This window comes from Catenulispora subtropica, assembly GCF_039531675.1.
In the GTDB taxonomy this organism is placed as follows: domain Bacteria; phylum Actinomycetota; class Actinomycetes; order Streptomycetales; family Catenulisporaceae; genus Catenulispora; species Catenulispora subtropica.
Window position 1 is genome coordinate 57,672 of the sequence record NZ_BAAAQM010000032.1, and the last position, 56,465, is coordinate 114,136.

The window sequence follows — 56,465 nt, forward strand, 5'->3', positions numbered from 1 at the left end:
TTCACCGCGGGCGAGAACATCCGGATCGGGGAGTGGACCGCGGAACACGACCAGGCGCGGATCGAGCAGGCCGCGCACCACGCCGACGCGCACCGCTTCATCAGCGGGCTGCCGCGCGGCTACGACACCCTGCTGGAACGCAGCCTCAGCGGCGGCCTGTCGGTGTCCGGCGGCCAGTGGCAGCGGCTGGCGCTGGCCCGCGGCTTCTTCCGCCGTGCCGGGCTGGTGATCGCCGACGAGCCGACCTCCAGCCTGGACGCCGCCGCCGAGGCGGCCTTCTACCGCCGGCTGCGCGAGTACGGCGGCACGGTCGTGATGATCACCCACCGCCTCGGCAACGTCGCCGAATGCGCCGACTACATCTACGTCTTCGCCGAGGGGCGGGTCGCCGAGGAAGGCACGCACGCCGAGCTGATGGCCGCCGACGGCTGGTACGCCAAGGGCTACCGGCTCCAGCGCCAGAGCTTCGAGAAGGGCGACCGGCTCGACGGTCAGAACGGGTCGTCGAGCACGAGCACCGACGGCAAATCGGTTCCCTCCGCCATCCGCAGCAGCTGATACGCCACACCGCCGAGCCCCGACATCATCGTGGGGGAGAACACGTCGCGCGCCATGCCGCTGATCGCTCCGTTCTCCTCCAGACTGGCCACGATGTACGCCTCGAAGCTCTCCCGCTCCACTCCGGGCGGTGCGCACCCGGTCCGCGACGCGGCGTCCATCAGCTCCCACACCCCCAGCTCGCCGTGGCACAGCGTGTGGTTCCAGCCCATGCCCAGCTTGAAGGCGGCGGCCGCGGCGCGCGGCACCACGTCTTCGGCCACCGGGAAGCCCCGCCGCGCCAGATCCAGGTTGGTCAGGGCGATCCCGACCGAGCCGTGGCACCAGGCGTTGGCGGTCAGGCCGGGCTCGATCTCGCGCAGGTCCCGCCAGCCGCCGGCCACGGGGTCGTAGCAGGACTCTTCGAAGGCGAAGGCCGCGTGGGCCGTCTCGGCCGCCCGCCGGTCACCGGTGGCCAGCGCCAGCCGCGCCAGCGCCCAGCCGATCCCGGTGGCGCCGTGCGCGCAGCCGCCGAGGCCTTCGGGCCAGCGCGCCGTCGGCCACGTGACCCCGCGGTCCCTGACCAGGGCCGCATCGCACAGCACCTCGCCGACCCGTGCGGCGATGTCGGTCCAGCACCGCTCTCCGGTCACCGCCGCCAGCTGGAGCAGCGGCACGACCGCGCCGGCCGGCCCGGCGACGAGCTCGTAGTCCACGGTGTCGCCGAGCGCCTCGGGGACCTGGGCGGCCAGGGCGCGGGCCCGGTCGAGGGCCTCGTCGCCGACCGCGCCGAGCCGGCGCAGCGTGAGCCAGGTCCACAGCTCGGAGCCGAGACCGACCCAGCCGCCGGGTTCGCGCGGCCGCACCGGGACGCCGTCGGCGCGCAGCTTCGCCGAGCGGTCGCCGGCCAGGCGCATGGTGCGCAGGCAGGCGTCCAAGAGGCCGGACAGGCCGTCGACGGGGTCGGCGCGGCCGTGGTCGGCCTCGCGCCGGTAGGCCGCCAGGAGCAGGGCGACGCCGGGCAGGCCGCTGTAGAGGTCCGGGCTCAACGGCTGGACCACCCACCCGGTCAGGCTGAGCACCGGGGAGATCCAGGTCGCGGTGCCGTCCGCGCCGCGCGTCGCGCTGTCCCGGACCCGGCGGACCAGCTCCGCGGCCTGGGCCCGGCGCCGCCGGGGCACGTCGCGGGCGCTGACCGAGACCGGTCGGCGCAGTCCGGCGCTCGGCGACCAGTCGGTGTTCAGGTACGCGCTGACCAGCGTCGCGCGGATGATGCCGCGGTCGAACTCCAGGTCCGCCCCGCGCCAGCCGGTCAGGGCGTCCGCGATCAGGTCCTGCTCGGGCCGGCAGTGCGTGCCCCCGGGGCCGGTCAACCGGCCGTGGCGAGGCGTGGTGCCGAAATACGGGATGTCGCCTTCCAGCAGATCGGTGATCTCGGCCGCGATCACCGCCGGGTCCTCCGGGGCGGCCGCCGCCAGCTCGGCGTTGCGGGTGAACAGCTCGGTGGCCCGCCGGACGGCGGCCGGCTCGTCGTGCAGCGAGACCGGGTGCCAGAGCATCCGCGCGACCTCGTCGTAGACGTCGGTGGCGCGCAGCACCATGCGGATCCGGCAGTCGCCGAAGGCGGCCACCGCCGGTTCCAGCCGCCCCGCGGCGTCGAGCGCCAGGAGCAGGTCGGTGGCCTCGGCGAACCCGGACTCCACGCGCTCCCAGTGGTCGGCCAGCACCGGCTTCGGGCTCGGCAGGCTCGCGGCCGTCTCCAGCGTCGCCTCGGTGAAGCCCAGGCGCGCGCGGTCGCTGCCGGCGTCCAGGATCACCGGCATCGGCCCGGCGGGCTGCTCGTCCGGCAGGGCGCCGACCGCGGAGGAGTCGACGCCGCGCCAGCCCAGGGCGGCGCCCCGGTTGGGGAGCATGCCGACCCGCAGCACGGTCTCGTCGACCACTTTGGCCGCGGCGTCCACGGCCGCGCCGAGGCCGGACGGCGGCGGGTCGGGGATGGTGCTGAACAAGGTCTCGCAGTCCACGACGACCGGGACCGGACCGTGCGCGATGACGTTCTCGGTGTGCAGGTCGCTGCCGCCGAGCAGGCGCATCACCGCCAGCCAGTGGCCGACGCCGCGGTAGAAGGCGGCGAGTTCGGCGTCGGAGGCACAGTAGACGTGCGGGACGAACTCGCCCCAGCCGTACCCGTCCCCGGCGACGACGGCGGGCACGCGGATGCGCTCGGCCTCCGGCACGCCGGCCAGGACGGTGGCGAGCAGCCGGCTCAGGGCGAGGTCGGCCTCGACCGGCCGCGGTTTGTAGACGACCTTGGCCTCGGCGAAGGCGAGGATGGCGACGGACTGGCCGCCCAGGTGGCTGTCCCCGGCGCCGAACTCGACATCGCGCAGCTCCCCGGGGTCGCCCGCGGTGAGCGCCGTCAGGGCGCCGCGATCGGCGGCGAACCGGCGGGCCAGCGTCAGGGCGGCGCCGGCGCGGCGGCTCATGATGGTGGCCAGACGCCGTTCCAGCGTCGGGTAGCGGCGGCCGAGCCCCCGCCAGAAGGCCGGGTCGTCGGCCACGGCCAGGAACTCGGTCCAGCGGCCGGCGGGGTCCTCGGCGGTCAGCCGCCCGGCCAGGCGCGCGGCGTTCAGCTCCAGCAGCAGGACCCGGGCGACCTTGCGGTGCACGGTCTCGGTGATCGCGTGCTCGGCCGCGGCGGTGATGGCGGCACGCTCTCCGTCGGTCAGGCCCCTGATGGCGGCGAGCTGGGCCGCCAGGCCCGCCGTGAACGGCGAGACCAGGCGGCCCAGGGCTCCGGCGAACTCACCGGAGAAGCGGGTTGCCAACTCCGGTCAGCAGCAGAAGCTGCCGCGCGAGGCGGTGCAGGAGCTGCAGGTCGACCGCGTCTCGATGTAGGCGGCGCCGATGATGTCGGCCTCGGCGTACTTGCCGCCGGTGAACAGCGGGCCGGCCGGGCTGTCCGCCTCGTCCGCGCTCAGCCATTCGAGCACGATCTGGTCGGCGAGGTCGAGGACTTCGGACTTGGGCATGCGGAACCTCCGTGTGGCGCGGGGATGGATGGGAGCCCGGACCTTTGGGTCGCCTTGTGGTTCGGGCCTCGATGTGTTCTGTATATATCTCACTGTGCGGGCTGACAAGGAGAAACGTCCGGAAATTTCCACTTGGTGACTGCGTGACAGAACTCTGACATGAAGCGAGGGAGACGATGGCCGATACGCCCGGTCCGGAGCGCGACGCGGTGCGCGGTTTGGCGGCGACCTTGGGGAACCGATCCAACGAGTTGGCCGCGCGGGGGCGGGCCGGGGAGGTGCGCGGACTCTGGGAGGATGCCATCGCAGGGCTCGAGGATGAGGTGGCGCGGGAGCGGATCGCGGTGGCTTATGCCTGGTATCAGGCTCTGCACGGGGAGGATGAACACGGGGTGCGGCTGGCCGCTGGGCTGCGGGAGAGCCCGGTCCCCTCGGTCCGTGCCCAGGTTCGAGTTCTGATACGGAACCGCTGGAGAGTCCAGCCCGCGCTGGTGGAGCGGGTCTGGTGCGAGGAAGCCGGGAGCGGGCTGCCGGGCTGGAGCCGGCTGGCCGACGAGGAGGTCGACGTCGTCGCCGCGTGGATCACGGCGCCGTCGTGGGAGGAGTCCAGGGCTCACTACGACGAACGGATCGCCGGACTGCGAGCCGAGACGGTCGAGGCGGCTTTGGAGGACGTGGGCCTGGCGGACGAGCGACTGCGGAATCAAGCCGCCGTCTATCGCAGCGTGCTGGCGCTCGGGGCCGAGGCCGGCTACCGCTGTCTTCGCGGTCCGCGCGAGAGCGCGCAGGAGGCCGGCGCGGCGATCGCGCGACGCGACTGGGACGCGCTGGGGGAGTGCGGACGGATCGAGGCGGCGCACGGCTTGAGCTTTCTGAGCTGGGTGCACGGGGTGGCCGCGCGGTTGATGGTGACCGACGTTCCGGCCGTCACGCCGCGGATGGCTGAACAGGCGGCAGCCAGGGCGCGGACGTCACAGGCGTGGGAACGGCAGCAGGCGGCCGTGGATCTGGCGGCGATCGGGGACGCCTCGATCGGGGGGCTGCTGGCGCTGGTCGGGTAGCCGGGGCCGGTAACGTTACCAAGCGTCGTCTCTGGCCATTGACAGTGTTTCAAGGTGCTTCGACACTCCGGATTGTGAACGTTCCCTTTCCTCGGACGGCGGCCTTCCTGCTCGCGTCCTGCCTGAGCTTGACGGGCCTCATGCACGGCACCGCGCGTGCCGCGACAACCGCGAGTGCTCTCGCGGCGACCTTCGACAACGCCGGGATCAGCGACGACTCCGCGCCGGCGGCGGCGAACCTGGACGGCGGCGGGGCCAGCTTCTCGGCGCAGGCGCTCGCCGGCGACGGGTGGTCGCCGGGGGCGGTCTTCAGCCTCGCGGACGGAGCCACGGTCACCGTGCCGCAGGTGGCGCCGGGACAGCCGGACAACACGCTGGCGGCCGGACAGGTGGTGTCGGTCACGGGGTCCGGCGGGGCGCTGGACCTGGTGGCGACGAGTTCGGACGGCGACACGGCCGGCACGGGGACCGTGACCTACGCCGACGGGACCACGCAGAGCTTCGCGATGGCGGTGCCGGACTGGTGGACCGGGACCGTGGGGATCGCTGCGGTGTCGCCGTATCGGAACTCCGGGAGTGGGCGGCAGACACATCAGGTGAGTCTGTACCTGACGTCGGTGCCGCTGGCGGCGGGCAAGACCGTGGCGTCGGTGACCCTGCCGAACGTCAACGCGACCACCAACGGTCCGGCCATGCACGTGTTCGCGGTGACCGTCGCGCCCGTGGCGTCCGGGGCGAGTCTGACCGCGGCGTTCGACAACACGGCGATCAGCGACGACGGCGACGTCGGCGGTGCGGACATCGACGGCTGGGGCAACAGCTTCTCGCAACAGGATCTGAACGCGGCCGGGTGGTCGCCGGGCGCGCGGGTCACGGCCGGCGCCGCGACGATGGCCATGCCGCAGGTGGCAGCCGGGAAGCCGGACAACGTGGTGGCCGACGGGCAGCGGATCGCCTATTCGACGTCTGGTAGCGCACTGGGTTTCTTGGCCACCAGTGTGAATGGTTCGGCTTCAGGATCAGGAACGCTGACGTATAGCGATGGCAGCACCCAGAATTACACCATCGGAACGCCGGACTGGATCACCGGGGCGACGGACACGATGGCGGTGTCGCTGCCGCATTGGAACCGCTCGAGCGGACAGCAGGCGAATTCGGCGAAGCTGTATGTGGAATCGGTTCCTTTGGCCGCGGGGAAGTCGTTGGTTTCGTTGACGTTGCCGGCGGCCGGCAGCAACGGCGCGCGATTGCACATCTTCGCGATCGGGACGCGGGCGTCGTCGGCGGCGTGGAGCGGGAGCTGGGCGGCCGCGGCCGACGACGGGCTGGTGCCGGGGCCGTGGACGAACCGGACGCTGCGGATGGTGGAGCATTCGAGTGTCGGCGGGTCGCAGGTGCGGATCCGGTTGGACAACGCTTTCGTCGGCGCGCCGGTGAATGTCGGCCATGCGACGATCGCGGTGCAGAGCAGTGGCTCGTCGGCGACGGGAGCGCCGGTGACGTTGACCTTCCGGGGGAATCAGGCGGTGACGATTCCCGGGGGCGGGCAGGCGATGAGTGATGCGGTTCCGTTCACGGTTCCAGCAGATGCGAACCTCCTCGTGAGTGTGTATTTCCCTGGGACGGTGCAGCTGGAGTCCGTGCATAGCCTGGGGATGCAGGACATGTATTCGAGTGCCGACCAGGCCGGGGACCAGACCGGGGCGGTCGGCGGCTTCCCGGTGAACAACGGGTTCGGGTTCTGGACGCTGCTGTCCGGGATCGACGTCCAGGCTGCGAACGCGCCGGGAACCGTGGTCGCCCTGGGCGACTCGATCACCGACGGTGTCGGGTCGGCGTACGATGGCAACGACCGGTGGCCCAATGACCTGGCCCGGCGGCTGTCGGCGAGCTCGTATCCGCATCGTGGGGTGATCGACGAGGGCATCAGCGCCAACAAGGTGGTGACCGACGACTTCACCGGCGTGCAGGGCACCGGCAACGGCGGGATCAGCGCCGTCAGCCGCATCGATCGCGACGTCCTGAGCCAGAGCGGGGCGCGGACGCTGATCATCCTGGAAGGAGTCAACGATCTGAAGGCCGGCACATCGGCCGATCAGGTCATCGCCGGGCTGAAGCAGATCGCCGCGGCCGCTCATGCCCAAGGGCTGACCGTGATCGGTGGCACCGTGACGCCGTTCAAGGGCTACAGTGCGTGGACCACCGCGTACGAGGCCCAGCGGCAAGCGGTGAACAGCTTCGTGCGGAGCAGCGGGGGCGTGTTCGACGGCTACGTGGACTTCGACGCGGCGATCCGCGACCCCGCCGATCCGGCGTCGATGCTGGCTGTCGACGACTCGGGGGACCACCTGCATCCGAGCTCGGCGGGATACCAGGCGATGGCCGGAGCGGTGGATCTGTCGAAGCTCTGAGCGCGTCGCGGCAGGCGGGGCCGCGCCTTCCCGGTCACCGTTGACAACGGCGTTCGCCACGAACCGCACCGGCGCCGACGTCGGCTCCCGGCCCAGCCGGGGGACCGGGGCGCCGCCGAAAGCATCGAGCTCGGCGAGGAGGCCCTCGCCGAGCTCGAAGCCCGGTTCCGGCTGGGCTCAGTTCTGCCGGGCCTGGTACGCCTCGATCGCCGCGATCACCTTCGGCCGCAGCTCGGCGGCCTTGATGACCTCGTCCACCGAGCCGACCTGGACGGCGCGCTGGATGCTGTGCAGAGCGTCGAACTCGGTGGCCACCTCGCCGAGCTTCTCGGCGCGGACCGAGGCGCGGAGCTCGTCGAGTTCGGAGGCCAGGGCCGCGCGGTCGGCGCCGGAGGCGGCCGTCACCCGGGACTCCAGGTCGCGGACGCGGGGGTCGTTGGCGGTGCGGGCGTTCACGTCGCCGGAGAACACCACCGCCGCCGCGGGGGCGCCGCCGAGGACGGAGGCGAAGGAGCCTTCCAGGGCCAGGACCGTCATGTTCGGGTTCAGGGCCTTGGAGAACACCACGAAGGCGCCGCCGTGGTAGCGGGAGATCACGCAGAAGACGATCGGTCCCTGGAAGTTCACGATCGCGCGGCCGATCTCGGCGCCGTACTCCAGCTGGAGCTTGCGCATCGATTCCGGGGAGCCGTCGAACCCGGAGAGGTTCGCCAGGACCACCAGCGGGCGGTTGCCGCTGGCCGCGTTGATGGCGCGGGCCACCTTCTTCGACGACAGCGGGAACAGCGTGCCGGCGGTGTAGGTGTCCGGGCCGTCGGTGGGAGGGAAGCCCTTGCGCGGCACCTGGCGGGACTCGATGCCGACCAGGCAGACGGGCAGGCCGCCCAGGTGCACGTCCTGCACGACCGCCGTCTCGGCGCCCGCCATGCCGGCCCAGCGCTCCAGGACGGCGTGGTCCTGGTCGGACAGGGCGCGCATCACCGTGCGGATGTCGAACGGCTTCTTGCGGTCCGGGTTGGAGGACGCGGAGAAGATCTCGCCGACCGTGGTGAAGTCCGAGCCCGCGTAGGTGTGCGGGAACGTGGAGATGTCGCGGTCGGTGGGGTCGTTCGTGGCCGCGCGACGGGGGGTGGTCTCGCCCGGGGCGATGTACGTGTGGTCGTAGTGCGCCATCAGCACATCGCGGGCCGCGGCCAGGTTCGGGGCCCAGTACTGCGCCTGGCCGTTCGGGCCCATGACGCGGTCGTAGCCGCCGATGCCGAAGTTGTCCTCGGCCGAGACGCCGCCGGAGAAGTCCAGAGCGTGCTTGCCGGTCAGGACCATGGCCGAGTCCGGGGTCATCACCAGGACGCCCTTGGTGTGCATCAGCATCGTGGCTTCGGCGTTCCAGTACGGCTGGGCGCCGACGGTGGTGCCCGCGACGACGATGTTGATCTCGCCGCCGGCCTGGGTGTACTCGACGATGCGCTTCAGAGCCGCGGCGACCCAGTCCAGGTTCTCGGTGCCGGACTCCATGGAGATGCGGGCGCCGGCCGACAGGGCGTACCACTCGACCGGGACCTTCATCTCCTCGGCGAGGTTCAGGGCGCCGATCACGCGGCGGCACTCCGGCTCGGACAGCGCGCCGAGGGACTTCGTCGGGTCGCCGAGCAGCACCACGCGGGTGACGCCCTGGCGGTGGCGGCGGGTCTTGGTGGTGACGACGCCGGCGACGATCGCCGCCTTGTTGCGGCCCTTGGGACGGTCGACGGGGACCAGCTTGTGGTGCTCGTCGAGGTCGTGTTCGGTGAAGTCGCCGAGCAGCTCGGTGAGCTCGTAGGGGTAGACGGTGTTGCGGCTGGCCGCGCGCAGCACCTTGAGGCGGTAGTCGTCCAGCGGCTCCACCGGGTCCAGGGTCGGCTCGCCGACGCTCAGGGTCGGGGTGCCGGCCGCGTCGAAGCGGACCCGGACCGCGATCTTGATCAGCTCGCCGGTCTTCCAGGAGCGCTGGCGGCCGATGAGCTCGATCTCCTCCAGGCCGGCGCCCGCCGTGGAGGGCAGGATGCGCTGGGCGATCAGCTCCAGCTCCGAGCGCTTGATGTCGGACGGCGGCCAGATGTAGACGACGATCCGGTTGGTGTTGAACCGCTTGTTGGAGGGCCGTCGCTGCTGGGCGCGGCGCAGGGAGTCCACACACGCCGCGATCGCGTCCTCCGCGGTGGGCAGCGCCACCAGGCGGCCGTCGTGCTCGCGCAGCTCGGTCAGGTCGCGCACCTGCGTGAAGGCCACCAGGCGGTCGTCGGCCGGGTTCTCCCGCGCGACGCACTGGTACAGGTACACGTCCTCGTCCGAGGAGGGCAGGCGCGTCAGGTCGAACTTGCTCAGCCGCTCCAGCTGCATCCGCTCGGCGATGTACGGGTGCAGGCCCCGGATCAGCCGCTCCTCGGTCATCCCGGTGCTGGAGCGCCGGAACGTGAAGTGGTGGTGCATCACGGAGTTGCGGCGTCCGGCCACCGTGGTCGTCACCCGGCGGACCTGGCTCGGCAGCGGGTGCGCGCTGATCACGCGCTGCAGCTCGGCGGCCGCCTCGTCGGTGTCCGGCTGGTTCTCCCACAGCAGATACACGTCGGCGTCCAGGGCGCCGTCGGAGGAGCCGATCTCGGCCAGGCCGTCCAGCGCGTCGCCGAGCCGCTCGAACGGCACCGCCGCCGAGAGCAGGCGCGAGCCCTCGCGCTCGGCCACCACGAAGGTGCAGCCGCCGGCCTTCGCGGTCTGCAGGCCGGTCAGGCCCTTGTTGCCGTAGTAGCGGCGGGTCAGGACCTCGAGCATGACCGAGTTGTCCAGGTCCGGGTGCACCAGGCGCTGGCCCAGCAGCCGCACCAGCGGCTCGGTGCTGCGCACCATCTCGGCCATCCGCTCGGCGCGGTCCTCGGCCTGCGGGTTCTCGTCCAGGTAGCGCAGGTTCTTGCGGACGCCGGCGTAGACCCGGGCCCGGTTGCGGCGCAGCAGCGGCTGGCCGAACCACGCGTAGACCACGCCGCGCGCCAGGTCGGCGATGTTCGGGAAGCGGACCTGCGTGGCGGCCACCAGCCGCTCCAGCACCAGGCCGGCGGGCTCGCGCAGCGACTCGTCCGGCGGCAGTTCGCGCAGCCAGGTGCGCAGCAGCGCGCCGACCACGGCGGCGTCCACCGAGGCGCGCTGCCGGGCCAGGAAGATGCGGAACACCGCCGCCTCCAGCCCCGGCGAACGGTCCAGGTCGGTGACGCCGTAGTGGGCCAGCGCCTTGCCCAGCGCGGTCTGGAACGCCTCCGGCACGCCGGACCGCTCCACGTCCAGGCTCTGCAGGTAGGTGTGGAAGTACTCGTGGGCGCTGTGCACGTGGAGCTCGTTGGCCTCCTCGCCGCCCGGGCGGTTGCGGCCCAGGGCCGCCAGGTCCGCGAACACCTCGATCAGGCCGAGCTCGCCGGCCAGCGGCCGCAGGCCCTCCTCGATCGCGGCGGTGCGGGCCGTCAGGTAGCCGTCCAGGACCCGGCCCTCGTCGTGCGGGTCGACGTCGTAGCCCAGCAGCAGGCTGCGCAGGTCCTCCAGGCCGCGGGTGACCCGGGCCCGGGCCGGCACCTGCGACGGCGCGGCCGGCAGGTCCAGCTCGACGGTCTGGGCGGCCGGGGCGGCGCCGGCCGCGGCGCCCGCGTCCTCGTCGTCCTCGACGACCGGCTCCAGCCGCAGGATCGGGGCGCCGGTCTCGACCTGGGTGCCGACGGTGACCGCCAGCTCCTTCATCCGGGCCTTGAACGGCGCGCGCAGCACCGTCTCCATCTTCATGCTCTCCAGCACGACCACCGGCGCGCCGGCCTCGACCTCCGCGCCGACCGCCACCGGGGTGGCGATCACCAGCGCCGGGGCCGGGGAGCGGACCACGCCGCCCTCGTCGCGGCTGACGCGGTGGGTGACGCCGTCCACCTCGACCAGGTGCACCGAGCCGTGGGTGGCGGTCAGCAGCCGGAAGCGCTCGCCGTTGACCACGATCTGGCCGGTGTGCCGGTCGAAGCGGTCCAGGTCCACGTCGGCGGTGCGGACCTGGTCGCCGGCCTCGATGCCGACCCGGTAGCGCTGGGCGCCGACCCGGGCCACCCGGACCCGGTAGCCGGTGCCGCGCAGCTTCAGGTCCAGCGGGCGGCCGGACTCGTGCTGGACCTGCGGCCGGCCGCCGGAGGCGGTGGACAGCAGGCGGTCGCGCTCCAGGACCTCCTCGTCCTCGTAGGCGTCGATGGCCGCGGCGGCCAGCGCCACCGAGGCGTTGCGGTGCGAGACCAGCCGGCCCTGGGCGCGGACCCGGTCGATCCAGCCGGTGTCGGCGGAGGCGTCGAGCACCTCCGGCTGCTCCAGCAGGTCCAGGACGAAGCTCTTGTTGGTGGTGCCGCCCTCGATCACCACGGAGGTCTCGGCCATCGCGCGGCGCAGCCGGCCCAGGGCCTCGTCGCGGTCCCGGCCGTAGGCGATGACCTTGGCGATCATCGAGTCGAAGTCGGCCGGGATGGTGTCGCCCTCGGAGACGCCGGTGTCGACCCGGATGCCGGGGCCGGCCGGAAGGTCCAGGCGGGCGATCCGGCCCGGGGACGGGGCGAAGTCGCGGTCCGGGTCCTCGGCGTTGAGCCGGGCCTCGATGGCGTGGCCCCGCTCGGCCGGCGGCTCGCCCTCCAGCCTGCCGCCGGAGGCCACGTGCAGCTGGGCCTTCACCAGGTCGAAGCCGGTGGTGGCCTCGGTGATCGGGTGCTCGACCTGGAGCCGGGTGTTGACCTCCAGGAACGCGAACCGCCGGTCGCCGGGGTGGTAGAGGAACTCCACGGTGGCCGCGCCGCGGTAGCCGACGCGCACGGCGAGCCGCTCGGCCGAGGACTTCAGCTCCGCGGCCTGCTCGGCGGACAGCACCGGCGAGGCCGACTCCTCGATCACCTTCTGGTTGCGGCGCTGCACCGAGCAGTCCCGCACGCCCAGGGCCCAGGCCGTGCCCTGGCCGTCGGCGATCACCTGCACCTCGACGTGCCGGGCGCCGGTGACCAGGCGCTCCAGGAACACCACGCCGGAGCCGAAGGCGCGGGCGGCCTCGGCGCTGGTGCGCTCGTAGGCGTCGACCAGTTCGGCCTCGTCGGTGATGACCCGGATGCCGCGCCCGCCGCCGCCGGCGGTGGCCTTGAGCATCAGCGGGTAGCCGATCTGCGAGGCGGAGGCGATCGCCGCCTCCAGGGTCTCCACGGCGCCGCGGCTCCACGGCGCCACCGGCACGCCGACCTCCTCGGCGATCAGCTTGGCGCCGATCTTGTCGCCGAGCTGCCGCATGGCCTCGGCGTCCGGGCCGATGAAGGTGACGCCGATGCGCTGACAGAGCTCTGCGAACGCCGGGTCCTCGGCGACGAAGCCCCAGCCCACCCACGCCGCGTCCGCGCCGGTCTCGCGCAGCGCCCGCTCCAGGACCTCCAGGTCCAGGTAGGGCCGGTTCGCGGCGGCACCGAGGTCGTAGGCGATGTCGGCCTCGCGGACGAAGGTGGCGTCCCGGTCCACGTCGGTGTGCAGCGCGACGGTCTCGATCTGCTCGGCGCCTCCGGCGCTGAGTTCACGGACCGCGTGGATCAACCGCATCGCGGCCTCTCCACGGTTGACGATGGCGACTCGACGAAACACCGGCCGGGCCCTTCCTCTATTCGAAGGCACCAGACGCACGACCGGTCGGCTGGCCGGTTTCCCCGCACAGTCGATGGAGTCGGCCGGACGTACTGGATGTGACTGGTCGGAGTGTAGTGGATTCCAGTGGAGGGACTGTGGAGCAAAAGGTGAAGGCGAAGCTACCGGCCGGTAGTCTCCCGGTCGGTGGTGCGGCCATTACCTTCAGCAGCCGGTATGCGAACCGGTGGCCGATTTGATCAGGTATCCGCCGCCGGCGGGGGTCAGCGTGTAGGTCAGAGTCCAGACGCTGCACGTCTGTTCGGGCGTGTCCGACGGTCCGTATCCGGCGGCCTGCCGGCTCCGGAAGGTGATCACGGCGGTGGTCGCCGGGCCGGTGCCGCCGGGACTGAGGCTCTTGAGCACCCCCTGGTCGTCGGTGCTGGTGGCCTCGGACTTCTTGAACGCCGCGCGCTGCTGCGCGTCGTTGGTGTCGACGTCGCCGTTCGGATCGTAGAGCGCGAGCGCCGCGTCGAAGTCCTTGGCGGTGACGGCGGCGAAGAAGGAGTCGAACAGCGTCGCGACCGGCACCGCGCGCGGGTCGGCGACGAGCGAGGCGTCGATCTGGACGACGCCGACGGAACTGGTCACGGGCGGCGGGGGAGGCGGGGTCGGCGTCGGCGTGGGGGTGCTGGAGGTCGTGCCGGTCGGCGACGGGGTGTCCGTGGTCGAGCCGGTCGTGGACGGGGTGCCGGTGGGCGCCGTCGTGGAACCGGACGTGGCCGGGGTGCCCGTGCCCACGAGGCCGCTGCCGGAGCGGGAACCGTCGATCGTCGTCGAGGCGACGGTGCCGCTGGTGCTGCCGAAAGCGCCGGCCGCCGCGGCCGCCCCGGCCGCGATGCCCGCCGCGACGACGACCGCGCCGGTGACGACGAGCGGGCTGACACGCTTGCGGGACGGCTGCTCCGGAGGCGGGCCGTAGGACGGGGCGCTGCCCGGTGTGCCGACGATGTCGGCCGCCGGGACGGTGAGCGCGACTTCGGGGGCGTGGGCCGGTGCCGGTGGTGCCGGGGCGCTCGCCGCCGGCACCGGGTCGGCCGCCGGCGGCATCGCGACGCTGACCGTCACCTCCGGCGAAACCGGCGACGCCGCCGCGGCCGCCATCCTCAGCTCCGCCATCCAGTCGTCCAGTGTGGGACGGTTGCGCGCGTCGCCGTTCAGCGTGGCGGCGGCCAGGGCGGCGAACCGCGCCGATATGTGGCCCAACCGGGATGGGTCGCGCTCGGTCGGATTCCGCGCGATCATGCGCGTCGCCAGCAGGCCGAATTTGTAGACGTCGGCGGCCGGGGTGCCGGGCTCCTCGCCCTCCGGCAGCTCCCACCCCGGAGTGTGGACCAGCGGGAGGACGTCCGCGTCCCCGAGCCGCATCGCGTCGCAGTTCAGGAAGAAGCTGCGGTGCGTCGACGGCGCGAACACCAGGTTCCGCGCCGAAAGATCCCCGACGCGGACGCCGAGGCGGTGCAGCCGCTGGAGGGCGTCGACGACGTCGGTGAGCAGCAGCAGCCGGTCGCGGTCGGAGATCAGCAGCCCGAGGTCCTGCAGGATCCGGTCCTCGTTGAGCAGGTAGGTGAACTCGGCGCTCATGTGCACCGTGCCGGACCCGGTGACCTGGCCGAAGGAGAACTCGGCGGGGATGGCGCGCATCAGGAAGCCGACGACCTCGACGCCCTCGGTGACCAGCGTCCGCGGCCACGCCGTGCGCTCCCGCAGCCAGATCGCCTCCGGCCCGGCCCGCCCCGGCAGGTCGCCGAGCGCGTCCAGGGCGACCGCGTCGACGTGGGAGGTCGTCCCGGGCCGGTACCGCTTGAACACCAGCACGCCGCCGTGCGCGTCGCGCGGCTGCTCCAGCTGCACGACGCTGCTGCGGGACCCGGCGTGGAGTTCGGACCCCAGAACCAGGGAGCTGATATCGATCCGTGCGGTCATGGCTCTCCTGGGTTGGGGGACCGTTCGGGCAGCGGCGCGGCGTTGGCGTGGCGACTGCGGATCAGCCTATGTCGCGCCCACGGTAGCTCGGACCCTAACGCAGAGATCTGTCGACCTTCAGACGCCACCCATCGCGACTCGCCAAGCCTTGTAGCGGTCCGGCAGGCAGCGCGCGCAGGGCCGGAAACCCGCGGCGCGCGCCGTGTCCTCGTCGGCGAAGAAGACACGGTGGCGGACGTAGCGGCCGGCCGCGATGTGGCGCAGGGCGCTCGGGCAGTCGAGGCGGCCGTAGATCCGGAGCCGGCGATGGCCGCCGAGGGTGCCCGGGGTGGGGCTCTCGTAGGGGCGGCCGTCGGTGCCGAGGAGGGTCCAGCCGCGGGTGCTCACGCGCTCACGTGCCTCCAGGCCCACGTGCCCAGGCGCCCACACAGGCTCATGCCGCGTCGTGGAACACCAGCCCGAGCGCGTGGCGCCGCCCGGAGCGCACCGTGCTCACGCCGTGCCGCACCGGTCCGGCGGACCAGCCGCGGGCGCCGCGGACCGGACGGTCGCGGGTGGTGAAGATCAGACCGTGGCCGCGGGGGAGCGGCGTGGCGGTGCCGCGGGACTGCGCGCGGGGACGCTGCTCCACGAGCAGGAACTCGCCGCCGGTGTAATCCGTGCCGTACTCGTCGAGACCGATCACCACTTGCAGCGGGAACACCATGTCGCCGAACAGGTCCCGGTGCAGGGCGTTCCAGTCGCCGGGGCCGTAGCGGAGCAGGATCTGCGCCGAGCGGGCCTGCCCGGCGGCGTGGCAGCGGTCGATCCACGCGGTCAGATCGTCCGGCCACGGAGCCGGGCGGCCCAGACGCTCAGCCCAGTCGCGGGCGATCGGCAGCAGGTGGGGCCACAGCGCCGCGCGCAGGTCGGCGACCACCGCCGGCAGCTCGTGGGTGAAGTAACGGTACTGGCCCGAGCCGAACCGGTGCCGGGCCATGTCGACCGTGGTGCGGAACAGCTCGGGCTTCTCGTAGAGGGCTGCGACGTCGCCGCACTGCTCAGCAGTGAGCAATCGCGGTGTCGGAGCGCAGCCGTGGCCGTCGAGCTCGGCGGTGATCGCCGGCCAGTCGGCGTCGGCCAGGGCGGTGACCGGATCCATGGCGGCCTCCTCAGACCAACAGCGGCGCGATCGCGCCTTCCAGCGCCAGCAGCTGCTGCTTGCGTTCCACCCCGCCGGCGTACCCGCGCATCGAGCCGTCGGCGCCGACCACCCGGTGGCACGGGCGCACGATCAGCAGCGGGTTCGCGCCGATCGCCGCGCCGAGCGCCTGAACACGGTCCCGCGGCAGGCCGAGGTCCTCGGCCAGGGCGCCGTAGGAGGTCGTGGTGCCGTAGGCGATCGTGTCGAGCGCGTTCCACACGTACCGCTGGAACTCGGTGCCGGACACGGCGTAGGCGAGGTCGAACTCGGTGCGGGTTCCGGCGAAATACTCGCGCAGTTGACGGACCACCTCCCTGAACGCGTCGCGGTCTTCGCTCCAGGCGTCGCGGATCGTCGGGGCGGAGCGCTGACCGGACATGGATACGGAACTCAGCTTCAGGCCGTCCGCGGTCGTGTCGCCGACCAGCAGCAGCGGCCCGACAGGGCTTTCGATTTCGGTGTAGACCTTCATGCCTCCATTGTGGGCGGCGGACACCCGACACACTGGCGGGATTCGGACATGGCGGCGACGGTCAGGCCACGGGTCAGGCCACGGTCAGGCCAGTCCCCGCGCGGAGAGCAGCCGGTACACGGCGCTCGCCGATGCTGCCGGCGACTCGTGGCTGGTGTCGAGGCGGAGATCGGGGGCGGCCGGCACCTCGTAGGGATCGTCGACGCCGGTCAGGCCCGAAATCTCCCCCGCGGCCTGGCGGGCGTAGAGGCCCTTCACATCACGTTGCGCGCACACCTCCAGTGGCGTCGCGACGTATATCTCCATGTACGGGATCCCGGCCGCCTCGTGCCGACGGCGCACCCGCGCGCGGCAGGCCGCATACGGCGCGATCACCGGCACCAGCACGACCGCCCCGGCGCGCGCCGCCGCCTCGGCGAGCCCGCCGACCCGCCGCACGTTCTCCTCCCGGTCGGCCCGCCCGAAGCCGAGTCCGGCCGAGACCGTGCGCCGCACTTCGTCGCCGTCCAGGACGGCGACCCGCCGTCCCCCGGCCCGCAGCCGCGCCGCCACGGCCGCGGCGATCGTGCTCTTCCCGGCGCTCGGCAGGCCGGTGAGCCAGACGGTGGCTCCGGCCCCGGGGTCCTGGGTGATCACCGGCGTGAGTCTCCCACGGCGAGGCGCCTTTCCGGCAGGCTTGGCCCATGACAATCAGCGTGAGCATCGTCGACGCGTTCACCGACGTCCCGTTCCGAGGCAACCCGGCGGGGGTGGTCATCCTCCGTGAACCGCGCGACGCGGCGTGGATGCAGGACGTCGCCTCTGAGTTGAAGCACTCGGAGACGGCTTTCGTGGTGGTGCCCGAGACGGTGGCGGAGAAAGGGGCGGCGGCGGGGGCGACGACGCGGGACGGCGCCGACGAGCCCCTGCCCCTGCGGTGGTTCACCCCGGTCGCGGAGGTCGACCTGTGCGGCCACGCGACGCTGGCCGCCGCCCACGTCCTCGGCGGCCATCGCACTTTCAGCACCCGCAGCGGCCTGCTGCACTGCGTCGCCGAGCCCGACGGCCGGGTCGAGATGGACTTCCCCGCCGACCCCCAGACCCCGGTCGAGGTGACGCCGGCGATCCTGGCCTGCCTGGACGGAGCGACCCCGGTCTCCGTGACCCAGGGCCGCGAGGACTACCTGGTGCGGCTCGCCGACGTCGAGACCGTGCGCTCGCTGGCGCCGGACCTCGCAGCCGTCGCCGCGCTGCCCGGGGCCAGGGGCCTGATCGTGACGGCCGCGGACGGTCCCGCCTCGATCGTCAGCCGCTGCTTCTTCCCGGCCTACGGCATCCCCGAGGACCCGGTGACCGGCTCGGCCCACTGCACGCTGGCGAGCTTCTGGTCGCCGCTGCTCGGCGTCACCGAGCTGGAGGCGGAACAGGCGTCGGAACGCGGTGGCCGACTGCGCCTGCGGATCGAGGGGGAGCGGGTGCATTTGTCCGGGCACGGGGTGACTGTGCTGTCCGGGACCCTTAACGACGGCTGGTAACGGCGGCTGACGGGCTGGCCTGGCGGGCTGGTGGGCTGGTGGGCTGGTGGGCTGGTGGGCAGGTGGGCAGGTGGTGGATGGCGGCTGGCTGGTGGCTGGCGGACTTCGGGTCGTTGCCTGAGCAACCGCCCCGCAGCCCGCAGCCCGCAGCCGCCGACGCACCAGCACCCGCCTCAGCGAACTGCGACTCCCCGCGGACTTTCAACACATTGGCCGAAGGCCGTAATAAGCAGCGGCCCTAACCTAAGCGGCCGCCTTCCCTTCCTTCACATCCGACGCGTACACGTGCCGGTACTCCTGCCCCGACAACTTCTGAATCGCCTCGATGACCTCGTCCGTAATAGCGCGCCGCACCAAAGCCGGCTTCCCCAGCGACTTGGCCTCGCTCAGGTCCAACGGCGCGCCCACACGGATCGTCACCCGTCCCAGCCTGGGCATCTTCTTCCCGGGTGGCTGCACCCGGTCCGTCCCGATGATCCCGATCGGGATGATCGGCGCGCCCGAGCGCAGGGCGATCTCCGCGATGCCCGTCCGCCCCCGGTACAGCTTCCCGTCGGGCGACCGCGTCCCCTCGGGGTAGATCCCGAACAGGCCGCCGCCCTCCAGCACCGCCACGGCCCCCTCCAGCGCTGCTGTCGTGGCGTTCCGGCTCCCCGAGCGGTCCACCCGGACCGCGCCCGCGAACCGCGCGTAGAAGTACTTGTTCCACAGTCCCCTCAGTCCGCCGGCGTCGAAGTACTCGGCCTTCGCGATGAAGGTCACATGCCGGGGCACGACGATCGGGATGAAGAAGGAGTCCGAGAAGGAAAGGTGGTTGGCCGCCAGGATGGCGGAGCCGTCCGTGGGGATGTTCTCCAGACCCTCGACCCGGGGTCGGTAGACGATCTTCACGAGCGGTTCGACGACGAACTTCGCCGCCTGGTACACGAACATCTGCGCGCTGACCTCATTCTTTGTCTGGCCGCGGGTCGATGGGGACGCGGTTGAGACTAGCGGATCACAGCCACCCACGGACGGCGCTCTCACCCGCCCGCGTTCACTCTCAGCAACCCTTCCTGCACCACGGTCGCCACGAGTACGCCCTCCCGGGTAAACAACCGCCCGGTGGCCAGCCCTCGCGCTCCCGAAGCCGAAGGCGAAGCCTGGTCGTACAGCAACCACTCGTCGGCCCGTGCCGGCCGGTGAAACCAGATCGCATGATCCAAAGAAGCGATCTGTACCTCTTTGTGGGGGAGCAACTGGTGGCGGATCAGCGTCGTGGACAACAGTGTCAAGTCCGACACATACGCCAACACCGCTGTATGCAGGTGTGGATCGTCCGGTAACGGTGCGGACGTCCGCAACCACACCTGCCGCTTCTCCGGCCCCGTCCCCGGCACCCGCCGGATGTCGAACGCGGTCCATCGCCGATACAGGATGTTCCAGAGCGCGTCCTCGCCGTCGTCGGCGGGTTCCTGCGGAATCGCCGGCAGGCTCTCCGGGTCCGGCGCCTCCGGCCGTGCGTCGGCGTGGTCCAACCCCACTTCAGGGATCTGGTACGACGCCGACATCACGAAGATGTTCCGCCCGTGCTGCCGGGCCACGACCCGCCGCGTGGAGAACGACCGCCCCGTCCGTGACCGGTCCACCTCGTAGACGATCGGCGCCGCCGGGTCCCCGGGCAGCAGGAAGTACGAGTGCAGCGAGTGCACACTCCGGTCCGCCTCCACCGTCGCGGTCGCGGCCGTCAGCGCCTGCCCCAGCACCTGCCCGCCGAACACCCGCTGCACGTCGGTGTCCGGCGAGGCGCCGCGGAACAGGTCGTCCTCGATCTGTTCCAGGTCGAGCAGGTCCATGAGGGACTCGAACGTGGCCAAAGGGGCGTCTCCTCATGTCGGATTCCTGTACGCACCGCATCGCACCGCACCGCACCGCACCGCGCGCCTCGATTTTAGGCGCCGAGTCCCTCCCGCCGGACGGAAGCTACTCGGTGAGGTCGGTCACGGGCGGCCCGAACACCGGCAGGAAGTCGACGATCCCCTCGGGGTCGCCCTTCCACCCCGCCGCCAGCATCTGTGCCCGCGACCGCCGCCCGACCACGATCCGGGCGAGTTCGAAGTCCGACGTCTCCAGGCTCGCCACGACCTCGTCGCCCTCGGCGCCGAACCGCCAGCTCCCCGAGCCCGTGGCCAGCTGGATCGGCGGGTGCCCGGCCCGTCCCCACTCGATCCCCTTGAACTTCGTCATCAGCCCCGCCACGAACGCCGCCTGCGGCGTGTCCCGTGCCTCGACCCGCCCCAAGGCGCCCCGGATGTCATGAGCGTGATGGAAGACGTCGAACACCGAGAACACCCCTCGCCGCATCTCGGGCGTGTCCAACAGCTCCTCGACCCGCGGCGCGTCGGCACTCCACTGTTCGCAGATCTCCGCCAGCGGCATCTGCTCGCGCGCCGCGACATGCCCGGCCGTCCACGCCGTGTCATGCGGGTCGCCGACCGTGCCGGCCAGGATGTCGGCGCAGACCCCGGCCAGGTGCGCGTACGTGTCGTGCACGCTCCACCCAGGCAGCGCGGGCACCGCGGTACCCGCCTGCTCCTCGCTCAAGGTCGCCGCCAGATCAGTCAGCTCGGTTCGGATGACGCGATAGTGCCGGCCCGCGGAAGACATGGCGCCTCCACCTCTTTTCTGTAGGGTTACAGTGCCCAGGATCACTAGCAGGATCAGTATTCGACGACGCGGTCGGACGGGAGTGGTGTGCGTGCCCTATAGCAATTCGGAGAAGGTGCCGTCTATGACGGTGACCTCCGAGAGTTTCCAGGCCGGGGAGCGTCTCGCCCCCGAACACGGCGGCGAGGCGTTCGGGGTCTCCGGCGGGCGGGACCTGTCCCCGCAGCTGTCCTGGGGCCCGCTGCCCGAGGGCACGAAGAGCGTCGCGGTGACCATGTTCGACCCCGATGCCCCGATCCCCTCCGGCTTCTGGCACTGGGGCCTCGCGGACCTGCCCGGCGACACGACCGAGCTGCCCGCCGGCGCCGGTTCCGGCGACGACGCGCTCCCGGGCGACGCCTTCCACCTCCCCAACGAGATCGGCGGGCGCCAGTACGTCGGCTTCGGCCCGCCGGCCGGCACCGGCCGCCACCGCTACGTCTTCGCGGTCCACGCCCTCGACGTGGACTCGATGCGCGAGCTCGGCGCCACCCCGGAGACCTCGTTGGCGGTGCTGCACTTCCTGATGCGCGGCCACACGCTGGCCCGCGGCATCATCGAGGGCTGGGCCAGCGCCGACGAGTAGGCGCGGCCCCGCACCAACGGCTTCGACGGCCGGCCGGCGCGCTGCCGACCGGCCGTCCCTGATGGCGGGGCGCCGAGCTGCGTCAGCTCCGGCGACGTCAGCTCCAGCCCGGTCAGCCCCAGCCTCAGCCCAAGCCCAAGCCCCAGCCCGGTCAGGTCCAGCCTCGTCAGCTCCAGCTCGGTCAGCCTCGGCCATGTCAGCCTCGCCGCACCGGCCCCGGCGACTGGGTCGGCGGCTCCTCCAACGTCCGGAACACGATCCCCGCCCGCGTCAACCGCGCGATGAGCGCGTCTCCCATGGCCTCGGCCGTGGTCACCTGCCCCGCGGTCACCGGCAGATCGTCGAACGCCAGACAGAGCGCTGACTCGGCGAGCATCTTCGACGTCTCCCCATAGCCCGGGTCGCCCCCGGAGACCTCGGTCACCACCGACCGCCCACCGGCCTTGGCGTGCAGCCGCAGCGTGAACCAGCTCTTGGCCCGCCGCCGCTCGTCAGGTCCCTCTCCCGGCTTCACGTATCGCCCGACCGCCGAGCGCAGCGGCTTGATCTGCGCCGACACCGCCAGCACGCCGATCCCGGCCAGCCCCGCCAGCCCCATCGGAAGCCGCCGCACGGCCGCGTAGTGCCCGTAGCGGAAGTCCGGCCCGTACTCCGGCAGGGCGGCCGCGCTGCGCAGCACGATCTGGTTGTCGATCACCGGCAGCGGCGCGATCCACGCGTGCGCGACCCGGTCGTGCCGCGGCGGGCCCGCCAGCACCCCCACGCGCCGCCCGGCCGGCAGCGGCTGCGCGGCCCGCCGGGCCTTCGCCGTGCGCGCCATCGCGCCGGGCCGCGACATCGCGGTCATGGCCGAGGCCAGGGTGCCTCCGGAGAAGGCGCCGTTGGAGCGGATGAACCCCTGGATCCGCACCGGTCCGTCCTGCGGTCCGAGCTGTCGCATCGTGTAGAGGACGCCGAGATCGGCCGGAATGCTGTCGAAGCCGCAGGCGTGCACCAGCCGCGCGCCGGTCTCCAGCGCCCGCGCGTGGTGCTTGAGGAACATGGCGTCGACGAACTCCGGCTCGCCGGTCAGGTCGACGTAGTCGCACCCGGCGTCGGCGCACGCCGCCACGAGGGGCTCGCCGTAGCGCAGATAGGGACCGACGGTGCTGATCACGACCCGCGTGCTGTCCGCCAGCTCCTTCAGCGCCGCCCGGTCGGTGGCGTCGGCGACGACCAGCGGCAGCTCCTTGAGATGCGGATGCCGTTCGGCCAGCCGGTCCCGGACCGCCGCCAGCTTCGCCGTCGAGCGCCCGGCCAGCGCCCACCGCGCGGCGGCCGGAGCGTGTTCGGCGAGGTAGTCGGCGACCAGCGAGCCGGTGAACCCCGTCGCGCCGAACAGCACCAGGTCGTACTTCCTGCCGGGATCCGTCATGGCCGCCATCCTTACTACCGGTCGGTAACCTTGTTGGGTCCACCTTAGGACCCACGTCGGCCGCGTCGCCAGAGCGACGCGGCCGACGTGCCGGTCCAGCGCTCACCGCTTCCGGTTCGCCAGCGTCTGCCCGGCGACCAGCGCCCCGAGCGCCACCGCGAACCCCGCCGCCTGCGGCACGGTCAGCACCTGGTCCAGCACCACGAACCCGGCGACCGTGGCCACCATCGGGTTGGCCAGGCTCAGCAGCGACAGCGAGGTCGGCGCCAGCCGCTCGATCCCGCGGAACCACAGGGTGTAGGCGGCGGCGGTGCCGACGACGCCGATGTACGCGAACCCGGCGAGGTTCTTCGCGGTCAGCGTGTCCGGCAGTCCCTCGGTGAACAGCGTCATCGGCGCGAGCACCAGTCCGCCGAACACCAGCTGCCAGGCCGCCAGGGTCAGCGGCGTCGCCCCGGCCGGGCGGCCCCACTTGCGGCCCAGCACGACCGCCAGCGCCATCAGCGAGGTCGCGGTGAGCATCGCCGCCACGCCGAGCACGTCCAGCCGGGCCTTGGCGGTCAGCGTCATCAGCGCCACCCCGCCGGTGCCGACCACCGCCGCGCCCAGCACAGCGCGCGCCGGCCGCTGCCGCAGGATCAGGGTACTGAAGGCGGCCACGGCCAGCGGCTGCACGGAGCCGAGCGTGGCGGCGACGCCGCCGGGCAGCCGGTAGGCGGCGAAGAACAGCAGGGGGAAGAAGGCCCCGAAGTTCAGCGTGCCGAGCACTGCGGTCTTCCACCACCAGTCACCACGGGGCAGCCGCCTGACGAACGCCAGCAGGATCAGCCCGGCCGGCAGGGCACGCAGCGTGGCGGCGAGCATCGGCCGGTGGTCGGGGAGCAGCGTGGCGGTGACGACGTAGGTCGTGCCCCAGCTCGCCGGGGCGATGGCGGACAGCAGCAGGTCGCGGGCGGTCCCGGCCTTGCCGCCGGTCGCGGTGCCGGTCGTGGTGCCCGGGGCGCCGGCGGCCGGTGAAGCGGGGGTGGTGGTGCGGAGCGTGGTGGCGGTCATCGGAACTCTCCCCTGGATCGTCGGCCGCAAATTCTCTTAACGTTGAGACTGTTAACACTGACAGGAGACCACGCTATTCCGGTCAACGTCAAGTCTGTTAACGTTGAGATATGTCAGCCACCCCCGCCGCGTCCGACGCCGTCGACGCCATCGTCGCGGCCTGGCGCCGGGAGCGCCCGGACCTCGACCCGCGCCCGATGGGCGTCGTCGGCCGCGTCAGCCGGCTCTCCCGCGTCCTGGACAAGGAGCTCAAAGAGTTCTTCGCCGGCCACGGCCTGGAGTTCTGGGAGTTCGACGTCCTGGCCACCCTGCGCCGCTCCGGCGCGCCCTACGAACTGTCGGCCGGCGCGCTGCTGAAGTCCGCCATGGTCACCTCCGGCGCCATCACCAACCGCGTGGACCGCCTGGAGGCCAAGGGCCTGCTGGAACGCGTGCGCGATCCCGCCGACCGCCGCGGCGTCCGCGTCCGCCTCACCGACACCGGGCTGGAGCTCATCGACCGGCTCCTTCCGCTGCACCTCGCCAACGAGGAGCGGATGCTCGCCGCGCTGTCCCAGGACGACCGGGAGGCCCTGATGGCGCTGCTGCGCACCCTGGCCGTCGGCCTCGGCGACACCACCTTGGGCTGAGTGCGGACGGTTTTGCGACAATGGAGCATGAGCACCTGGCATGAGCGCTTCGCCGCGGGCGTCGACAAACAGGTCCGCGACGCCGAGAAGGCCGAAGCCTTCGAAGACAACCCCCTGACCGGCAAGCCCCTGCCCGGCGACGGGCAGCCCTACCGCGAGGACTGGTGGCTCACCCAGGTCGTCGCCCGCGAGGGCGTCGGTGTGCACGCCCTCCCGCTCCCGCTCGCGTTGCGCCGCGAGGCCCAGGACCTGCGCAAAGGCCTGGTCGGCGGCCGTCCCGCCGCGACCGAGGCCGCGCTGCGTGCGGCCATCGAGGACTACGACGCCCGCGCCGACGCCGCGCGCCGCACGCCGCAGCCGGGACCGTCGGTGGTCATCCCGCGCGTCGACGCCGGCGAGGCGGTCGAAGCCTGGCGGGAGCTGCGGGGTCAGTGAGCTGCGGGAGGTCGAGTAAGGCCACAATGAACCGGTGAGCACCTTCGTGAGCCCCGATCCCGAGCCCACAACAGCCGCCGTCACCATCGTCTCCGGCACGATCGCCGCGACGACGGCCCCCGGCCCGGCCGGTCCGAACGCGGAACAGGTCGCGTCACTGTTCCTGCTCACATATAAGGCCACGACGGCCTCGGCCTACGCTGTGGACCTCAAGCAGTGGTTCGCCTGGTGCGCGCTGTTCGACGTCGATCCCTTCGACGCGGTCCGCGCGCACGTCGACGCCTGGTCGGTACACCTGGCCGACGACGGCAAGGCCCGTCCGGCCACCCTCGCGCGCAAGATCTCGGCGATCCGGAACTTCTACCTCTACGCCGTCGACTCCGGCTACACCGCGACCAGCCCCGTCCCGGCCAAGGACAAGGCCCTGCACCTGCCGAAGGTCTCCCGCAAGTCGCAGACGCTGGGGCCGGACCGGGACGAGTCCGCGGCGATGCTGCGGGCCGCCGCCGAGCGCGGGGCCCGGGACGAGGCCGTGGTCGCGGTGCTGCTGTATCAGGGGCTTCGCGTCTCCGAGCTCTGCGGCATCGATGTGGAGGACCTGTCCACGCAGCGTGGGCACCGCGTCGTGCGGTTGCGGCGCAAGGGCGGGGAGGAGCAGGACCAGGCCGTCGCACCGCCTGCCGCCGGGTGCCTGGACGCCTGGCTCGCCGAGCGGGCCGCTCCCACCACCGGGCCGGTGTTCACCGGGCCCGACGGCGCGCGCCTGACCCGCTACCAAGTGGAGTGGATCGTCGAGTGCTGCGCCAAGGCCGCCGGGATCGACAAGCGGATCTCCCCGCACTCCCTGCGCCACGCCTGCACGACGATGCTGCTGGACGCCGGGGTGCCGCTGCGGGACATCCAGGTCTACATGGGGCACGCGAACTCGGCCACCACCGAACGCTACGACCTCGGACGTCAGCATCTGGACAAGTCGCCGGCGTACGCGCTGGCGGGGGTGTTCGCGGGATGACGGCCGCCGCCACGGATTTCGACGCCGTCGTGACGCGGCTGCGTGCCGCCGGGTGTGTGTTCGCCGAGGAGGAGGCCGAACTGCTGATCGAGGCGGCCCCGGATGCGCGGGCGCTGGATGGTCTCATCGCGCGGCGGTGCGGGGGCGAGCCGCTGGAGCACGTCGTGGGGTGGGCGGCGTTCTGCGGGCTGCGGATCGCTGTCGGGCCCGGGGTGTTCGTGCCGCGGCGGCGATCGGAGTTCCTGATGGAGACGGCGCTCGCACTGGGCCGGGACGCGGGCGTGGTGCTGGATCTGTGCTGCGGGGCGGCGCCGTTCGCGACGGTGCTGGCGGACCGGCTGCCGGACGCGGCGGTCCATGCCGCGGACATCGATGCGGGGCAGACTGCTTACGCGCGTCGTAATCTGGCGCCGTTCGGCGGGCGCGCGCACGTGTACGAAGGCGACCTTTATGCCGCGCTGCCGAAGGCGTTGCGTGGAACCGTCGACCTGCTGGTCGTCAACGCGCCCTACGTCCCGACCTCGGCGATCGCGACCATGCCCGCCGAGGCCCGGGCCCACGAGCCCCTCGCCAGCCTGGACGGCGGCCCCGACGGGCTGGATCTGCACCGCCGTATCGCCGCCGGCGCGCCGGAGTGGCTCGCACCGGGCGGTCACGTCCTGATCGAGACCAGCGACGCGCAGGCGGAGACCACGCTCGCCGCGTTCCAGGGGGCCGGGCTGAAGGCGTCGATCGTCGAGGACGACGACGTGGAGGCCACGGTCGTGATAGGGACAGAACCATGATCGCTCTCGTCACCGGCGCGAACCGGGGTCTCGGCCGCGAGACCGCCCGCCAGCTCGTGGCCGCCGGGCACACCGTGCTCGTCGGCGCCCGCTCCGAGTCCGCGGCGCGGGAGACCGCGGACGCGCTCGGCGGCGGTGCCGTCCCGCTGCGGCTCGACGTCACCAGCACCGCCGACATCGACCACGCGGCCGAGGAGATCGAGCGCCGCTTCGGACACCTGGACGTGCTGGTCAACAACGCGGCCATCCACTACGACACGTGGCAGCGCGCGGTGAGCGCGGACCTGGCCGTGGTCCGGGAGGCCGCCGAGACCAACGTCCTGGGGCCCTGGCACCTCACGCAGGCGCTGCTGCCGTTGCTGCGGCGCGGGAGCCACCAGCGGATCGTCAACGTCTCCAGCGAGGCCGGGTCGCTGGCGAGCATGGGTGGCGGCACGCCCGCGTACAGCCTCACCAAGGCCGCGCTCAATGCCCTGACGCGAATGCTCGCCAGCGAACTGCGACCCGAGGGCATCTTGGTCAACGCCGTGTGCCCGGGATGGGTGGCCACTGAGATGGGCGGACCCGGAGGGCGTCCGGTGCAGGACGGCGCCGCCGGTATCGTGTGGGCCGCGACCCTGCCGGACGACGGACCCTCCGGCGGGTTCTTCCGGGACGGGAAAACCCATCCCTGGTAACCGATCCATCAAGGGGGAGCGGCCACGATGCCGGACACCGACCCGGGCGAGCGCCTGCTGAGGCTGCTCGAGAACGACCTCGAGACCGCCCGCACCCTGGAGATCTTCGCCGACTTCGACATCACCCGCCGCGACCCGATCGAGAACCTCGCCATCCCCTGCGGCCTGCCGCTGTTCCCGATCGCCGCCGACGGCGCGGGCGGCACGTTCTTCCTGGTCGGCGACGAGAGCGCCGAGCGCCGCCCGGTCCTCTACACCGACAGCGAGGGCTCGGGCAGCCTGATCGCCGAGGATCTCGCCGAAGCCCTGTCCATCTTCATCGCCCTGGGCTTCTGGCGCGACGCCGGCTACGGCTTCGACTTCGACGGCATCGAAGCCGACCTGCGCGAGAACGAACCCGACGCCGACCAGATCCGCGCCGACCTCCTCGCCGCGATCGGCGTCCCGGCCATCAGCCGGGAAGAGGCCCGCGACAAGCTGCTCGCGGCAGCCGCCCGCACCGCCCCGGACTTCGTCGCCCTCGCCGACTTCGCCGACGCCACGCCGTACGAGTTGATGTTCCACCCGCCGCGGGGTGCCGCGGGCGTGGAGGCGTGACGGACGGCGGGTATATCAATACCCACAATCACCCGCTACCCTGGCACCCCGTGAGCGACGAACAGGTGACTCTGGACGCCGACGCCCCTCTCGCGCCGGGCTGGATCCCGCCGGAGATCGACACGACGCGGGCGCATCCGGCGCGGATCTACGACGCCATGATCGGGGGGAAGGACCACTTCGAGGTGGATCGGCGGGCTGCCGAGGTGGCGCGGCAGCACATTCCGCAGGCGTGGGGGATGGCTCAGGCCAATCGGGCGTTCCTGGGGCGGGCCGTGCGGTTCCTGGCGGAGGCGGGGGTGACCCAGTTCCTGGACATCGGCACCGGCATTCCCGGGCCCGGCAACACCGGGGAGGTCGCCCGTCATGTGCATCCCGGAGCGCGGGTCGTCTACGTCGACTACGACCCCATCGTCGCCGTCCATACGCGGGCGTTGCTGGCCGGCGCGGATCCGGCGTCGACCGCGGTGGTGCTGGCCGACGCCCGTGAGCCCGAGACGATCCTGGAGCATCCGCAGGTGCGGGCCGTGCTGGACTTCGAGCGGCCGGTCGCGGTGCTGATGGTGGCGCTGCTGCACTTCGTCGCGCCCGAGCACGACGTGCCGGGGCTGGTCGCGCGGTATCTGGACGCGGTCTGCCCGGGCAGTGCCCTGGTGCTCACCCACATCACCGAGGGCCGCGACCCCGAGGCCGGGGCCGCCGCCCGCAAGGGGTGGGAGCAGGCCCGTTCGCAGCTGCATCAGCGCACCGCCGAGGAGGTGCGGGAGCTGTTCGCCGGGACCGAGATCGTCGAGCCCGGGGTGGTGCAGTTGCAGCAGTGGCGTCCCGACGACGCGGTGGACCCGGACTTCGAGGTGTGGATCCACGGCGGGGTCGGCTACAAGCGCTGAGCGGAACACCGCCTGATCAGGCGCTGACCCGCGTCGGAAGCGGAAAACGGCGAGAGCCGCCCGGATGGTCCGGGCGGCTCTCGCGTGCTGTTCGGGGAGGGCGCGGGGCTCAGCGGGCCTTGCGCGCCTTCTTCACCAGCCGCGCCATGCGGGCCTGGTCGGCCTGCTTGTGGAGCTCGGCGAGCCGGGCGTGGGCGGCGGTCAGTTCGAGGGACGAGGCGAAGTTCATCGTTGACTCCTTGGATCCTTATGATCGTATCGCTGCTACGCCTTAGATTATAAGGAAGTCAGCGCCCAGAGTCCAATCGATTAAAGGTAAAGCCGCCGTAGATACCGGGTGTCCGACTAGAGTGGGCGGCATGGCCACCCAGACCGCCGCCGCACGCCGCGCCGAGGCCAGGCGGAAGTACAACGCCTACGTCGCCGAGTGCCCCACCCGGCAGCTCCTGGACACCATCAGCGACAAGTGGGTCAGCCTGACGATCGCCGCCCTGGCCGCCAGCCCCCGCCGCTACGGCGAGCTCGGCCGCGCCATCGCCGGGGTCACGCAGAAGATGCTCACCCAGACCCTGCGCGCTCTGGAACGCGACGGGCTGGTCGCCCGCACCGTCACCGCCGACGTTCCGGTGCAGGTCGAGTACCGTCTCACGCCGCTGGGCGCCAGCCTGCTGCCGCTCATGGAAGCGCTTACGGACTGGGCCGAGAGCCACATGGACGAGGTCTTGCAGGCCCGGCGGGAGCACGCCACCGCAGCCGAGGCCGCCGCAGCCGATGCCCTCGCCTGATCCCGCCGCGCCGTCCGCGATCGCCCACCCCGACATCCGGCTCCGCGCCGTCCTCGATGCCGACCTGCCCGTGTTCTTCGAGCACCAACGCGACCCCGCCGCCGCCCGCATGGCCGCGGCCACCCCCGCGACGCGCCGAGAACACACCGACCTGTGGCGCACCCTGCGAGCCGATCCGACCGCCACCGGCCGCACCATCGTGGTCGACGACGTCGTCGCCGGCGCCATCACCTGCTGGGAGCGCTGGGGTGAGCGGCAGGTCGGGTACTGGCTCGGCCGCGACCACTGGGGCCGCGGCGTCGCGACCACCGCGCTGGCGCTGTTCCTGGCCGAGATGACGACGCGACCGGTCCACGCCTACGTCGCCCCGCACAACACCGCGTCCCAGCGCGTGCTGGACAAGTGCGGCTTCCGGCCCGACGGCGTGGACGGCGGCGACACTCTTCTCGGCTACGTCCTGGAAGCCTGATCGACCGGGCCGACCGGGCCGACCGGGCCGATTCGGCCGACCAGGACCCCGAGCAGCCTGATCAGCCGGCGGGGGAGTACTTCGCCAGAACCTCCGCCTCCTGCTCCTGCGTGAACCCGGAGTCCAGCTCCGGCTCCCCACGCCCCCGGTCCCAGGCCAGCACGTCGGCGATGGTCGTCGCCAGCGGCGTCTGCGGCATCCCGGCCGCCACGGCGCGCGCCGGATCCCGCCGCTGCGTCGCCCACTCCTCCGGATCCTCGCGCACCAGCGGGAACAGCTCGCCCTCGAACGCCTCCCACGGCACCGGCACGACTTCCACGCTCGTCCCGGCCGCCCGCGCGCACGCGTGGATGACGTCGGCCAGCGTCACCGCCTCCGCCGGCCCCACCGCGTGGAACGCCCCGGCGCGGTCGTCCTCCAGCAGCCGCACGATCAGCCGCGCCAGATCCCGCGAGTCCACGAGCTGCACCGGTTGCTCCGGCCGCCCCGGCAGCGCCACCCGGCCGCCGCGGGCCGCACGCCGCACCCAGTACGTCAGCCCGGTCTGCGGATCGTGCGGACCGGCGACCTTCCCCGGCCGCACGATCGTCGCCCGGGCGCCGAACCGCGCCCGGACGTCGTCCTCACACGCCACCTTCAACGGCCCGTACGTCTCCTCGAGCAGCTCCTCGGTGTCCCGGATCGGCGCGCGCAGCGGTGTGTCCTCGGTCCCGCCGGGCCCGATGCCCGGGCGCTGATACACCGCGTTGGTCGAGATGAACAGGTAGCGGTGCACGCGGTCGCCGAGGGCGTCCATGGCGCCGTTGACGTGGCGGGGGACATAGCCGGAGCAGTCCACGACCGCGTCCCAGGTCCCGGTGGCCAGGGCCGCGTAGTCGTCGGCGTCCCGGTCGCCGACCAGGCGCGGGACCTGCGGGAACAACGTGGTGTCGGAGCGGCCGCGGTTGAAGAGGGTGAGGTCGTGGCCGTGGGCCAGTGCGTCCTCGACGACGGCCCGGCCGATGAACCCGGTGCCGCCCAGTATCAGAATGCGCATCCGGCACAGCCTAGACTTCCTTGACCGGCGCAGACCAGCATCGATGAGTATTGACGCGGCATATGTGAAGCCATACCTTCGCGCGCATGGCGGACGGCGGACGATTCGGCGACCTGGTCATCACCGACCCGCGCATGATGCGGGCCCTGGCCCACCCGGCGCGCCTGGCGATCCTCGACATCCTGCGCCGCGACGGCCCGGCCAGTGCCACCGAGCTCGCCCCGCGCCTGGGCGTCACGCCCTCCGCCGCCAGCTGGCATCTGCGCCACCTGGCCCGCTTCGGCCTGATCCGGGACGGCGACCCGCATCCCGACGGCCGCACCCGCCGCTGGGAGACCGCGGTGCGCGGGTTCCGCGTCGACGTGCCCGCCGACCCCGCCGACGTCGAGGGCCGCACCGCCGCCCTCACCCTGCTGCGGGGCCTGATGGTGCACTCCCAGGCCGTGCCGGCCCGGTGGCTCGCCGACGTCGAGCCCACGCTGGGCACCGACTGGAGCCGGGCCGCCGGATTCTCCGACACCCGGCTCGTCGTGGACGCCCGCGAACTGGAGGCGATCCTCGACGCGGTCGAGGAGATCGTCGCCCCCTACGTCAACCGGCTCGCAGCCGACATCCCCCCGGGCAGCAGGGGAGTGCGGTTCCTGCGCTATGCGCTGCCCGAGGGGACGGATCCGGAGGAGCGCGCTACGCGTCCCGCTTCCGAGTGAGCCAGAACCCGGCGATCAGCACGACCAGCGCGTAGAGCGCGAAGATGCCGAACCCGGTCCACGCCGTGAACATGTGCTCGGTGTTCCGGGTCGTCATGATGTTGCCGCCGGTGTTCAGCGGCAGCCACTTGCCGATGTGATCGCGCCACGAGCCCGGCAGGAAGCTCTGCAGCACCGGCAGCAGGAACATGAGGCCGACGCCGGCGGTGATGGAGCCCGCCGTGTGGCGCAGCACCGCGCCCAGGCCGAAGGCCAGCAGCGCCGTGACCGCGAAGAACAGGCCGCCGCCGGCCACCGCGCGCAGCACGTGCGGGTCGCCGAGGCCGACGTGGATGCCGTGCCCGGAGAAGACCCGCGCGCCGATCAGGAACGAGGCGAAGGACGACACCAGGCCGATCACCAGCGCCACCAGGGCCATCACCAGGGCCTTGGCGGCCAGCACCACCGAGCGGCGGGGCTGGGAGGTGAAGCTGGTGCGGATCATCCCGGTGCTGTACTCGGCGGTGATCGCCATCGCGCCGAACACCACCATCGCCAGCATGCCGAGGATGAAGCCGGACATGGTCTGCATCGTCGGGTCGCCGGTGGTCTTCAGGTCCTCCAGCGCGCTCTTGCTGCCGACGGTGCCCAGCGCCACCAGCACGGACACCCCGACCGTGGCCACCAGGGCGACGATCAGCGTCCAGAAGGTGGACCGCACCGAGCGGATCTTCGTCCACTCCGAGCGCAGCGCCCCGCCGAAGGTGGCCTTCACGGGGCCGATCGGCGCGGTCATCCCGCCGGGCGCGGGCGCGGTGGCGCCGAAGGGGTGGGTCGCGGTGGTCATGGCCTCAGGCTCCGATCAGGTGGTGGGGGTCGTCCTGGCGGTCGCGGCCCCGGCCGCGACGGCCCCGGGAGGGCAGGGGCGGCTCGGCCGGCGGCTGTCCGCCGAAGCCGGAGCCCGAGGCGGGCCCGCCCGCGCTGGCGCGGTACTCGACCTGGTCCCGCGTCATCTCCATGAACGCCTCCTCCAGGGAGGCCTGGTGCGGGGCCAGCTCGTGCACCCGGATCCCGGCGTCGAAGGCCAGGTCGCCGACCTGCGGCGGGGTCAGCCCGCGCACCGTCAGCGCGCCGTCGCCCCGCGCCTCGATCCGGGCCCCGGACGCGGCCAGCAGCCGCATGAGCGACCCGGGATCCGGCGTGCGGACCGTGACCGACAGCTCGGAGTTGCGCTCGATGAACTCCTTGACCGAGCAGTCGGCCTGCAGGCGTCCGCGGCCGATCACGATCAGGTGGTCGGCGGTGTGCTCCATCTCGCTCATCAGATGGCTGGAGACGAACACCGTCCGGCCCTCACCGGCCAGCGTGCGCATGAACTCGCGGATCCAGCGGATGCCGTCCGGGTCCAGGCCGTTGACCGGCTCGTCGAACATCAGCACCTGCGGGTCGCCGAGCAGCGCCGCGGCGATGCCCAGCCGCTGGCCCATGCCCAGGGAGAAGCCGCCGGAGCGCTTCCTCGCGACCTGGGTCAGGCCGGTCAGCTCCAGCACCTCCCCGACCCGGCGGCGCGGCAGGTTGTTCGTCTGCGCCAGCGCCAGCAGGTGGTGGTAGGCGCTGCGGCCGCCGTGGATGGCCTTGGCGTCGATCAGCGCGCCGACCTCCCGCATCGGGGCCACGGCCTTGGTGTAGGGGCGGCCGTTGACGGTCACCGAGCCGGAGGTCGGCGCGTCCAGGCCCAGGATCATCCGCATCGTCGTGGACTTCCCGGCGCCGTTCGGCCCCAGGAACCCGGTCACCAGGCCGGGCCGCACGGTGAACGTGAGGTCGTCGACGGCCTTCTTGTCGCCGTACCGCTTGGTCAGCCCTCTGGCCTCGATCACTGTTCCCACACTCCCTGCCGGTCGCCTACGGAAATCCCGCGAAGAAGAACTGGTCCCCCCTCGCTCCTCGACGGTACGGAACCGCAGGTCGCACGCGCTTCGGCCACAGGTCTCCGATTCCGGGGCCGCCGGTCATCCCCGAGCCGGAGCCGTGCCCCCTACTTTCGGGGGACCCCCTCCTCATCCCCGGCACTGAGGGGACCGGCGCGGACCAGGTATCAGTGCTCGATGATCTTCGGCTACCCTGATCCCCACGGGTGATTCGCACGACGCTGCACAAAGGGGAGGGCTCGCATGTCCGAGGAGCCGCTGGGCCAGGAGACCGGAGGGCCGCTGCCCGAATGGGCGCCGCCGGAGATCGACCGCACCAAGGCCCACCCCGCCCGCATCTACGACTACCTGCTCGGCGGCAAGGACAACTTCGACGTCGACCGGGATGCCGCCGAAGTGGCCCTGGCGGCCATGCCGGAACTGCGCGCGATGGCCCGCGCCAACCGCGCCTTCCTCGGCCGCGCCGTCCGCCACCTGGCCGAGGCCGGCATCACCCAGTTCCTCGACATAGGCACCGGCATCCCCGGTCCGGGCAACACCGGCGAGATCGCCCGCTCGGTCCACCCCGAGGCGCGTGTCGTCTACGTGGACTACGACCCCATCGTCTCGGCCCACTCCCGAGCCCTGCTCTCCGCCGCCGACCCGGCCCTGTCCGCCGTGGTGCAGGCCGACGTCCGCGAACCGAAGACCATCCTGGACAACGGCGCCGTGCACGCCGTCCTCGACTTCGCCAAGCCGATCGCCGTCCTCATGGTCGCGGTCCTGCACTTCGTCTCCGACGCCGAGGACGCCCACACCATCGCCGCCCAGTTCGTCGACACCGTCGCCCCGGGCAGCGCCCTGGTCGTCTCCCACGCCTCCGAAGGCCACGAGGCCGGCAAGTTCGGCGCCGCCCGCGAGGGCTGGAACAACGCCACCTCCCGCCTCGTGCTGCGCGACCGCTCGCAGATCGAGGCGTTCTTCGCCGGGACCGAGCTGATGGAACCCGGCGTCGTGATCATCCCGGCATGGCGGCCGGACCACGAGTTGGGGGCCGAGGAGCTGGCGCTGGACTACGGGCACGCCGGAGTCGGCATCAAGCGCTAGGGCAGCGCTGCGAGAAAAGGCGAACACTTCTTCGCGAACGAGGGTTCACGAAGAAGCGCTCTGCTTCTACGCTGCGGGCATGGCGACTGACCCGCACGACCCCCTGGCTCCGCATCCCGAGCGCGACCTGGTGTTGGACACCGCGGCGCTGCGGGTGCTCGCCCACCCGATGCGGCTGAACTTCCTGCGGCATCTGCGCGATAACGGGCCCACGACGGGGCGCCGCCTCGCCGGGCACTTCGGGCTCGACTCCGGTGCTGTCAGCTATCACCTGCGCAAGCTCGCCGAAGGCGGGCTCATCGAGGAGGACACGGCGCGGGGCACGCGGCGTGACCGGTGGTGGCGCGTCACGCGGCACGCTCTGTACCACGATCCCGCCGACAGCCCCGACGACGCGGCCGAGGCGGGGGCATACCTTCAGGCACTGCTGATCGCCTATGGCGACGACCTGCGGCGCTACGCCGCCGATGTTCCGCGCCTGCCGGCCGACTGGTTCGCCGTCGCCATGGCCAGTGATCGCCCGTTGCGGCTGACGCCGACGCAGCTCACTGAGTTGAAACGCGATCTGATCTCGGTCATCGACCGCTATCGCGCCCTTTCCGAGGGCGCCGAGGGTGCCGAGGGTGCCGACGGTCCCGAGTCGCGGCCGGTGTCGGTGCACCTGCACACGCTGCCCCGGCCCGAGCGATGACCGGAAGCGTGCTGACCGGCCCTATGCCGACGGGCCGTGTGCTGCGGTGGGTCCTCGCCTACACCTGCTCGGTCAGCGGCGACTCCGTGTACTTCGTCACCCTGTCCTGGGCGGCTACACGACAGCTCGGGCCCGGGGCCGCCGGCGCGGTGCTGGCGGCCGGAGCGACGCCGCGGGCGCTGCTGATGCTCGGCGGCGGGGTGGCCGCCGATCGATACGGGCCGCGGCGCGTGCTCATCGGCAGTGATCTGGTGCGCTGCCTGCTCGTTCTTGCCGCGGCCGCGGCCGCGGCCGCCGCCCGAGACGTCCATCTGTGGGCCCTGCTCCCGCTGGCCGTCGGATTCGGCATCGCCGACGCGCTGTTCATGCCGGCCGTCGGGGCTCTTCCGCCGCTGCTGGTGCCGCCGGAGCAGTTGGCGCGGGTGCAGGGCATGCGCGTTCTGGGAGTGCGCACGGCGAATCTGGCCGGGCCGGTCTTGGCGGGCGCGGCACTCGGCTCGGTGGGCGTGGCGGGGGCGTTCGGACTGGCGGGAGTGCTGTTCGGCGCCTCGCTGGTCATGCTCCTCATGCTGCGGATACCGCCCGTCGCCGCCGAAGCCGGGGCCGGTCTGCTCGGCCAGTTCCGGGAAGGGCTTCGCTACGTGCGGCACCACACCCGTCTGCGACGGCTCGTCGTCGTCATCGCCTTGAGCGAGCTCTGTTTCAGCGGCCCGGTCGCCGCCGCGGCCGTGCTGTTGGTCGCCGAGCGACAGTGGAGCGGGGGACCGTCGGCTGGATCCTCGGCGCGTTCAGCGTGGGCGGGGCCGTGAGCGGCAGCGTTCTGGCGGCTCGCGCCGATCGCGTCACCCACGCTGAGATGGTGATCGCCGCTTCTCTCCTGCTCGCGGCCGCGTTGCTGCTGGCCCAAGGTGTGACGGCGCGTGCCGGGGCGATCGGGGTCGCCGCCCTGCTCGGTGCCACTACCGGTGCCGCGACGGTGCTGAGCAACGCGCGCTTGCAGTCCGAGGCTGATCCCCGGTTGTTGGGTCGGGTGACGGCGGTGACGACGCTCGGCACACTCGGTCTGAGCCCACTGCTGTTCCCTCTGGTCGGCGTGGTGGCCGCGCGGTGGGGGACCGAGGCGTTCTTCGTGGGCTGCGCCGCCGTGTGCCTCGTCGCCGCGCTGGTCGCCGCGTGGCCGCCCCCGCCGCCGGGCCGCGTGCCCCCGCCGCCGGGCCGCGTGCCTACGCCGTCTGGGCGACCGACAGCCGCTGCCGCGGATGCGCGCCCGACTCCACTTCGTCCACGAACGCCGCCGCGAAGTCCTCGGCGCTGATGCTGCCCGCGTGCGGGAGCAGGTCGTCGCCGACGCCGACGCGGAAGGCGCCGGTGCGCACGCCGGGGCCGGTCTGTGGGGCGGGGGAGATGTAGGTCCACATCGGCAGGTCGGCGGCGTTGGCGCGCAGGCTGTCCAGGACGTCGGCGTGGGCCAGGGCCTCGGGCTTGAACGCCGGGGGGAAGTCGGGGGTGTCGACCAGGCGCAGGCCCGGGGCGACGCGCAGGGAGCCGGCGCCGCCGACGATCACCGTGCGGGGGCCGCCGCCGGCGCGGACGCCGGACAGGAAGTCGTGGTAGAGGGCCACGAAGGAAGCGCGCGGGTCGGAGCCGTCGCGGGCCGGGACCAGGGCGGAGGCGACCACGTCGGCGCCCTTGACCAGGGTGGCGACCTGCTCGCGGTCGCCGGCGTCGCCGGACACCGCGGTGACGTCGCCGTCGGCCTTCGGCCGGGCGCCGGAGCGGGACACGGCGGTGACGCTGTGGCCGCGGGCGGCGGCCTCGGCGGCGATCCGGGATCCGATCATGCCGGTGGCGCCGAACAGGACGATCTTCATCGTGAGCCTCCTTGGCGGTACGCCGGGTGGGGCCCGGCGAGCTCGCCTCAATTGGACACCAGGCGGGCGGCGCGGGCGCGCCGGCGGATGCGCCGGAAAGCGGGTCGGCGTGCGGTACCAGTGGGGCTGATGCGGCTGGTAGGGCGCGTGAGCCCGCTCGCCCTCGACGATGCGTCACCGATTGATTGCGAGCAGACACCGGAACTGCTGGTATCAGCCCTCGATGATCACCCGCTAATCTGATCGCGACGCGGGGTGCCCGCGGCGACCGGGACGAGGAAGGGCCGCGCGATGACCGAGGAGCACCTGGGCCAGGAACCCGCACCGCTGCATCCGGGCTGGCTGCCCCCGGAGATCGACCAGACCAAGCCGCACCCGGCCCGTATGTACGACTACATGCTCGGCGGCAAGAACCACTTCGAGGTGGACCGCGAGGCCGCCGAGGTCGTGATCAAGGCCGCCCCGACCGCCCGCGCGATGGTCCGCGAGAACCGCGCCTTCCTCGGCCGCGCCGTCCGCCACCTCGCCGAGGCCGGCATCACCCAGTTCCTCGACATCGGCACCGGCCTGCCCGGCGAGGGCAACACCGGCGAGGTGGCGCGCGCCATCCACCCTGAGGCCCGCGTCGCCTACGTCGACTACGACCCCATCGTCGCCGTCCACTCCCGCGCCCTGCTCGCCGGCGACGAGAGCCGCACCGCCGTGGTCCTGGCCGACGTCCGCGAGCCCAAGAGCATCCTGGACCATCCCCAGGTCCGCGACCTGCTCGACTTCGACCAGCCCATCGCCGTCCTGATGGTCGCCCTCCTCCACTTCGTCGCCCACGACGAGGACGTCCCCGCCATCGTCGCCGCCTTCCGCGAAGCCCTGGCCCCCGGCAGCGCCCTGGTCATCTCCCACGGCACCGACGGCGGTCACCCGGAGGTCTCCGCCGCCGCCCGCAAGGGCTGGGACAAGGCCAAGTCCCAGGTCGTGGTCCGCGACCGCGCCGAGATCATCGCGATGTTCGGCGACTTCGAGCTCGTGGAGCCGGGCGTGGTGCAGCTGCCGCAGTGGCGGCCGGACGGCCCGGTGCGGGAGGACTGGGAGACGATCTGGCTCGACGGGGGAGTGGCGTTCAAGCGGTGAGGCGTGACCGGCGGGCGGAGTCAGGCCGCCGCGGCACGCGAGCGGAGATCATCGACGGTGCCGTAGATGTCGGCGTTGTCGCTGATGACCAGCGCGTCGGAGTCCAGCGGAACCGGCAGCCGGTCCACGCCGCGCAGCAGCTGTGTCAGCGCCGGGCCGGCCGCGGCCAGGGCCTCCGCGCGGCAGTAGACGACGACCAGCTGGAACCCGTCGGCCGAGCGTGCCAGGCGGCCGCGGAGGAAGCCGCCGTAGTCGGGCTCGTCGTCGAGGATGTGCTCGTGGCCGCGCGGGACGTTCCTGCGATGGGCGTCTTTGGCGTCGAACAGGGTGCCGTCGGGGTAGATCCAGAAGACGTACTCGGGTGCCGCGTGGGTGAAGTCCTTGATCGCCGCGCGCCGGCCTCGGCGACGCTCGGCGAGGAACTCGAAGCGTTCGGCGGCGAGGTCGCGTGGCAGAGAACCGACAGTCAGCACGTGTCAGGTTGTAGCACCAGCGGGCGGCGATATGCGTTCGAATAACGGCCGTCTGCCTCGGTACCGTGTCCCGCATGTCTGAGCCCGCCGACGAAGCCGCAGAGCTTGAGGACACCTTTCGTACGGCCGCCGCCGAAGCGCGGGCGTTGCCCGAGGAGATGCTGCTGCCGTGGATCACGGCGGTCGAGCCCGCCTATCGGGAACGGGTTGCGCAAGAGGCCGTTCGGGCCGCCGGGTTCGCAGCGACTCCTGCTGTGGTCGCGGCGCTGCGGGAGGTGCTGAGCGGCGCCGGTGTGGAGCGGCGGGCCCTCGCGGCGGCAGCACTCGGGCGGGCTGGCGACATCGCGTCGGCGGCCGCGATCGAGGGGTTGTTGGTCGAGCTGGTCGAGCATGCGAACCAGCGGGCGTTCGGCTTCACCGCCATCGCCCTGGAGCGGGTCGGTGACGCGGACGCGGCCCGGCGCCTCCAGACCCTGATTCCCACCGCGCCGGACTGGGCCGTGTACTGGATCAACCGCGTCGTCAAACGTCTGACCGGCCACAGTGCCCCGGCGCCGGAGGGTGACTGGCGCGCGGACCCGGCCGGCTACCTCGACCGGGTCCGCGCCGCCTGGAGCAGCCTCGACCTCGCCGCGGCGCCCATGCCGACCGTCGCCTGGGGCCCGGCGACCGCGTCCGGACGGGAAGCCGTCGTCCACGACGGCCGCGGCGTCTTCGCCCTCCTGCCCGACGACCAAGGCGCCACCTCCAGCTGGCCCGAGTGGGACTACAGTTGGTGCCACGGCGGCGAGCGCCTCTATGCAGCCGGCAGCGTCTGCAGCACCTGCGAGGTCTGGCTCACCCGCGTCGGCTGGGCGCCGGAGCACGCCGTGGAGCTCGCCCAGAGCGTGCGGTCCGCCGTCGCCGACGTGCGCGGCCTCGACCCGGCGCTGCTGACCGCCGTCGAGCCCCTGCTCGGTGCGCTGGTCTCCTCCCGGTATCAGCTCCGCCTCATCGACCTGCCGCTCGAGGGCCTCGTCCACGAGTCGCCGGAGCCCGAGCGCCCGCTCGTCATCGCCCCGACCCAGCAGGGCCTCGATCCCGCGACCGTCGAACAGTACGAAGACGCCATCGCCTCCGGCGCGCGCCCGGCCGCCGTCGTCGTCGCCCACGTCAACCAGCGCCAGGCCTGGGACGCCGACGAGCCCCGCACCTCCCTGACCGGCTTCGTCCTCGACGGCCATCACAAGCTCACCGCCTACGCCAACCTCGACACCCCGGCCCGCGTCCTCCTCATCGCCGACCGCACGCCGCCCCTGCCCACCGCCCCCGACCCGCTGAGCGCCTTCGACCGCCTCATCGCCGAAGCGGGCGGCCGGGACGCGCACTGACGCGGGCGGTCCCGCGGCGATCAACACCGCGGGACCGCCCGGCGCGCGCAGCGCCGGCACTGTCACTGGTACTGGTACTGGTACCCAGCACCTGCACCTGCACCTACGCCAGGGAAGGCCCAGGCGTCCCGTTCACCCACGCCCAGGCAGACCACGTACTGAACCCCGTCTGCCACTTGTGATAGACCCCGGCGCTGCTGGAAGCGAACACCTCCTCGCGCCCGTCCTGGTTGTTCGCCGCCGTGATCTCCGTCCCGCCGGTCCCGAATGTCTCCCATCCCGACCACGCACCGTTCACAGCGCTCTGCCAGATGTGTGTCGCGGTCGTCCCGTTGATCGCGAACACCTCGATCCGCCCGTCCGGCGCGACTACCGACGCCAGCTCCGAGTTCGTCGCCCCGCCGTTGGTGCCGGCCCAGTCCGACCACGCCGTCGGGCTGGTCTGCCACCGGTGGAACACGCCGTCGGCGTTCGAGGCGAACACTTCGAGCCGTCCGTCGGCGTCGTGGTTCACGGTCAGCGCGTCGCCGCCGCCCCCGAAGTCCTCCCACGCCGACCAACCGCCGTTGGCCGTTGTCTGGTAGAGGTGCTCGAACGTCGTGTCCGACAGTGCGAACACCTCCAGTCGGCCGTCCGGCGCGCTCTCCATCTGCAGCCGCGAGTTCGCCGGGCCGCCGAGCCCCTCCCAGCTCGAGAACGGGCTGTTGGGCGCGGTCTGCCAGGTGTGGAACACCCCGGCGCTGCTGGAGGCGAACACCTCGATCCGGCCGTCGGCGTTGGTCCCGGCGGCGATCCGGTACCCGGCGCCGCCCAGGGTGGCCCATCCCGACCAGTCCGAGTTCGGCGCGTTCTGCCAGATGTGGTCCAGCTCGTCGCCGTTCACCGCGAACAGCTCCAGCCGTCCGTCGGCGTTGGGGGCGATCGCCAGCTGGGCGTTGCCGGGGCCGCCGACGGCGACCCAGTCCGACCAGCCGCCGTTGACCGCCGTCTGCCAGGCGTGCCACACCCCGTCCGGTCCGGCCGCGAACGTCTCCAGTCGTCCGTCGGCGTCGCGCGCGGACACGATCCGGCCTGACGCGGCCGGATGCGGGCGCGCCGCGCTGTCCTCGACGACGTTGGTGTACCGCCGCGCGTACAGCGTGGAGTTGTCGATGCCGTCGATCGTGGGCGCGTTGATGTTGCCCTGCAGGATCTGCACCGGCGTGGAGCCGAACGTGTAGTACACGAAGTCGCCGTCGGCGTCGGTCCAGTGGTCGAAGATGAACGTGTGCTCGGTGTAGTTGATCAGGATGTCCCCGGGCAGCAGGTCGCCGCGGTCGATCGGCTCGGTGAAGTTGTCCCAGAGCCCTTCGGTGTTGGGGTCGGCGTTCAGGTGCCAGGCCATGTCGACGTAGCCGGAGCAGTCCCGCCGGTAGTCGTGGTCGCCGCCCGGCCCGGGCGACCAGCCGCCCTGGTCATACGGCCCGGGCTGGTTGTCGACCCAGTACTGGGCCCGCGACATGATCTCGGCGCGGGTGATCGGCCCGCCGAGTGAGGAGTCGGCCGACGCGCCCGGTGCCGCCGCCAGGCCGGCGCCGAGGATCGTCAGCAGCAGGGTGGCCACCGCGAGCAGAGCCCTGACCGCCCTGACCGCCTTGACCGCCTTGACCGGTCGTCGCGGCGACCGCGACGAGACGAGTGTCCACATGTTGATCTTCTCTCCCTTCCGCGCCGTCCTTGCCGTCCTTGCCGTCCGGGCCGTCACGGCCCCACCCACGCCGCGCCGCCGAACGTGCCGTCGCCGTTCCACGCGCTCCAGCCGCCGTTCGGATCCGTCTGCCAGATGTGCGAGATGTTCGACCCGCCGGGGGCCAGCGCGAACACCTCCATGCGCCCGTCGGCGTTCTGGCTGACGTTCACCGTCGCCGCCGCCGCGCCGAACGAGCCGTTCCAGCCGCCCCACCCGCTGTTCGGGGCCACCTGCTCGCGGATCGCGATGGAGCCGCCGTTCGGTCCGAGGACGAACACGGCCATGCGGCCGTCGGCCTCGTGCCCGACCACCGGCGTGCCGCCCGCGGCGCCCCCGAACTGGCCGTTGCCGTCGCCGTTCCATGCGCTCCAGCCGCCGTTGGGCGCGGTCTGCCAGATATGCGAGATCGAACTCAGATCCGGAGCCGTCGCGAACACCTCCATACGGCCGTCGGCGTTCCGCCCCACGGTCACCCCCGCGGCCGGCCCGCCGAACGAGCCGTTCCAGTCACCCCAGGCGCCCGAAGGCCCGGTCTGCTCGCGGATCGCGATGGAGCCGCCGTTCGGTCCGAGGACGAACACGGCCATGCGGCCGTCGGCCTCGTGCCCGACCACCGGCGTGCCGCCCGCGGCACCTCCGAACTGGCCGTTGCCGTCGCCGTTCCATGCGCTCCAGCCGCCGTTGGGCGCGGTCTGCCAGATGTGCGAGATCGAACTCAGGTCCGGAGCCGTCGCGAACACCTCCATACGGCCGTCGGCGTTCTGCCCGACGCTCACCCCCGCGGCCGGCCCGCCGAACGAGGTGTCCCACGAGCTCCACCCGCCCTCCGGCGCGGTCTGCCAGATGTGCATGACGCTGTTCTTGCCCGGCCCCAGCACGAACAGCTCCAGCCGTCCGTCCGGATCCCGGCCCACCACCGGCAGCCCGCCGACCGCGCCGCCGAGCTGCTGCCAGCCGCCCCACGTGCCGTTCGGCGCCGACTGGGTCCGGTAGTACAGGCCCTTCTGGTCCGGCGACACCGCGAACGCGATCATCGATCCGTCGCCCTGCCGGCCCACCGCCGGGTTCTGGCGGCCGTCGCCGAAGTCGTCGGTCGCGGCCGGCGGAGGCGGACCGCCGGAGGTCCACAGGTAGCTGACGGTCACCCAGCCGTTGTCGCTCATCCCGATGTCGGCGAACGTGCCGTCGGCCAGGTCGATGCCGGCCGGGTTCTGGATCCGCGTGCCCAGATCGTCCAGCCCGCCGTTGTAGCCGTCCTGGTACGCCGCCTGCGCCTCCGGCTCGCCCTGCGGCAGGTCGTTGAACTCCGCCCGGTCCGAGGACGGGTCCCAGTAGTCGTCGTGCTCGTTCCACGGGCCGACGTCCCACACCGGCGCGGTCACGCAGGCGCTGGGCCCGCAGACCTGCACCGAGTAGTCGCCGCTGCCCTGCGGCGACAGCCCCCGCTCCGAGGGCAGCGCCACGAAGTGGTCGTCGGGCTGGATGATGTGGCCGTTGGCCGTCCGGCCGCCGACCAGGCCCTCGCGGGTCGCGTAGACCTGGTACGTCAACGGTGCCGCGGCGGCCCGCACCACCTGCCGCGGAGCCACGCCGACGGAAGCTGCCAACGCCAGCGAGGCCACGCTCGGGCTGGCGCCCTTCACGTCGTCCCGCAGCGTGATCCGCGCCTGCACCGCGACGACGGACTCGGCCAGACGCGTGGCGCCCGACGAGACCGCCGGGGTCCACTGCGTCCACTTCCCGTCGCCGCCGAGCCCGCGGACGTCCACCGACGCCTCCGAGCCCGCCGGCCGGTGCGCGGCCAGCGTGACCGTGACCTGGTTCGCCGGCGTGGTCAGCCGGTGCTGCGGCCCGGTGGCGGTGCCGTACCCGCGGGTGTCCCGGGCGGCCGCGGCGTGGACCCCGCCGTCGGCGACTTCCAGGGCGTGCCCGGTCCAGGCGACGTTGAAGCCGTCGGACGGGAGATGCGACAGGTCCTCCGACCAGGTAGCGGTGGACGCCGCAGCCGCAGCCGCGGCTGCCGGCGCCGCGGCCGCCACCGGCGCCCCGGCGGCGGCGAGAGCGGCCACGGCGAGAGCCGCCAGAGCCGCGCGTCTGAGAGGAGACATGAGATCCCTTCGCTGTGAGCTCACGACGAGAAGCCCGCGGGTGTGGCGTCCGCAACATCCCTGTCATCGAGTGCTGCGATCGTGCGGGCACAATCAGTAGTCTTACTCGCGGGTATCACAAACCGCGCACACCGATCGCACACCCCGAGGAGGTCGCGACCGTGGCCCTGGACGTGCGGCTGCTGGGCGGGCTGACCGTCGACCTCGACGGGCGGCGCCTGGACGTCGGCGGCCAGCGCAAACAATGCCTGCTCGCGGTGCTCCTGCTGCACCACGGCCGCACGCTGGCGCGCGCCGACCTCGCCGGCTGGGCCTGGCCCGGCACCCCGCCGGACAGCGTGGACCGGCAGATCGCCAACTACATAGCGAAGATCCGCAAAGCCCTGGAGCCGGCGGGGGAGCGGATCCGGCTGGTGGCCCGCACCCCGGGCTTCACGCTGCACGTTGACCCTGACACCATCGACATAGAGCGCTTCACCACGCTCCTGGCGCGCGCCCGCAAAGCCCGCGCCGCGCACGAGCCCGAACTCGCCGCCGACCACCTGCGCGCCGCGCTCGACCTGTGGCAGGCCCCGCCGCTGGACGGCTTGGACACGCCCTACCTGCGGCGACGCGCCGACGAGCTGTTCGCGCAGCGCCGCGACGCGGTGCGCCACCTGGCCGAGATCGAGCTCGACGCCGGCCGTGCCGACGAGGCCGTCGTGCTGTTGCGCACCCTGGCCGCGCGGGAGCAGGACGAGGCCGCCGCCGCCGTGCTCGTGCGGGCCCTGACGGATACCGGACAGAGCACCGAGGCCGCCGACCTCGCCGCCGGTGTCGAGCGCACCCTGATCCGCGAGGGCCGCACCCCCACCGCCGCGCTGCGCAAAGCGCACAGCGACGCCCTGGCCGGGCGCACCACCGAGACCGTCAACCGCCCCGCGGGCCGCCGAAGCCAGCTTCCGGCCGACACCGGCGCCTTCACCGGCCGCGAGGACGAACTCGCGCGGCTCCTCAAGCACGCGGACCCCTCCGAAGAGGCGGCCCACGCCTCCGGCGCTGTGACGATCTGCGCGGTCAACGGCATGGCCGGCGTCGGCAAGACCGCGCTGGCGATCCGCGCCGCGCACCGTATGGCCGACCGCTACCCGGACGGACAGTTGTTCCTGGACCTCAACGGCCACACCGCCGGCATGCGCCCCCGCGATCCCGAAGAGGCGCTGGCAGCCCTGCTGCAGAGCATCGGCACCCCGCCGCAGCAGATCCCCGGCGACCTCGCCGCGCGCGCGGCGCTGTACCGGGACCGGCTGGCCGGGAGCCGGACGCTGATCCTGCTCGACAACGCCGCCGACGAACGGCAGGTGCGGCCCCTGCTCCCGGCCGCCGGAGGCTGCCTGGTCCTGGTCACGAGCCGCAAGCGGCTCAAGGCGCTGGACGACGCCTACGCGCTGTCGCTGGACGCCCTGCCCGTCTCCGACGCGGTCGCACTGTTCCGCAGGGTGTCGGGCACCGAACACACCCGGGGCGACGAATCCTTGATGGAGGAAATCGCCGATCTGTGCGGTCGCCTACCGCTGGCGTTGCGCATCGCCGCGGCGATCCTGCGGCACCGGGCATCCTGGACCCCGGCCCGCCTGGCCGAGATGCTCACGTCACACCCCGGCCGCGTCGGGGCGTTCCGGGACGGAGACCGCGACCTGCGCAGCGTCTTCGACCTCTCCTACGACTCCCTGGACCCGAGCCGCCAGGCGGCGTTCCGGCTGCTCGGCCTCATCCCCGGCCGCGACATCGACCTCATGGCGGCGCGCGCCCTGCTCGACGCCGACCCCGACGACATCCTCCAGGACCTGCTGGACCACAACCTGATCTCCGAGCCGGTCGCCGACCGCTACCGCATGCACGACCTGCTCCGCGCCCACGCCGCCGTCCTCGCCGCCGCCGACCCGGCCGACGACCGTCGGCGCGCGCTGGACCGGCTGCTGGACCACTACCGCGACACCGCGCTGCGCTGCACCGAGCGGGTCTCGCGGCACACGCGGCCCGGCACCGCTGCCGGCTTCGGCTCCGACCAGCCACCGTCCGCTGATTCCGGCGCTGGCAACGCCGCCAACCTCGGCACCACCACTGCTGCCACCGGCACCGCCGCCTCCGCTGCCGGCTTCGGCGCCGACCAAACCCCCTCCACCACCCAAGCCGCAGCCCGCGCCTGGCTCCGCGCCGAACGCGCCAACCTCGAAGCCTGTCTCAAGCACGCCACCGATACCGGCGACGCCCACCGCGTCGTCGACCTCAGCGCCGGACTGAGCGAAGTACTCCGCATCGACGGACCCTGGTCCCGGGCCCGGGAGCTCTTCACCCGAGCCGCCCGCATCGCCGCCGACCTCGGCGACCCCCTCGCCCAGGCCAACCACCTCGCCGACCTCGGCGTGACCGCCCGCCTGGCCGGCGACTACCCCGCCGCGACCGCCGCGCTCACCGAGGCCCTCGCGCTCTACCGCACCCTCGGCGACCGCCTCGGCGAAGCCAACGTCAGCACCGACCTGGCCATCGTCCACACCCAGACCGGAGACCGCCCGACCGCGCTGGCCTGCGGCACGACGGCCCTGGAGCTGTACCGCGTGCTCGGCGACGCCAAGGGAGAAGCCGACGCGCTCGCCCAGATCGGCGCCATCCACCAGGTCGGCGGCGACAACGCTCTCGGGCTGGACTGCTTTGAGCGGGCCCTGCGGATCAGCGTCCGGATCGGTGACACGCGCGGACAGGCCGTCGCCCACACCAACCTCGGCCTCGGCCGCCGCGCGCTCGGCCAGCTGCCCGAGGCCATGCTCGCGCTCGACATCGCCCAGGGCCTCATGGCGGAGATCGGGGACCAGCGCGGGCAGGCGAACACCGCCACCGACCTCGGCATCATGCGGCGGATGACCGGGGACCTGGCCGGCGCGGCGGCGGCGCTCGCCGACGGGCTGCGGCTGTTCCGCGCCCTGGGGGACCGGTTCGGGCAGGCCGTCGCGCTGTCCGAACAGGGCATCGTGCGGCGGCTCGGCGGTGACTTCCTCGGCGCCGCACACGACATCAGCCAGTCCCTGAACCTGTTCCGGGCCATCGGGTCGCGCGGCGGGGAGGCGGTGGCGCTCAACTGCTACGCCGCTGTGTTCGCGGCCTCCGGCGAGAACACCCGGGCCCTGGCGATCTACCATGACGCGCTCCAGCTGACCCGCGAGGTCGGCCAGCCCGACGACGAAGCCGTCGCGCTGGAGGGCATCGGCGCCATCCGGTTGCGGGAAGGCGCGCTCGACGAAGGCGCCGCGCACCTGCACCACGCGCTGGAGATCTACGGCCGGCTGGCCATGCACACCGACGCCGACCGCGTCCGGCAGCTCATGGCCGAAGCCGGGCTCGGCGACCGGTCACGCAGTGTGTGATCGCTGTGCTCGGATTGTGAACGGACACTGCCAAGCTCGGGACAGAACTTCCCAGCTTGTCCGTTCTCGTACAAGGAGACCGTGATGACGGAACACCGTCCTTCCCGCCGCAACGTCCTCAAGACCGCCGGCGGGATCGCCGCCGCCCTCAGCGTCGGCGTCGGCACCGGCCTGGCCACCGCCGCACCGGCCCACGCCGCGGACGACGGATTCGGCCTGACCATCGTGGACCGCAACGAGAGCGACCCGCGCATGTGGTACTACCGGTTCGCCACCCCCGAGATCGGCTGGAACCCGGCCGTCAACGTGCTGCTGCCCGACGGCTACTTCGACAGCGGCCTGACCTACCCGGTGCTCTACCTGCTGCACGGCGGCCTGCAGGACTTCATCACCTTCGACCAGCTCGGCATCCGGGCCTGGACCGCCGGCCGGCCGCTGATCGTGGTCATGCCCGACGGCGGCCACGCCGGCTGGTACTCCAACCCGGTCACCACCAACGTCGGCCCCCGCAACTGGGAGAACTTCCACATCAACCAGCTGCTGCCCTGGGTCGAGGCCAACTTCCGCGCCTACAGCGACTACTTCGGCCGCGCCGTCTCCGGCTTCTCCATGGGCGGCTACGGCGCCCTGAAGTACGCCGCCAAGTACTACGGCCACTTCTGCTCCGTCAGCGCCCACTCCGGCCCCGCCAGCTCCCGCCGCGACGCCGGGGCGCTCATCCACTGGGCCAACGTCTCCTCCGCCGCCTCCGACCTCAGCGGCGGCACCGTCTACGGCGTGCCGTGGGACGAGGCCCGCGTCACCGCCGACAACCCCGTCGAACGCCTGGAGAGCTACCGCAACAAGCGCATCTTCCTGGTCGCCGGCACCAGCCCCGACCCCACCAACCCGTTCGACACCTTCAACGAGACCGAGGTCCTGGCCGGCCAGCGCGAGTTCCGCAGCCTGCTGGACGGCGCCGGGATCGGCTATGAGGCGCACGAGGAGCCCGGCGGCCACTTCGTGCGGGACTACATGATGAACGCCGACCTGGACGGGATGGTCGGGTTCCTGCGCGCTGCCGGCTGAGAAGCACTACCCGTCCAGCATCTCCACCTCGCCGTCGGCACCGAGACGCACAGCCAGCGCCTCGGTGCCGATGCGCAGCCCGTAACCCGACGCCAGCGCCGACTCGCTCAACCGCGCCGCGACCAACGCCGCCTCGGCAACGTATGCTCGCCTACGAACATGACGCTCAGGGGCCGGCAGCTCTCAGACACTTGTCGGCTGACCGTGGCTTCCCGAGCGTGAGGCCCATTACGGCGTCGAGGTACCACGGGGGAGTGGCCGGGTGGAGTGGGACGAGTTCGCCGCGAAGCTGGCCGGGCGGCCGGAGCCGCAGGAAGCCTGGCTCAACGGCCTGGCCTACAACTCGGCGGCGAGCAGCGCCGTGCTGCTGCGGATCGCCACGGTCCGCGACCGCCTCGACGACCCTCACAGCTGGCTGAGGCACCGGCGCCTGCCGGACGAGGCCGCGGCGGCGCTCGCCCGGCACCCCGAACGCAAAGTGCGGATGGCGATCGCGGAGAACATGTTCACCAGCCTGGAGTTGCTCGCCGTGCTCGCCCGCGACCCGGAGTGGCATGTGCGGTCGGCGGCGTTCGAAAGCCCGTTCGGGGACCGGCGACGTGCCCTGTTCGACATACTCGAGCGGGAGCCGGGCGACCCTCCTCCGCCGCCGCCCGAGCCTGACACTGACGGTCCCGACGCGCCCCTGCCACCGCTGACCCGCGCCGAAGCCCAAGCCCTGATCGCCGCCCCAGGCGAGTACGCCCGGGCAAAAGCCGCGTGGGACGAACGTGTGCCGCAGGACATCGCGCTTCAGCTCGCCGACGACCCCGCGGACCGGGTCAGGCTGTGTCTGTCGCTGCGCGAAGACCTCACCGAGGAGCAGCGAGCGGCCATTCCCTATGTCGTCCACTACGGCTACCACGAAGTCCCGGAGTGGCTCAAAGAGCTGAGGAAGGACCCCGAGGCGATAGCCGAGTACGCGGAATCCGGCCACGTCCTCATCCGCCGCAGCGTGGCGATGGCCGGCCGCCTGCCGCCCGCGACCGTCGCCCGCCTGGCCGACGACGAAGACTTCTTCGTCCGCCTGACCCTGGCCCAGTGCTGCGACGACGCCCCGCACGAACTGATCATCGAGATGTTCGCCCACTGGCACGGCGTCCGCTGGCACGACCTGAGCTACCGCCCGAACTTCGTCCGCGAAGGCATGGCCGCCGACTTCGCCGACCACCCGAACCCCCGCCTCCGCTGGGCCGCGTCGGCCGATCCGACGGCGACTCCGGAGATGATCGAGTCACTGTCCCGCGACCCCGACCATCGGGTACGGCCCGGAGCCCTCAGCGACGAGCGCCTCCCGCCGGCCCGCCTGCAGGAGGCGCTCGTCGATCCGCAGACGGCGGAGTTCGCCGCCCGGAACCCGGTCCTTCCCGAGACGGTCATGCACGCGCTGCTCGACTGCGCCGGTGTCGAGCGATAACAGGCCCCTATTCCCCAACGACGCATGGCGGCCATGCCCGGGACGGCGACCCGGGGCCGGCCCAGAAGATGATCACGCCGCCGCCGAGCCGCTGGCCGATGACGACCGCCGTGCTGCTCGCGGCGGTCGTCGACTGACACCGACTCGCCCGACCGCCCCACTGACCGTCCTGCTCCACTGACCGTCTTGCCCCACCGACCGTCCCGCAGCTACGCCCGACCCGAAGCCCTCTGCGTCCTCCGCGCCACCGAGTCGATGACGACCGCCGCGAGCAGCACGGCGCCGGTGATCATGTACTGGATGCTGTTGGACAGGCCCTGGATGTTCATGCCGGACTGGATCGAGCCGATCACCAGGGCACCGAGCAGGGCCGACCAGGTCTTGCCGCGTCCGCCGAACAGGCTGGTGCCGCCGATGACGGCGGCGGCGATGGAGTTCATCAGCAGGTTGCCGCCGCCGGAGGTCTGGGAGGCGGACTCGATCTGGCCGGCCAGGAAGAGGCCGCCGACCGCGGCCATGAAGCCGCAGATGGTGAAGACCGTGATCCGGACGAACGGGACGCTGATACCGGCGCGGCGGGCGGCCTCGATGCTGCCGCCGACGGCGAAGATGCGGCGGCCGTAGACGGTGCGGCGCAGGATGAAGTCGCCGATGACGATGAAGATCAGGAAGATCAGGGGTGCCAGGGGGAGGCCCTTGTACTGGTTGAACACGTAGGCGGCGCCGAAGGCGACGATCGCCAGCGCGACGGTGCGCACCGCGATCTCTCCGACGGGCTGCGCCGGGACGCGGGCCTTGACCCGGCGGGCGCGGCCCACCCAGGCGACCACCGCGTAGAGCGCCACGGCGATCGCGGCGACGCTGTAGGCGACCGCGACCTGGCCGTAGAAGGTGTTGTAGAGCTTGGCGACGTTGCCGTCGTTGGGCAGGTTCACGGTGCCGTTGGCGCCCAGGATGTTCAGCATCAGGCCGTTCCAGAACAGGTTGCCGGCCAGGGTGACGACGAACGCCGGGACACCGATCTTGGCGAAGAAGAAGCCCTGGATCAGGCCGGTGCCGGCACCGGTGGCCAGGGCCAGCAGCAGCGCCAGCCACTGGTTCATGCCGTTGTTGACGCTGGACACCGCGAACACCGCCGCGGCCAGGCCGGACACCGAGCCGACGGACAGGTCGATCTCGCCGAGCAGCAGCACGAACACCACGCCCAGGGCGATCATCCCGGTGCCGACGATCTGCTGCGAGAGGTTGGACAGGTTCTGCGCGGACAGGAAGGTGGAGTTCAGGGCCCAGAACACGATCCAGATGATGATCAGGGCCACGATCACCGGCAGCGAGCCGAGCTCGCCGCCCTTGACCCGGCGCATGAACTCGTTCCAGTAGCCCTTCAGACCGCCTTGGCGGACCAGCAGCCGGGGGTCGGCCGCGGAGCCGGCGGCCGGGACCATCGTCTCGAGCGTCTCCAGGGCCGCCTCGGACTGAGCCCCGGGGGTCCCGCCCGCCGCGACCGGCCGCACGCCGGACACCTCGGCGCCGGGCCCGGTCGCGCCGGAGCCGCCGGAGTACGTGGGCGGCTCGAACGGGGGAGTGCGGTCCCGGTCCGGCTCACCGTCGTCCGGAGAGGTGTTGCGGTTCTCGCTCATGGGTGTCCTTCCACCGTCGCTGCGGTCGCTGTCCCCCTCCTGCTTGCGGTGGCCTCGGCGGCCGGCCGGCCGGTCACGGGCCGCCGGGCGGCCGATCGCCGAAGTCGGCGTCGAACCCGGAGCCGGATTCCGCTTCGTGCGTCCGGGCGGCCCGCCGGGTCACGGCGTTGTCGGTGGCGCCGGTGATCGCGGAGATGATCTCCTCCTGGTTGGTCCGCCTCCGGTCGAAGAACCCGTTGTTCCGGCCCAGCCGCAGCACCGCGACGGTGTCGGCGACGGCCATCACGTCCTCCATGTTGTGGCTGATCAGGATCACCCCCAGGCCCCGGTCGCGCAGCCGTTCCACCAGGTCCAGGACCTGCGCGGTCTGCTCCACGCCGAGCGCGGCGGTGGGCTCGTCGAGCATGACCACCCGCGGGTCGCCGATCAGCGAGCGGGCGATGGCCACGGTCTGCCGCTGTCCACCGGACAGCGACGCGACCGGGATGCGGACGCTGGGGATGCGGATCGACAGCGTGTCGAGCAGCTCCTGGGAGCGGCTCTCCATCGCGATCTCGTCCAGGATCCCGGCCGACCTGGTCTCCGAGCCCAGGAACAGGTTGCCGACCACATCGAGGTTGTCGGCCAGCGCCAGGTCCTGGTACACGGTCGCGATGCCGATCTTCTGGGCGTCGTGCGGACCCCGGATGGTCACCGGCCGGCCCCGCCAGATGATGTCGCCCTCGTCCGGGTTGTTCACGCCGGCGATGGTCTTCACCAGCGTGGACTTGCCGGCGCCGTTGTCCCCGACCAGGGCCACCACCTCGCCGGAGTGGACCGCGAGGTCGACACCGCTCAGCGCCTGGACGGCGCCGAACCGTTTGGAGACGCCGCGCAGTTCGAGCACGGGTGCGCTGGTCGTGTCGGGCATGGGAGTCCTCCGCGTCGCGTCGGGTGGTTCGGCACGAGCAGCCGGTCGTCGTCGCCGGCTGCTCGGATCGGCGGTGCAGCGGTCCGGGGAGATCCCCGATCAGCAGGTGATGCCGATCTGGGCCGCGGTGTACAGGCCGTCCTTGACGACGGTCTGGCACATGTTGTTCTTGTCGACCACGATCGGGGTGATCAGCTTGGCCGGCACCTTGTTCCCGGACCCGGACGTCACCGAGTCCGGGAGCAGGTCCGAGCCGGGCGTCTTCCCCTGCGCGAACTGCGCGGCGACGGCGGCGGCCGCGGCGGCCTCGGGCTGGTACGGCTTGTAGATCGTCATGGTCTGCGTCCCGGCCTGGATCCGCTGCAGCGCGTCCAGCTGCGCGTCCTGGCCGGTCAGCGGCACGTGCATGCCGGCCGCGCTGAGCGCGGTGGCGATGCCGGCGGCCATACCGTCGTTGGCGGAGTACACGCCGTTGATGTTGGGCGCGCCCAGGGCGGTGATGGCACCGGCCATCTCCTGGTTCGCGGTGTTCGGGTCCCACTCCGGGGTGTCGTACTCCTTGCCGATCTTCACCTTGCCGTTCAGCACCGAATGCGCACCCTGCTTGAACTGGGCGGCGTTCGGGTCGGTGGGGGAGCCGTTGATCATCACGATCTGCTTGCTGGCCGCGTCCGAACCCAGCGCCGCCAGCAGCGCGGTCCCCTGCAGCTGACCCACCTTCACGTTGTCGAAGGACACGTACGCGTCGACGGGCCCCTGCGCCAGCCGGTCGTAGGCGACGACCTTCACCCCGGCGTCGTGCGCCTTCTGCACCGAGTTCTGGATCGACTTGGAGTCCACCGCGTCCAGGACCAACACCTTGTCGCCCTTGGTGAGCGCGGTGTCGACCTGCGTCTGCTGCGTCGTAGCGTTCTGCCCGGCGTTGTAGTAGTCGATCTGCACCCCAGGCAGCAGCTTCTGCAACTCCGACTGCAACAGCGGCCGGTCGAACGCCTCGTACCGCGTGGTCTTCGACTCCGGCAGCAGGATCCCGATCCGCACCCCGGACCCGTTCGCCGTCCCCCCGGCGGTCCCCCCGCCAGTCCCGGTCGACGAGGAACCGGTGTTACTGGACTTCGCGGAACCACACCCCACGGCGAGTCCCGCGAGGGCAACCGCCGCAACGGCGCAGCCCGCGACGCGAAACGCGCGCCCACGGCGCGGCTGGCGCTGGTCGTACATGGGTGACGCCCTTTCCTCGCGGCCACCACGCCAACGGGCGGCCTCCACTGGGCACCACTAGAGATCGCCCCGACCACTTCCGCCACTCGAGAGGGGGGTACGCGCGTACGGAAGAGTTACAAGAGGAGCCAGAGACGAACGGAAGTGCGAGGGATGCGAGGGCCCCGGACGGGCGCTGGAGCGGGTCGCGAAGATCGCGGATGTCACCACGGGGGAGATCCTGCCGCCGGAGGTCGACACGCTGGCCGGGGTCGACGCCCGACCGCTCGCCGACCAGCGCGAACGATGCTCAGCTTTCTCGTCCGGACGTTCCAAGCCCCGAGCCCGGTCTTCCACGGCGGATCGCCGCAGAGGACCGGGCTCGACAGCCCCGGGCTTGCAGGGCTCGCCAGGACTACGCGAAGAACTTCAGGAGTTGCTCGTTGACTTCCTCGGCATAGGTCCAGCAAAGGCCGTGGTCGGCGCCTTCGACGGCGACGTAGGTGCTGCCCTTGATCAGCTCGTGGGAGCGCGGGCCGCAGGCGTCGATCGGCAGGATCCGGTCCGCGGTGCCGTGCAGCACCAGCACCGGGATGTCGATCTTGGGCAGGTCGTCACGGAAGTCGGTGTGCCAGGTGGCGACGCAGGCCACGGTGCCGGCGGCCGAGGCGGACACGGCGGTGTTCCACGCGTCCTGGACCACCTCGGGGCTGATCCGCGTGCCGAGCGTCTCGTCGAGGTTGAAGAAATTCTTGTTCCACTCGGTGAAGTAGGCGAAGCGGTCGGCCGTGAGCGCGGCGGCGATCTCGTCGAACACCTGCTGCGGCACGCCCTGCGGGGTGTCCGGCGTCTTGAGCAGGTAGGGCGGGACGCCGGAGATGATCGCGGCGCGCCGGACGCGCCCGGAGCCGTAGCTGCCGAGGTAGCGGGCGATCTCGCCGCCGCCCATCGAGTGCCCGGCCAGATCGGTGTCGCGCAGGTCGAGGTGGGTGAGCAGCTTGTCCAGGTCCGCGGCGAAGGTGTCGTAGTCGTAGCCGGTGGACGGCCGGCTCGAGCGGCCGAAACCCCGCCGGTCGTAGGTGATCACCCGGTGTCCGGCGGCGAGCAGCGCCCGCTCCTGGCGTTCCCAGGCCCGGCCGCTGAGCGGGAAGCCGTGGATGAGGACGATGGGCTGGCCCTGGCCGTGGTCCTCGTAGTAGAGCTCGATCGGTGCGGAATTCTCTTGGCCGACGGTGACGTAAGGCATGATCTCTCTTTTCTTGAGTCTCAGGCGGGGACGACGTAGGGGAACTCGGCACGCCGCGCAGGCGCGGTGGTGGCCGGGCTTCCCACGGCGTAGGGCAGCTCTTCCACGTCAGCACCGTTGACGTCGATCTTGGACTCATAGCGCGCCTCCGGATGGAAGCCCGGCTCGGCGCAGACGCCGGTGATGTTCGAGTTGACGTCCATCACGAAAACGGTGCGTTCTCGCCGGGGAAGACGTAAAGGTCGTCGAGGAAGAGCCGGCCGTTCTGGGCCGCCAATGATGTGTCAAGGTCATGAGACAGAAGTGGCCCTCTCCGCTTGTGCTGTCGATCGGGGTGAGGAGGTGAGGTCGTGCAGTAGTGCGGGTGTGCGCAATGGTCGCGCTGCGCCGACGCCTTCACATCGGAAGATGCCGGGGCACATGGCGACAACTTTGCTCCGCACGGTGCGGATCCGCGACTTGTCACAGTCGAGCCGGAGCCCGCACGGGTCCATCCTGGTCGGCGGTTCCGGGCTCCGGTAGCGGCCTATCGGAAATGCGGCGATAATCCCCGGTTACGAGTGCGTCGCCTCCCGAGCTCGCCCGCCCCAAGCTGCCGACGCTCGTGGCCGAGCTGGGCAGCTTGGGGCTGACGGCCGGCCTATGGGGGATCAGCCAGCCCGCGAGCAAACACCTGGACCAGCTCGAGCGGCGCTTGGCTTACATCTGGCGGACCGGAACACGCGCGGCGCGGCGAGCGGTCCAGGCGTTCGCTCCACTCTGAGAATAAGATGGATAACAGGCCCCTAGCTTCGCACCACCTCCACAGTCGCCCGCACTGCCCACAAACAGTACGGAGCCGCCTTCGGCGGCACTCAACTAAAACAAGCCCGCTCAAACAGCCAGCGCCGCGTCGTCGACCTTCCCGTTGAGCGCAAGTACGGAGGCAGCGCAGCGAGCGCGGTCTCGGCGAGCAGCCGCTCGAGCACCGGTGTGCCGTCCCGCACGACGTGCAGCACCTGGCGTTTCATCCCGGCCTGCGCCGTGACGGTCGTCGACGCCGCCCGCAGCGGCAGCGAGAATCCTCGTGAGCTGCGAGAGGCCACGGCGCCGCTAAAGTCCCTGAGATGAGCCAATCCCTGCCGCCCGGCGGCATCGAGTTGTCGCCCGCCGACATCCAGGCCCTGGAGCACCGCTGGGCGGCGGCGTGGAGTCCGCAGCAGGTCGCGGCTCGCCTGGCTGGCCTCGACACGCCCTGGTGCGTGGCCGCCGGGTGGGCGCTGGAGCTGTTCGTCGGCCACGGCATCCGCAGCCACGGCGATCTGGAGATCGCGATCCCGGCCGCGGACTTCGCCGTGGTCCGCGACCGGTTCGACAGCATCGGCGACTACGTGTTCGACGGTGTCGGCGACGGCAAGATCTGGCCGGAGGCCTCAGCGCGGGTTCTGGCCGTGACGCACCAGACGTGGCTGCGGGATGCGGCAAGCGGCCACTACCTTCTCGACGTGTTCCGGGAACCGCACGACGGCGACACCTGGATCTGCCGGCACGACCCCACGATCCGGCTGCCGTATGCCCAGATCATCCGCCGCAACGGCGAGGGCAT

At 72.2% G+C, this 56,465-nt stretch carries 51 protein-coding genes (2 of these 51 cut by a window edge); 25 read left to right on the forward strand and 26 right to left on the reverse strand.

The features are described 5' to 3' along the window. Positions 1 to 558 carry the final stretch of an ABC transporter ATP-binding protein gene (locus ABD466_RS25780; RefSeq protein WP_344659749.1) on the forward strand. It extends 1,437 nt beyond the left edge of the window, so the window shows 558 of its 1,995 coding nt (coding positions 1,438-1,995); the start codon falls outside the window, past its left edge; it ends in the stop codon at positions 556 to 558. Here ABD466_RS25780 and ABD466_RS25785 read toward each other — a convergent pair. Beyond that, complete coding sequence (locus ABD466_RS25785) at positions 492 to 3,365, reverse strand: type 2 lanthipeptide synthetase LanM family protein (RefSeq protein ID WP_344659750.1); 2,874 nt, start codon at positions 3,363 to 3,365, stop codon at positions 492 to 494. The two genes, ABD466_RS25780 and ABD466_RS25785, sit on opposite strands and share 67 nt — an antisense overlap. Positions 3,366 to 3,371: 6 nt before the next feature. Continuing rightward, positions 3,372 to 3,569: a DUF6229 family protein gene (locus tag ABD466_RS25790; RefSeq protein WP_344659751.1), complete on the reverse strand. Its 198-nt coding sequence runs from the start codon at positions 3,567 to 3,569 to the stop codon at positions 3,372 to 3,374. A gap of 176 nt (positions 3,570 to 3,745) precedes the next feature. Between ABD466_RS25790 and ABD466_RS25795 the strand changes: the two genes are divergently transcribed. Next, positions 3,746 to 4,630, forward strand: coding sequence for a hypothetical protein (locus ABD466_RS25795; protein ID WP_344659752.1), 885 nt, complete (start codon positions 3,746 to 3,748; stop codon positions 4,628 to 4,630). 74 nt (positions 4,631 to 4,704) lie between these two features. Next, positions 4,705 to 7,041 (forward strand): GDSL-type esterase/lipase family protein, encoded by a 2,337-nt coding sequence (locus ABD466_RS25800; RefSeq protein ID WP_344659753.1) that lies wholly within the window; start codon positions 4,705 to 4,707, stop codon positions 7,039 to 7,041. A gap of 177 nt (positions 7,042 to 7,218) precedes the next feature. Here the strand turns inward: ABD466_RS25800 and ABD466_RS25805 are convergent, their stop codons facing one another. The 6 genes from ABD466_RS25805 to cysC all read right to left on the reverse strand — a co-directional run bounded on the left by ABD466_RS25805 (position 7,219) and on the right by cysC (position 16,952). Then, positions 7,219 to 12,699, reverse strand: coding sequence for an ATP-binding protein (locus tag ABD466_RS25805; RefSeq protein ID WP_344659754.1), 5,481 nt, complete (start codon positions 12,697 to 12,699; stop codon positions 7,219 to 7,221). 204 nt (positions 12,700 to 12,903) lie between these two features. Then, positions 12,904 to 14,664, reverse strand: coding sequence for a protein kinase family protein (locus ABD466_RS25810; RefSeq protein WP_344659755.1), 1,761 nt, complete (start codon positions 14,662 to 14,664; stop codon positions 12,904 to 12,906). A 117-nt stretch (positions 14,665 to 14,781) separates the two neighbouring features. Then, a complete protein-coding gene (locus ABD466_RS25815; protein WP_344659756.1) occupies positions 14,782 to 15,051 on the reverse strand; it encodes an Ada metal-binding domain-containing protein in 270 nt (89 codons plus the stop codon). A 46-nt stretch (positions 15,052 to 15,097) separates the two neighbouring features. Then, positions 15,098 to 15,805 carry a 2OG-Fe(II) oxygenase gene (locus ABD466_RS25820; protein ID WP_344659757.1) on the reverse strand — a complete coding sequence of 236 codons (708 nt, stop codon included), beginning with the start codon at positions 15,803 to 15,805 and terminating at the stop codon, positions 15,098 to 15,100. Positions 15,806 to 15,815: 10 nt separating this feature from the next. After that, positions 15,816 to 16,319 carry a methylated-DNA--[protein]-cysteine S-methyltransferase gene (locus ABD466_RS25825; RefSeq protein ID WP_344659758.1) on the reverse strand — a complete coding sequence of 168 codons (504 nt, stop codon included), beginning with the start codon at positions 16,317 to 16,319 and terminating at the stop codon, positions 15,816 to 15,818. Positions 16,320 to 16,403: 84 nt separating this feature from the next. Then, positions 16,404 to 16,952: an adenylyl-sulfate kinase gene (gene cysC, locus ABD466_RS25830; RefSeq protein WP_425558739.1), complete on the reverse strand. Its 549-nt coding sequence runs from the start codon at positions 16,950 to 16,952 to the stop codon at positions 16,404 to 16,406. Between the two features lie 50 nt (positions 16,953 to 17,002). Between cysC and ABD466_RS25835 the strand changes: the two genes are divergently transcribed. After that, a complete protein-coding gene (locus tag ABD466_RS25835) occupies positions 17,003 to 17,833 on the forward strand; it encodes a PhzF family phenazine biosynthesis protein (RefSeq protein WP_425558736.1) in 831 nt (276 codons plus the stop codon). A 243-nt stretch (positions 17,834 to 18,076) separates the two neighbouring features. Here the strand turns inward: ABD466_RS25835 and ABD466_RS25840 are convergent, their stop codons facing one another. The 3 genes from ABD466_RS25840 to ABD466_RS25850 all read right to left on the reverse strand — a co-directional run bounded on the left by ABD466_RS25840 (position 18,077) and on the right by ABD466_RS25850 (position 20,479). Further along, the gene (locus tag ABD466_RS25840; RefSeq protein ID WP_344659760.1) at positions 18,077 to 18,766 is read right to left on the reverse strand and encodes a lysophospholipid acyltransferase family protein; all 690 of its coding nucleotides are present in this window, start codon (positions 18,764 to 18,766) and stop codon (positions 18,077 to 18,079) included. 89 nt (positions 18,767 to 18,855) lie between these two features. Then, positions 18,856 to 19,689 (reverse strand): acyl-CoA thioesterase, encoded by an 834-nt coding sequence (locus tag ABD466_RS25845; RefSeq protein WP_344659761.1) that lies wholly within the window; start codon positions 19,687 to 19,689, stop codon positions 18,856 to 18,858. Positions 19,690 to 19,795: 106 nt separating this feature from the next. Continuing rightward, positions 19,796 to 20,479, reverse strand: coding sequence for a maleylpyruvate isomerase family mycothiol-dependent enzyme (locus tag ABD466_RS25850; protein WP_344659762.1), 684 nt, complete (start codon positions 20,477 to 20,479; stop codon positions 19,796 to 19,798). 124 nt (positions 20,480 to 20,603) lie between these two features. Here ABD466_RS25850 and ABD466_RS25855 point away from each other — a divergent pair, with 124 nt between their 5' ends. Continuing rightward, positions 20,604 to 21,104: a YbhB/YbcL family Raf kinase inhibitor-like protein gene (locus ABD466_RS25855; protein ID WP_344659763.1), complete on the forward strand. Its 501-nt coding sequence runs from the start codon at positions 20,604 to 20,606 to the stop codon at positions 21,102 to 21,104. Positions 21,105 to 21,300: 196 nt separating this feature from the next. Here ABD466_RS25855 and ABD466_RS25860 read toward each other — a convergent pair whose 3' ends face one another. Both ABD466_RS25860 and ABD466_RS25865 read right to left on the reverse strand, forming a co-directional pair. Further along, positions 21,301 to 22,527, reverse strand: coding sequence for a saccharopine dehydrogenase family protein (locus tag ABD466_RS25860; protein WP_344659764.1), 1,227 nt, complete (start codon positions 22,525 to 22,527; stop codon positions 21,301 to 21,303). Positions 22,528 to 22,620: 93 nt separating this feature from the next. After that, a complete protein-coding gene (locus tag ABD466_RS25865; RefSeq protein WP_344659765.1) occupies positions 22,621 to 23,571 on the reverse strand; it encodes an EamA family transporter in 951 nt (316 codons plus the stop codon). Between the two features lie 110 nt (positions 23,572 to 23,681). Here ABD466_RS25865 and ABD466_RS25870 point away from each other — a divergent pair, with 110 nt between their 5' ends. The 9 genes from ABD466_RS25870 (at position 23,682) to ABD466_RS25910 (ending at position 29,850) form a co-directional block, all read left to right on the forward strand. After that, on the forward strand, positions 23,682 to 24,200 hold the full coding sequence (locus ABD466_RS25870) for a MarR family winged helix-turn-helix transcriptional regulator (RefSeq protein ID WP_344659766.1): 519 nt from the start codon (positions 23,682 to 23,684) through the stop codon (positions 24,198 to 24,200). 27 nt (positions 24,201 to 24,227) lie between these two features. Continuing rightward, positions 24,228 to 24,635 carry a DnaJ family domain-containing protein gene (locus ABD466_RS25875; RefSeq protein ID WP_344659767.1) on the forward strand — a complete coding sequence of 136 codons (408 nt, stop codon included), beginning with the start codon at positions 24,228 to 24,230 and terminating at the stop codon, positions 24,633 to 24,635. A gap of 34 nt (positions 24,636 to 24,669) precedes the next feature. After that, on the forward strand, positions 24,670 to 25,647 hold the full coding sequence (locus ABD466_RS25880; protein ID WP_344659768.1) for a tyrosine-type recombinase/integrase: 978 nt from the start codon (positions 24,670 to 24,672) through the stop codon (positions 25,645 to 25,647). Continuing rightward, the gene (locus tag ABD466_RS25885; RefSeq protein ID WP_344659769.1) at positions 25,644 to 26,432 is read left to right on the forward strand and encodes a putative protein N(5)-glutamine methyltransferase; all 789 of its coding nucleotides are present in this window, start codon (positions 25,644 to 25,646) and stop codon (positions 26,430 to 26,432) included. Before ABD466_RS25880 ends, ABD466_RS25885 begins: the two co-directional genes overlap by 4 nt. Next, positions 26,429 to 27,109 (forward strand): SDR family NAD(P)-dependent oxidoreductase, encoded by a 681-nt coding sequence (locus ABD466_RS25890; protein ID WP_344659770.1) that lies wholly within the window; start codon positions 26,429 to 26,431, stop codon positions 27,107 to 27,109. Before ABD466_RS25885 ends, ABD466_RS25890 begins: the two co-directional genes overlap by 4 nt. Before the next feature lie 27 nt (positions 27,110 to 27,136). Beyond that, positions 27,137 to 27,706 (forward strand): hypothetical protein, encoded by a 570-nt coding sequence (locus tag ABD466_RS25895; RefSeq protein WP_344659771.1) that lies wholly within the window; start codon positions 27,137 to 27,139, stop codon positions 27,704 to 27,706. A 50-nt stretch (positions 27,707 to 27,756) separates the two neighbouring features. Next, positions 27,757 to 28,596, forward strand: a complete 840-nt coding sequence (locus ABD466_RS25900) for an SAM-dependent methyltransferase (RefSeq protein WP_344659772.1) — start codon at positions 27,757 to 27,759, stop codon at positions 28,594 to 28,596. 359 nt (positions 28,597 to 28,955) lie between these two features. Continuing rightward, positions 28,956 to 29,381, forward strand: coding sequence for a winged helix-turn-helix transcriptional regulator (locus ABD466_RS25905; protein ID WP_344659773.1), 426 nt, complete (start codon positions 28,956 to 28,958; stop codon positions 29,379 to 29,381). Next, complete coding sequence (locus ABD466_RS25910; protein ID WP_344659774.1) at positions 29,368 to 29,850, forward strand: GNAT family N-acetyltransferase; 483 nt, start codon at positions 29,368 to 29,370, stop codon at positions 29,848 to 29,850. The genes ABD466_RS25905 and ABD466_RS25910 overlap by 14 nt, the downstream gene beginning before the upstream one ends. Before the next feature lie 61 nt (positions 29,851 to 29,911). Here ABD466_RS25910 and ABD466_RS25915 read toward each other — a convergent pair whose 3' ends face one another. Continuing rightward, positions 29,912 to 30,886 carry an NAD-dependent epimerase/dehydratase family protein gene (locus tag ABD466_RS25915; RefSeq protein WP_344659775.1) on the reverse strand — a complete coding sequence of 325 codons (975 nt, stop codon included), beginning with the start codon at positions 30,884 to 30,886 and terminating at the stop codon, positions 29,912 to 29,914. 86 nt (positions 30,887 to 30,972) lie between these two features. On the opposite strand from ABD466_RS25915, the gene ABD466_RS25920 reads away from it, so the two are divergent. Beyond that, positions 30,973 to 31,593, forward strand: a complete 621-nt coding sequence (locus ABD466_RS25920) for an ArsR/SmtB family transcription factor (RefSeq protein ID WP_344659776.1) — start codon at positions 30,973 to 30,975, stop codon at positions 31,591 to 31,593. Here the strand turns inward: ABD466_RS25920 and ABD466_RS25925 are convergent. Both ABD466_RS25925 and ABD466_RS25930 read right to left on the reverse strand, forming a co-directional pair. Next, positions 31,571 to 32,419 carry an ABC transporter permease gene (locus ABD466_RS25925; RefSeq protein WP_344659777.1) on the reverse strand — a complete coding sequence of 283 codons (849 nt, stop codon included), beginning with the start codon at positions 32,417 to 32,419 and terminating at the stop codon, positions 31,571 to 31,573. The two genes, ABD466_RS25920 and ABD466_RS25925, sit on opposite strands and share 23 nt — an antisense overlap. A 4-nt stretch (positions 32,420 to 32,423) precedes the next feature. After that, positions 32,424 to 33,452, reverse strand: coding sequence for an ABC transporter ATP-binding protein (locus tag ABD466_RS25930; RefSeq protein WP_344659778.1), 1,029 nt, complete (start codon positions 33,450 to 33,452; stop codon positions 32,424 to 32,426). 294 nt (positions 33,453 to 33,746) lie between these two features. On the opposite strand from ABD466_RS25930, the gene ABD466_RS25935 reads away from it, so the two are divergent. The 4 genes from ABD466_RS25935 (at position 33,747) to ABD466_RS25950 (ending at position 36,595) form a co-directional block, all read left to right on the forward strand. Then, positions 33,747 to 34,589: an SAM-dependent methyltransferase gene (locus tag ABD466_RS25935; RefSeq protein WP_344659779.1), complete on the forward strand. Its 843-nt coding sequence runs from the start codon at positions 33,747 to 33,749 to the stop codon at positions 34,587 to 34,589. A 79-nt stretch (positions 34,590 to 34,668) separates the two neighbouring features. Continuing rightward, a complete protein-coding gene (locus tag ABD466_RS25940) occupies positions 34,669 to 35,280 on the forward strand; it encodes a helix-turn-helix domain-containing protein (RefSeq protein ID WP_344659780.1) in 612 nt (203 codons plus the stop codon). Between the two features lie 8 nt (positions 35,281 to 35,288). After that, positions 35,289 to 36,089: an MFS transporter gene (locus ABD466_RS25945; RefSeq protein WP_344659781.1), complete on the forward strand. Its 801-nt coding sequence runs from the start codon at positions 35,289 to 35,291 to the stop codon at positions 36,087 to 36,089. After that, a complete protein-coding gene (locus tag ABD466_RS25950) occupies positions 36,086 to 36,595 on the forward strand; it encodes an MFS transporter (RefSeq protein ID WP_344659782.1) in 510 nt (169 codons plus the stop codon). The genes ABD466_RS25945 and ABD466_RS25950 overlap by 4 nt, the downstream gene beginning before the upstream one ends. Here ABD466_RS25950 and ABD466_RS25955 read toward each other — a convergent pair. Beyond that, on the reverse strand, positions 36,504 to 37,151 hold the full coding sequence (locus ABD466_RS25955) for an NAD(P)-dependent oxidoreductase (protein WP_344659783.1): 648 nt from the start codon (positions 37,149 to 37,151) through the stop codon (positions 36,504 to 36,506). The two genes, ABD466_RS25950 and ABD466_RS25955, sit on opposite strands and share 92 nt — an antisense overlap. 291 nt (positions 37,152 to 37,442) lie before the next feature. Here ABD466_RS25955 and ABD466_RS25960 point away from each other — a divergent pair, with 291 nt between their 5' ends. Further along, a complete protein-coding gene (locus ABD466_RS25960) occupies positions 37,443 to 38,279 on the forward strand; it encodes an SAM-dependent methyltransferase (protein ID WP_344659784.1) in 837 nt (278 codons plus the stop codon). A gap of 20 nt (positions 38,280 to 38,299) precedes the next feature. Here the strand turns inward: ABD466_RS25960 and ABD466_RS25965 are convergent, their stop codons facing one another. Further along, positions 38,300 to 38,752 (reverse strand): hypothetical protein, encoded by a 453-nt coding sequence (locus tag ABD466_RS25965; protein WP_344659785.1) that lies wholly within the window; start codon positions 38,750 to 38,752, stop codon positions 38,300 to 38,302. A 74-nt stretch (positions 38,753 to 38,826) separates the two neighbouring features. Between ABD466_RS25965 and ABD466_RS25970 the strand changes: the two genes are divergently transcribed. After that, the gene (locus ABD466_RS25970; RefSeq protein ID WP_344659786.1) at positions 38,827 to 40,122 is read left to right on the forward strand and encodes a hypothetical protein; all 1,296 of its coding nucleotides are present in this window, start codon (positions 38,827 to 38,829) and stop codon (positions 40,120 to 40,122) included. A 103-nt stretch (positions 40,123 to 40,225) separates the two neighbouring features. Here ABD466_RS25970 and ABD466_RS25975 read toward each other — a convergent pair whose 3' ends face one another. Both ABD466_RS25975 and ABD466_RS25980 read right to left on the reverse strand, forming a co-directional pair. After that, positions 40,226 to 41,809: a PLL family lectin gene (locus tag ABD466_RS25975; protein ID WP_344659787.1), complete on the reverse strand. Its 1,584-nt coding sequence runs from the start codon at positions 41,807 to 41,809 to the stop codon at positions 40,226 to 40,228. 53 nt (positions 41,810 to 41,862) lie between these two features. After that, positions 41,863 to 43,959: a PLL family lectin gene (locus ABD466_RS25980; protein WP_344659788.1), complete on the reverse strand. Its 2,097-nt coding sequence runs from the start codon at positions 43,957 to 43,959 to the stop codon at positions 41,863 to 41,865. Between the two features lie 161 nt (positions 43,960 to 44,120). Here ABD466_RS25980 and ABD466_RS25985 point away from each other — a divergent pair, with 161 nt between their 5' ends. The 3 genes from ABD466_RS25985 to ABD466_RS25995 all read left to right on the forward strand — a co-directional run bounded on the left by ABD466_RS25985 (position 44,121) and on the right by ABD466_RS25995 (position 49,884). Next, entirely contained in the window at positions 44,121 to 47,360 is a 3,240-nt protein-coding gene (locus tag ABD466_RS25985; protein ID WP_344659789.1) for an AfsR/SARP family transcriptional regulator, read from the forward strand. 84 nt (positions 47,361 to 47,444) lie between these two features. Continuing rightward, entirely contained in the window at positions 47,445 to 48,428 is a 984-nt protein-coding gene (locus ABD466_RS25990; RefSeq protein WP_344659790.1) for an alpha/beta hydrolase, read from the forward strand. A gap of 262 nt (positions 48,429 to 48,690) precedes the next feature. Next, positions 48,691 to 49,884: a hypothetical protein gene (locus ABD466_RS25995; protein ID WP_344659791.1), complete on the forward strand. Its 1,194-nt coding sequence runs from the start codon at positions 48,691 to 48,693 to the stop codon at positions 49,882 to 49,884. 209 nt (positions 49,885 to 50,093) lie between these two features. Here the strand turns inward: ABD466_RS25995 and ABD466_RS26000 are convergent, their stop codons facing one another. From ABD466_RS26000 to ABD466_RS26025, 6 genes are all read right to left on the reverse strand, one after another. After that, positions 50,094 to 51,329 carry a sugar ABC transporter permease gene (locus ABD466_RS26000; RefSeq protein ID WP_344659800.1) on the reverse strand — a complete coding sequence of 412 codons (1,236 nt, stop codon included), beginning with the start codon at positions 51,327 to 51,329 and terminating at the stop codon, positions 50,094 to 50,096. Positions 51,330 to 51,597: 268 nt separating this feature from the next. Further along, the gene (locus ABD466_RS26005; RefSeq protein WP_344659792.1) at positions 51,598 to 52,434 is read right to left on the reverse strand and encodes an ATP-binding cassette domain-containing protein; all 837 of its coding nucleotides are present in this window, start codon (positions 52,432 to 52,434) and stop codon (positions 51,598 to 51,600) included. A gap of 99 nt (positions 52,435 to 52,533) precedes the next feature. Next, entirely contained in the window at positions 52,534 to 53,655 is a 1,122-nt protein-coding gene (locus ABD466_RS26010) for a sugar ABC transporter substrate-binding protein (RefSeq protein ID WP_344659793.1), read from the reverse strand. A 394-nt stretch (positions 53,656 to 54,049) separates the two neighbouring features. Further along, positions 54,050 to 54,880, reverse strand: a complete 831-nt coding sequence (locus tag ABD466_RS26015; protein ID WP_344659794.1) for an alpha/beta fold hydrolase — start codon at positions 54,878 to 54,880, stop codon at positions 54,050 to 54,052. A gap of 20 nt (positions 54,881 to 54,900) precedes the next feature. Further along, the gene (locus tag ABD466_RS26020) at positions 54,901 to 55,083 is read right to left on the reverse strand and encodes a hypothetical protein (RefSeq protein ID WP_344659795.1); all 183 of its coding nucleotides are present in this window, start codon (positions 55,081 to 55,083) and stop codon (positions 54,901 to 54,903) included. Positions 55,084 to 55,734: 651 nt separating this feature from the next. Further along, complete coding sequence (locus tag ABD466_RS26025; protein ID WP_344659796.1) at positions 55,735 to 55,965, reverse strand: hypothetical protein; 231 nt, start codon at positions 55,963 to 55,965, stop codon at positions 55,735 to 55,737. 21 nt (positions 55,966 to 55,986) lie between these two features. Between ABD466_RS26025 and ABD466_RS26030 the strand changes: the two genes are divergently transcribed. After that, positions 55,987 to 56,465 carry the 5' portion of a hypothetical protein gene (locus ABD466_RS26030; RefSeq protein ID WP_344659797.1) on the forward strand. The gene runs 172 nt beyond the window's last position, so 479 of the gene's 651 nt are visible here — the first part of the coding sequence; it begins with the start codon at positions 55,987 to 55,989; its stop codon lies off the right edge, out of view.

Bases quoted from the DNA above. Each gene is read 5' to 3' on its own strand.
- ABD466_RS25790 (WP_344659751.1), bottom strand. From the start codon at position 3,569: ATGCCCAAGTCCGAAGTCCTCGACCTCGCCGACCAGATCGTGCTCGAA.
- ABD466_RS25795 (WP_344659752.1), top strand. From the start codon at position 3,746: ATGGCCGATACGCCCGGTCCGGAGCGCGACGCGGTGCGCGGTTTGGCG.
- ABD466_RS25810 (WP_344659755.1), bottom strand. From the start codon at position 14,664: ATGACCGCACGGATCGATATCAGCTCCCTGGTTCTGGGGTCCGAACTC.
- ABD466_RS25820 (WP_344659757.1), bottom strand. From the start codon at position 15,805: ATGGATCCGGTCACCGCCCTGGCCGACGCCGACTGGCCGGCGATCACC.
- ABD466_RS25825 (WP_344659758.1), bottom strand. From the start codon at position 16,319: ATGAAGGTCTACACCGAAATCGAAAGCCCTGTCGGGCCGCTGCTGCTG.
- ABD466_RS25835 (WP_425558736.1), top strand. From the start codon at position 17,003: ATGACAATCAGCGTGAGCATCGTCGACGCGTTCACCGACGTCCCGTTC.
- ABD466_RS25840 (WP_344659760.1), bottom strand. From the start codon at position 18,766: ATGTTCGTGTACCAGGCGGCGAAGTTCGTCGTCGAACCGCTCGTGAAG.
- ABD466_RS25850 (WP_344659762.1), bottom strand. From the start codon at position 20,479: ATGTCTTCCGCGGGCCGGCACTATCGCGTCATCCGAACCGAGCTGACT.
- ABD466_RS25855 (WP_344659763.1), top strand. From the start codon at position 20,604: ATGACGGTGACCTCCGAGAGTTTCCAGGCCGGGGAGCGTCTCGCCCCC.
- ABD466_RS25860 (WP_344659764.1), bottom strand. From the start codon at position 22,527: ATGGCGGCCATGACGGATCCCGGCAGGAAGTACGACCTGGTGCTGTTC.
- ABD466_RS25865 (WP_344659765.1), bottom strand. From the start codon at position 23,571: ATGACCGCCACCACGCTCCGCACCACCACCCCCGCTTCACCGGCCGCC.
- ABD466_RS25870 (WP_344659766.1), top strand. From the start codon at position 23,682: ATGTCAGCCACCCCCGCCGCGTCCGACGCCGTCGACGCCATCGTCGCG.
- ABD466_RS25875 (WP_344659767.1), top strand. From the start codon at position 24,228: ATGAGCACCTGGCATGAGCGCTTCGCCGCGGGCGTCGACAAACAGGTC.
- ABD466_RS25885 (WP_344659769.1), top strand. From the start codon at position 25,644: ATGACGGCCGCCGCCACGGATTTCGACGCCGTCGTGACGCGGCTGCGT.
- ABD466_RS25890 (WP_344659770.1), top strand. From the start codon at position 26,429: ATGATCGCTCTCGTCACCGGCGCGAACCGGGGTCTCGGCCGCGAGACC.
- ABD466_RS25895 (WP_344659771.1), top strand. From the start codon at position 27,137: ATGCCGGACACCGACCCGGGCGAGCGCCTGCTGAGGCTGCTCGAGAAC.
- ABD466_RS25905 (WP_344659773.1), top strand. From the start codon at position 28,956: ATGGCCACCCAGACCGCCGCCGCACGCCGCGCCGAGGCCAGGCGGAAG.
- ABD466_RS25910 (WP_344659774.1), top strand. From the start codon at position 29,368: ATGCCCTCGCCTGATCCCGCCGCGCCGTCCGCGATCGCCCACCCCGAC.
- ABD466_RS25915 (WP_344659775.1), bottom strand. From the start codon at position 30,886: ATGCGCATTCTGATACTGGGCGGCACCGGGTTCATCGGCCGGGCCGTC.
- ABD466_RS25920 (WP_344659776.1), top strand. From the start codon at position 30,973: ATGGCGGACGGCGGACGATTCGGCGACCTGGTCATCACCGACCCGCGC.
- ABD466_RS25925 (WP_344659777.1), bottom strand. From the start codon at position 32,419: ATGACCACCGCGACCCACCCCTTCGGCGCCACCGCGCCCGCGCCCGGC.
- ABD466_RS25935 (WP_344659779.1), top strand. From the start codon at position 33,747: ATGTCCGAGGAGCCGCTGGGCCAGGAGACCGGAGGGCCGCTGCCCGAA.
- ABD466_RS25940 (WP_344659780.1), top strand. From the start codon at position 34,669: ATGGCGACTGACCCGCACGACCCCCTGGCTCCGCATCCCGAGCGCGAC.
- ABD466_RS25955 (WP_344659783.1), bottom strand. From the start codon at position 37,151: ATGAAGATCGTCCTGTTCGGCGCCACCGGCATGATCGGATCCCGGATC.
- ABD466_RS25960 (WP_344659784.1), top strand. From the start codon at position 37,443: ATGACCGAGGAGCACCTGGGCCAGGAACCCGCACCGCTGCATCCGGGC.
- ABD466_RS25970 (WP_344659786.1), top strand. From the start codon at position 38,827: ATGTCTGAGCCCGCCGACGAAGCCGCAGAGCTTGAGGACACCTTTCGT.
- ABD466_RS25975 (WP_344659787.1), bottom strand. From the start codon at position 41,809: ATGTGGACACTCGTCTCGTCGCGGTCGCCGCGACGACCGGTCAAGGCG.
- ABD466_RS25980 (WP_344659788.1), bottom strand. From the start codon at position 43,959: ATGTCTCCTCTCAGACGCGCGGCTCTGGCGGCTCTCGCCGTGGCCGCT.
- ABD466_RS25990 (WP_344659790.1), top strand. From the start codon at position 47,445: ATGACGGAACACCGTCCTTCCCGCCGCAACGTCCTCAAGACCGCCGGC.
- ABD466_RS26000 (WP_344659800.1), bottom strand. From the start codon at position 51,329: ATGGTCCCGGCCGCCGGCTCCGCGGCCGACCCCCGGCTGCTGGTCCGC.
- ABD466_RS26005 (WP_344659792.1), bottom strand. From the start codon at position 52,434: ATGCCCGACACGACCAGCGCACCCGTGCTCGAACTGCGCGGCGTCTCC.
- ABD466_RS26010 (WP_344659793.1), bottom strand. From the start codon at position 53,655: ATGTACGACCAGCGCCAGCCGCGCCGTGGGCGCGCGTTTCGCGTCGCG.
- ABD466_RS26015 (WP_344659794.1), bottom strand. From the start codon at position 54,880: ATGCCTTACGTCACCGTCGGCCAAGAGAATTCCGCACCGATCGAGCTC.
- ABD466_RS26020 (WP_344659795.1), bottom strand. From the start codon at position 55,083: ATGGACGTCAACTCGAACATCACCGGCGTCTGCGCCGAGCCGGGCTTC.